Annotated in this window: 61 protein-coding genes, 1 tRNA gene and 1 pseudogene (1 of these 63 running past the window's edge); 27 read left to right on the top strand and 36 right to left on the bottom strand. The window is 63.8% G+C overall.

Annotation, left to right across the window (positions count from 1 at the left end; all coding sequences use genetic code 11):
• Positions 1-47 precede the first annotated feature (47 nt).
• Positions 48-377, top strand: a complete 330-nt coding sequence (locus tag LH400_RS26355; protein WP_370638386.1) for a LysR substrate-binding domain-containing protein — start codon at positions 48-50, stop codon at positions 375-377.
• Positions 378-653: 276 nt separating this feature from the next.
• Here LH400_RS26355 and LH400_RS11540 read toward each other — a convergent pair whose 3' ends face one another.
• From LH400_RS11540 to LH400_RS11605, 14 genes are all read right to left on the bottom strand, one after another.
• Positions 654-2132 carry an NAD-dependent succinate-semialdehyde dehydrogenase gene (locus LH400_RS11540; RefSeq protein WP_229152833.1) on the bottom strand — a complete coding sequence of 493 codons (1479 nt, stop codon included), beginning with the start codon at positions 2130-2132 and terminating at the stop codon, positions 654-656.
• An 85-nt stretch (positions 2133-2217) separates the two neighbouring features.
• Complete coding sequence (locus LH400_RS11545) at positions 2218-3405, bottom strand: CaiB/BaiF CoA transferase family protein (RefSeq protein WP_229152834.1); 1188 nt, start codon at positions 3403-3405, stop codon at positions 2218-2220.
• A 48-nt stretch (positions 3406-3453) separates the two neighbouring features.
• Entirely contained in the window at positions 3454-4764 is a 1311-nt protein-coding gene (locus LH400_RS11550) for a TRAP transporter large permease (protein ID WP_229152835.1), read from the bottom strand.
• Positions 4761-5249, bottom strand: a complete 489-nt coding sequence (locus LH400_RS11555; protein WP_229152836.1) for a TRAP transporter small permease — start codon at positions 5247-5249, stop codon at positions 4761-4763. Before LH400_RS11555 ends, LH400_RS11550 begins: the two co-directional genes overlap by 4 nt.
• Positions 5250-5343: 94 nt before the next feature.
• Positions 5344-6363, bottom strand: a complete 1020-nt coding sequence (locus LH400_RS11560) for a TRAP transporter substrate-binding protein (RefSeq protein ID WP_229152837.1) — start codon at positions 6361-6363, stop codon at positions 5344-5346.
• Positions 6364-6457: 94 nt separating this feature from the next.
• On the bottom strand, positions 6458-7471 hold the full coding sequence (locus LH400_RS11565; protein WP_229152838.1) for a MaoC family dehydratase: 1014 nt from the start codon (positions 7469-7471) through the stop codon (positions 6458-6460).
• Positions 7472-7495: 24 nt separating this feature from the next.
• Positions 7496-8098: a DAK2 domain-containing protein gene (locus LH400_RS11570; RefSeq protein WP_229153168.1), complete on the bottom strand. Its 603-nt coding sequence runs from the start codon at positions 8096-8098 to the stop codon at positions 7496-7498.
• A gap of 2 nt (positions 8099-8100) precedes the next feature.
• Positions 8101-9102 (bottom strand): dihydroxyacetone kinase subunit DhaK, encoded by a 1002-nt coding sequence (locus LH400_RS11575; protein WP_229152839.1) that lies wholly within the window; start codon positions 9100-9102, stop codon positions 8101-8103.
• A 21-nt stretch (positions 9103-9123) separates the two neighbouring features.
• Entirely contained in the window at positions 9124-10854 is a 1731-nt protein-coding gene (locus tag LH400_RS11580; RefSeq protein ID WP_229152840.1) for an acetolactate synthase catalytic subunit, read from the bottom strand.
• Positions 10851-11717: a hypothetical protein gene (locus LH400_RS11585; protein ID WP_229152841.1), complete on the bottom strand. Its 867-nt coding sequence runs from the start codon at positions 11715-11717 to the stop codon at positions 10851-10853. Before LH400_RS11585 ends, LH400_RS11580 begins: the two co-directional genes overlap by 4 nt.
• Positions 11714-12613 carry a CoA transferase subunit A gene (locus LH400_RS11590; RefSeq protein WP_229152842.1) on the bottom strand — a complete coding sequence of 300 codons (900 nt, stop codon included), beginning with the start codon at positions 12611-12613 and terminating at the stop codon, positions 11714-11716. Before LH400_RS11590 ends, LH400_RS11585 begins: the two co-directional genes overlap by 4 nt.
• The gene (locus tag LH400_RS11595; protein WP_229152843.1) at positions 12610-13599 is read right to left on the bottom strand and encodes an ABC transporter permease; all 990 of its coding nucleotides are present in this window, start codon (positions 13597-13599) and stop codon (positions 12610-12612) included. Before LH400_RS11595 ends, LH400_RS11590 begins: the two co-directional genes overlap by 4 nt.
• Positions 13600-13678: 79 nt before the next feature.
• The gene (locus LH400_RS11600; RefSeq protein ID WP_229152844.1) at positions 13679-14629 is read right to left on the bottom strand and encodes a sugar ABC transporter substrate-binding protein; all 951 of its coding nucleotides are present in this window, start codon (positions 14627-14629) and stop codon (positions 13679-13681) included.
• Between the two features lie 106 nt (positions 14630-14735).
• The gene (locus LH400_RS11605; RefSeq protein WP_229152845.1) at positions 14736-15758 is read right to left on the bottom strand and encodes a LacI family DNA-binding transcriptional regulator; all 1023 of its coding nucleotides are present in this window, start codon (positions 15756-15758) and stop codon (positions 14736-14738) included.
• A gap of 126 nt (positions 15759-15884) precedes the next feature.
• Between LH400_RS11605 and LH400_RS11610 the strand changes: the two genes are divergently transcribed.
• Genes LH400_RS11610 through LH400_RS11625 form a run of 4 tightly spaced genes read left to right on the top strand, consistent with a single transcriptional unit; the run spans position 15885 to position 19215 of the window.
• The gene (locus LH400_RS11610) at positions 15885-16670 is read left to right on the top strand and encodes an ATP-binding cassette domain-containing protein (RefSeq protein WP_229152846.1); all 786 of its coding nucleotides are present in this window, start codon (positions 15885-15887) and stop codon (positions 16668-16670) included.
• A gap of 1 nt (position 16671) precedes the next feature.
• Positions 16672-17595 carry a CoA transferase subunit A gene (locus tag LH400_RS11615; protein WP_229152847.1) on the top strand — a complete coding sequence of 308 codons (924 nt, stop codon included), beginning with the start codon at positions 16672-16674 and terminating at the stop codon, positions 17593-17595.
• Positions 17592-18353 carry a CoA-transferase subunit beta gene (locus LH400_RS11620; RefSeq protein ID WP_229152848.1) on the top strand — a complete coding sequence of 254 codons (762 nt, stop codon included), beginning with the start codon at positions 17592-17594 and terminating at the stop codon, positions 18351-18353. The genes LH400_RS11615 and LH400_RS11620 overlap by 4 nt, the downstream gene beginning before the upstream one ends.
• 1 nt (position 18354) lies before the next feature.
• Positions 18355-19215, top strand: coding sequence for a CoA transferase subunit A (locus LH400_RS11625; protein WP_229152849.1), 861 nt, complete (start codon positions 18355-18357; stop codon positions 19213-19215).
• A gap of 29 nt (positions 19216-19244) precedes the next feature.
• On the opposite strand, the gene LH400_RS11630 is transcribed toward LH400_RS11625, so the two are convergent.
• The 6 genes from LH400_RS11630 to LH400_RS11655 form a co-directional block, all read right to left on the bottom strand.
• Positions 19245-20438: a CaiB/BaiF CoA transferase family protein gene (locus LH400_RS11630; RefSeq protein ID WP_229152850.1), complete on the bottom strand. Its 1194-nt coding sequence runs from the start codon at positions 20436-20438 to the stop codon at positions 19245-19247.
• Positions 20435-21277 (bottom strand): hypothetical protein, encoded by an 843-nt coding sequence (locus tag LH400_RS11635; protein WP_229152851.1) that lies wholly within the window; start codon positions 21275-21277, stop codon positions 20435-20437. Before LH400_RS11635 ends, LH400_RS11630 begins: the two co-directional genes overlap by 4 nt.
• Positions 21277-22173 carry a CoA transferase subunit A gene (locus LH400_RS11640; RefSeq protein ID WP_229152852.1) on the bottom strand — a complete coding sequence of 299 codons (897 nt, stop codon included), beginning with the start codon at positions 22171-22173 and terminating at the stop codon, positions 21277-21279. The genes LH400_RS11635 and LH400_RS11640 overlap by 1 nt, the downstream gene beginning before the upstream one ends.
• Positions 22170-23012, bottom strand: coding sequence for an ATP-binding cassette domain-containing protein (locus tag LH400_RS11645; protein ID WP_229152853.1), 843 nt, complete (start codon positions 23010-23012; stop codon positions 22170-22172). The genes LH400_RS11640 and LH400_RS11645 overlap by 4 nt, the downstream gene beginning before the upstream one ends.
• Positions 23013-23091: 79 nt before the next feature.
• Positions 23092-24117: a substrate-binding domain-containing protein gene (locus tag LH400_RS11650; protein WP_229152854.1), complete on the bottom strand. Its 1026-nt coding sequence runs from the start codon at positions 24115-24117 to the stop codon at positions 23092-23094.
• 25 nt (positions 24118-24142) lie between these two features.
• Positions 24143-25135: an ABC transporter permease gene (locus LH400_RS11655; RefSeq protein WP_229152855.1), complete on the bottom strand. Its 993-nt coding sequence runs from the start codon at positions 25133-25135 to the stop codon at positions 24143-24145.
• A 245-nt stretch (positions 25136-25380) separates the two neighbouring features.
• On the opposite strand from LH400_RS11655, the gene LH400_RS11660 reads away from it, so the two are divergent.
• The 6 genes from LH400_RS11660 to LH400_RS11685 all read left to right on the top strand — a co-directional run bounded on the left by LH400_RS11660 (position 25381) and on the right by LH400_RS11685 (position 30644).
• Positions 25381-26538, top strand: a complete 1158-nt coding sequence (locus LH400_RS11660; protein WP_229152856.1) for a LacI family DNA-binding transcriptional regulator — start codon at positions 25381-25383, stop codon at positions 26536-26538.
• Positions 26539-26801: 263 nt separating this feature from the next.
• Positions 26802-27206, top strand: coding sequence for a plasmid mobilization relaxosome protein MobC (gene mobC, locus LH400_RS11665; RefSeq protein WP_229152857.1), 405 nt, complete (start codon positions 26802-26804; stop codon positions 27204-27206).
• Positions 27203-28504: a relaxase/mobilization nuclease domain-containing protein gene (locus tag LH400_RS11670; RefSeq protein ID WP_229152858.1), complete on the top strand. Its 1302-nt coding sequence runs from the start codon at positions 27203-27205 to the stop codon at positions 28502-28504. The genes mobC and LH400_RS11670 overlap by 4 nt, the downstream gene beginning before the upstream one ends.
• A 30-nt stretch (positions 28505-28534) precedes the next feature.
• Positions 28535-29044, top strand: a complete 510-nt coding sequence (locus LH400_RS11675) for a hypothetical protein (protein ID WP_229152859.1) — start codon at positions 28535-28537, stop codon at positions 29042-29044.
• Positions 29041-29274, top strand: coding sequence for a hypothetical protein (locus LH400_RS11680; RefSeq protein WP_229152861.1), 234 nt, complete (start codon positions 29041-29043; stop codon positions 29272-29274). Before LH400_RS11675 ends, LH400_RS11680 begins: the two co-directional genes overlap by 4 nt.
• Positions 29271-30644 carry a type IV secretory system conjugative DNA transfer family protein gene (locus LH400_RS11685; protein ID WP_229152863.1) on the top strand — a complete coding sequence of 458 codons (1374 nt, stop codon included), beginning with the start codon at positions 29271-29273 and terminating at the stop codon, positions 30642-30644. Before LH400_RS11680 ends, LH400_RS11685 begins: the two co-directional genes overlap by 4 nt.
• A 102-nt stretch (positions 30645-30746) precedes the next feature.
• On the opposite strand, the gene LH400_RS11690 is transcribed toward LH400_RS11685, so the two are convergent.
• The 4 genes from LH400_RS11690 to LH400_RS11705 form a co-directional block, all read right to left on the bottom strand.
• Positions 30747-32111, bottom strand: a complete 1365-nt coding sequence (locus LH400_RS11690) for a hypothetical protein (RefSeq protein ID WP_229152864.1) — start codon at positions 32109-32111, stop codon at positions 30747-30749.
• 40 nt (positions 32112-32151) lie between these two features.
• The gene (locus LH400_RS11695; protein WP_229152865.1) at positions 32152-35085 is read right to left on the bottom strand and encodes a cold shock domain-containing protein; all 2934 of its coding nucleotides are present in this window, start codon (positions 35083-35085) and stop codon (positions 32152-32154) included.
• 467 nt (positions 35086-35552) lie between these two features.
• On the bottom strand, positions 35553-35885 hold the full coding sequence (locus LH400_RS11700) for a DUF3768 domain-containing protein (protein ID WP_229152866.1): 333 nt from the start codon (positions 35883-35885) through the stop codon (positions 35553-35555).
• Positions 35882-36127: a hypothetical protein gene (locus tag LH400_RS11705; RefSeq protein WP_229152867.1), complete on the bottom strand. Its 246-nt coding sequence runs from the start codon at positions 36125-36127 to the stop codon at positions 35882-35884. The genes LH400_RS11700 and LH400_RS11705 overlap by 4 nt, the downstream gene beginning before the upstream one ends.
• 419 nt (positions 36128-36546) lie before the next feature.
• On the opposite strand from LH400_RS11705, the gene LH400_RS11710 reads away from it, so the two are divergent.
• Positions 36547-36906, top strand: coding sequence for a type II toxin-antitoxin system RelE/ParE family toxin (locus tag LH400_RS11710; protein WP_229152868.1), 360 nt, complete (start codon positions 36547-36549; stop codon positions 36904-36906).
• Positions 36903-37196 carry a helix-turn-helix domain-containing protein gene (locus tag LH400_RS11715; RefSeq protein WP_229152869.1) on the top strand — a complete coding sequence of 98 codons (294 nt, stop codon included), beginning with the start codon at positions 36903-36905 and terminating at the stop codon, positions 37194-37196. Before LH400_RS11710 ends, LH400_RS11715 begins: the two co-directional genes overlap by 4 nt.
• A gap of 51 nt (positions 37197-37247) precedes the next feature.
• Here the strand turns inward: LH400_RS11715 and LH400_RS11720 are convergent, their stop codons facing one another.
• Positions 37248-37946: a hypothetical protein gene (locus LH400_RS11720; RefSeq protein ID WP_229152870.1), complete on the bottom strand. Its 699-nt coding sequence runs from the start codon at positions 37944-37946 to the stop codon at positions 37248-37250.
• A gap of 200 nt (positions 37947-38146) precedes the next feature.
• On the opposite strand from LH400_RS11720, the gene LH400_RS11725 reads away from it, so the two are divergent.
• Entirely contained in the window at positions 38147-38449 is a 303-nt protein-coding gene (locus LH400_RS11725) for a hypothetical protein (RefSeq protein ID WP_229152871.1), read from the top strand.
• 30 nt (positions 38450-38479) lie between these two features.
• Positions 38480-39442: pseudogene (locus LH400_RS26360) on the top strand (recombinase family protein); the annotation flags it as partial.
• Here the strand turns inward: LH400_RS26360 and LH400_RS11735 are convergent.
• The 3 genes from LH400_RS11735 to LH400_RS11745 form a co-directional block, all read right to left on the bottom strand.
• A complete protein-coding gene (locus LH400_RS11735; RefSeq protein WP_229152873.1) occupies positions 39398-39781 on the bottom strand; it encodes a hypothetical protein in 384 nt (127 codons plus the stop codon). The pseudogene LH400_RS26360 and the gene LH400_RS11735 sit on opposite strands and share 45 nt — an antisense overlap.
• Before the next feature lie 202 nt (positions 39782-39983).
• Positions 39984-40060, bottom strand: a tRNA-Arg gene (locus LH400_RS11740).
• A gap of 191 nt (positions 40061-40251) precedes the next feature.
• Complete coding sequence (locus LH400_RS11745; RefSeq protein ID WP_229152874.1) at positions 40252-40887, bottom strand: restriction endonuclease; 636 nt, start codon at positions 40885-40887, stop codon at positions 40252-40254.
• A 221-nt stretch (positions 40888-41108) separates the two neighbouring features.
• Between LH400_RS11745 and LH400_RS11750 the strand changes: the two genes are divergently transcribed.
• On the top strand, positions 41109-41420 hold the full coding sequence (locus tag LH400_RS11750; RefSeq protein ID WP_370638387.1) for a type I restriction-modification enzyme R subunit C-terminal domain-containing protein: 312 nt from the start codon (positions 41109-41111) through the stop codon (positions 41418-41420).
• A 133-nt stretch (positions 41421-41553) separates the two neighbouring features.
• Positions 41554-42027 (top strand): GreA/GreB family elongation factor, encoded by a 474-nt coding sequence (locus tag LH400_RS11755; RefSeq protein WP_229152877.1) that lies wholly within the window; start codon positions 41554-41556, stop codon positions 42025-42027.
• Positions 42028-42185: 158 nt separating this feature from the next.
• Here the strand turns inward: LH400_RS11755 and LH400_RS11760 are convergent, their stop codons facing one another.
• Positions 42186-42530, bottom strand: coding sequence for a DUF6481 family protein (locus LH400_RS11760; RefSeq protein ID WP_370638377.1), 345 nt, complete (start codon positions 42528-42530; stop codon positions 42186-42188).
• A 511-nt stretch (positions 42531-43041) separates the two neighbouring features.
• The gene (locus LH400_RS11765; RefSeq protein WP_229152880.1) at positions 43042-44208 is read right to left on the bottom strand and encodes an Mrp/NBP35 family ATP-binding protein; all 1167 of its coding nucleotides are present in this window, start codon (positions 44206-44208) and stop codon (positions 43042-43044) included.
• 201 nt (positions 44209-44409) lie between these two features.
• On the opposite strand from LH400_RS11765, the gene LH400_RS11770 reads away from it, so the two are divergent.
• Positions 44410-45186: a HugZ family pyridoxamine 5'-phosphate oxidase gene (locus LH400_RS11770; protein ID WP_229152881.1), complete on the top strand. Its 777-nt coding sequence runs from the start codon at positions 44410-44412 to the stop codon at positions 45184-45186.
• A 60-nt stretch (positions 45187-45246) separates the two neighbouring features.
• Here LH400_RS11770 and LH400_RS11775 read toward each other — a convergent pair whose 3' ends face one another.
• The 5 genes from LH400_RS11775 to LH400_RS11795 form a co-directional block, all read right to left on the bottom strand.
• Complete coding sequence (locus LH400_RS11775; RefSeq protein ID WP_229152882.1) at positions 45247-45573, bottom strand: hypothetical protein; 327 nt, start codon at positions 45571-45573, stop codon at positions 45247-45249.
• A gap of 166 nt (positions 45574-45739) precedes the next feature.
• On the bottom strand, positions 45740-46027 hold the full coding sequence (locus LH400_RS11780; protein ID WP_229152883.1) for a YMGG-like glycine zipper-containing protein: 288 nt from the start codon (positions 46025-46027) through the stop codon (positions 45740-45742).
• 98 nt (positions 46028-46125) lie between these two features.
• Positions 46126-46419 (bottom strand): hypothetical protein, encoded by a 294-nt coding sequence (locus LH400_RS11785; RefSeq protein WP_229152884.1) that lies wholly within the window; start codon positions 46417-46419, stop codon positions 46126-46128.
• 321 nt (positions 46420-46740) lie between these two features.
• Positions 46741-47718, bottom strand: a complete 978-nt coding sequence (locus tag LH400_RS11790; protein WP_229152885.1) for a PAS domain-containing sensor histidine kinase — start codon at positions 47716-47718, stop codon at positions 46741-46743.
• Positions 47719-48019: 301 nt separating this feature from the next.
• Positions 48020-48814 (bottom strand): response regulator, encoded by a 795-nt coding sequence (locus tag LH400_RS11795; RefSeq protein WP_229152886.1) that lies wholly within the window; start codon positions 48812-48814, stop codon positions 48020-48022.
• Between the two features lie 298 nt (positions 48815-49112).
• On the opposite strand from LH400_RS11795, the gene LH400_RS11800 reads away from it, so the two are divergent.
• The 6 genes from LH400_RS11800 to LH400_RS11825 all read left to right on the top strand — a co-directional run bounded on the left by LH400_RS11800 (position 49113) and on the right by LH400_RS11825 (position 51878).
• Positions 49113-49331, top strand: a complete 219-nt coding sequence (locus LH400_RS11800; protein ID WP_229152887.1) for a NepR family anti-sigma factor — start codon at positions 49113-49115, stop codon at positions 49329-49331.
• Between the two features lie 7 nt (positions 49332-49338).
• Positions 49339-49890: a sigma-70 family RNA polymerase sigma factor gene (locus LH400_RS11805; protein ID WP_229152888.1), complete on the top strand. Its 552-nt coding sequence runs from the start codon at positions 49339-49341 to the stop codon at positions 49888-49890.
• Positions 49891-50037: 147 nt separating this feature from the next.
• Entirely contained in the window at positions 50038-50391 is a 354-nt protein-coding gene (locus LH400_RS11810; RefSeq protein WP_229152889.1) for an ElaB/YgaM/YqjD family protein, read from the top strand.
• 3 nt (positions 50392-50394) lie between these two features.
• Positions 50395-50847: a hypothetical protein gene (locus LH400_RS11815; RefSeq protein WP_229152890.1), complete on the top strand. Its 453-nt coding sequence runs from the start codon at positions 50395-50397 to the stop codon at positions 50845-50847.
• Between the two features lie 67 nt (positions 50848-50914).
• Positions 50915-51364: a host attachment family protein gene (locus tag LH400_RS11820; protein WP_229152891.1), complete on the top strand. Its 450-nt coding sequence runs from the start codon at positions 50915-50917 to the stop codon at positions 51362-51364.
• Between the two features lie 130 nt (positions 51365-51494).
• A complete protein-coding gene (locus tag LH400_RS11825; protein WP_229152892.1) occupies positions 51495-51878 on the top strand; it encodes a hypothetical protein in 384 nt (127 codons plus the stop codon).
• Positions 51879-52217: 339 nt separating this feature from the next.
• Here the strand turns inward: LH400_RS11825 and LH400_RS11830 are convergent, their stop codons facing one another.
• Entirely contained in the window at positions 52218-53189 is a 972-nt protein-coding gene (locus LH400_RS11830) for a diacylglycerol/lipid kinase family protein (protein WP_229152893.1), read from the bottom strand.
• Between the two features lie 226 nt (positions 53190-53415).
• Here LH400_RS11830 and LH400_RS11835 point away from each other — a divergent pair, with 226 nt between their 5' ends.
• The 3 genes from LH400_RS11835 to LH400_RS11845 form a co-directional block, all read left to right on the top strand.
• The gene (locus tag LH400_RS11835) at positions 53416-53586 is read left to right on the top strand and encodes a DUF1328 family protein (protein ID WP_229152894.1); all 171 of its coding nucleotides are present in this window, start codon (positions 53416-53418) and stop codon (positions 53584-53586) included.
• Positions 53587-53763: 177 nt separating this feature from the next.
• Positions 53764-55635: a PRC-barrel domain-containing protein gene (locus LH400_RS11840; protein WP_229152895.1), complete on the top strand. Its 1872-nt coding sequence runs from the start codon at positions 53764-53766 to the stop codon at positions 55633-55635.
• 217 nt (positions 55636-55852) lie between these two features.
• Positions 55853-55922, top strand: partial view of an efflux RND transporter periplasmic adaptor subunit gene (locus LH400_RS11845; RefSeq protein WP_229152896.1) — the beginning only. Its footprint extends 1337 nt past the window's final position; only the first 70 of its 1407 coding nucleotides appear in the window; its start codon is at positions 55853-55855; the stop codon falls past the right edge of the window.

Here is a 55922-nt window from a genome sequence, read left to right on the forward strand (position 1 = left end):
ATCGCTCTCCGTTTGCGATCTTGAATCAAATTCCAAGGTAAAGCGGAATCCCTGAATGCAGACGCAACCTAGAGCAAGCTGATCAGAATGTCGTCACGGTCGCCTGCACTGTCTGTACTGGGACGTACTGGCTAATGCCGCGTCTGGCTGAATTCTACGCTCAGCATCCCGACATTGTCGTGCGGGTTGTGCTGACATCCACAACCCCGCGGTTTACGGCCGAAGTCGACCTGCTGATCCGGTATGGCGCAGGCGATTGGCCGGACGGCAAGTCTGAACCGCTCTTTAGTGAGCGGATGATCCCCCTCTGTAGCCCAAAGACCATTGAACGTCTTGGCTCCGGAAATTTTCTCAGCAGCTACCCTCCTTCACGTTGAGACCGACGAGGGCTTTTCGCCTGGCTGGGGCGAATATTTCGACGCGACCGGACTGCCGCATGACCGGAAAGGGGATCTCTCTTTCGGCGATCAGGTACAAGCGACACAGGCAGCGTTGGCGGGAATGGGAGTGATGCTCGGATGGAGCGCGAACACCAGTGACCTCGTTCGGGAGGAGCGGCTGGGTGTCTTCCACAATCACCCGATCATGCCCGGTGGCGCCTATTATTTGGTGAGGCCGCTGCAGGGTTTGAGCAAGCCGGCATCTGTGTCCGTTCAGACGGACAGACAAAGGTATTTGATCTCGGTGAACTCATCCATGCCGTGCCGCGAGCCCTCGCGTCCCAAGCCGGATTGCTTGACGCCGCCGAAGGGCGCAACCTCGGTCGAAATCAGGCCGGTATTGATTCCGACCATGCCGTATTCCAGAGCTTCCGCGACCTTCCAAACCCGACTCATGTCCTTGGCGTAGAAATAAGACGCCAGCCCGAAAATCGTGTCGTTGGCTAGCTCTATCACCTCATCCACCGTCTCGAACTTGAACAGCGGCGCGAGCGGGCCGAAGGTCTCCTCCTGCGAGAACGCCATGTCCCGCGTCGCGCCGGTGACGATGGTCGGCTCGAAGAACGTGCCACCCCGCTCGTGCCGGTGGCCGCCCATGACCACCTTGCCGCCTCTGGCTTCGGCGTCCTTGAGGTGCTCCTCGACCTTCGCGACTGCCCCCGCATTGATCAGCGGGCCGAAGGAGACTTCCTCGCTCAGCCCGTCCCCGACCTTCATCCTCGCCAGTGCCACGCCCAACTTCTCGGCGAAGATGTCATAGACCCCGGCCTGGACATAGATCCGGTTGGCGCAGACGCAGGTCTGGCCATTGTTGCGGAACTTGCAGATGATCGCGCCCTCGACAGCGCTGTCGATGTCGGCGTCGTCGAAGACGATGAAGGGCGCGTTGCCCCCCAGTTCCATCGAGCATTTCATCACTTGGTCGGCGGCCTGGCGCAGCAGAATGCGGCCGACTTCGGTCGAGCCCGTGAATGTCAGCTTGCGGACCTTCGGGTTCTCGCAGAACTCCTTGCCGATCTCGGAGGAGCGCGACGAAGGGATTATGGACAGTACGCCCTTCGGAATGCCGGCGCGATCGGCCAGAACCCCCAGCGCCAATGCCGAGAGCGGCGTCTCGGCGGCGGGCCGTGCGACGAAGGCGCAGCCCGCGGCCAGCGCCGGGCCGGCCTTGCGGGTGATCATCGCGTTGGGAAAGTTCCAGGGCGTGATCGACGCCGCGACGCCGATCGGCTGGCGGATCACCACGATCCGCTTGTCGCGCTGGTGGCCGGGAACGGTCTCGCCGTACAGCCGCTTTGCCTCCTCGGCGAACCATTCGATGAAGGAGGCGCCGTAGAGGATCTCGCCCTTGGCTTCAGCGAGCGGCTTGCCCTGTTCAGCGGTCAGGATGGTCGCCAAATCGTCGGCATGCTCGACCATTAGGTCGAACCATTTGCGCAGCACGCCGGCCCGCTCCTTGCCGGTCCACTTCGCCCAATCCTTCTGCGCCGTATAGGCGGCGTCGATGGCCTGCTCGGCCTGCGCACGGGACAGGTCCGCGACGCTCGCGACGACGTCGCCGCGCGCCGGGTTCGTCACCTCGAACGTCGCCCCATCCTCGGCATCGGCCCATTCGCCGCCGACATATCCACGGATCGCCAGAAGGTCGGGATCTTTCAGAAGGCTGGATAACTCGGTCACGGTGTGTCTCATGGTATATTTCCTGTTCGTCCGCCGCTTTGCTGCACAAAGCGTCGACGGGTGGACGAGTGCGGCGCGGTCAAACGCCCGATCTGGTTCAGACAGCTTTGCTCTCACGAAGCGCCGCGACGCCGGCATTGTCGAGCTTCAGCCAGTCCTTCAGGACTTCATCTGTATGTTCGCCCACGACCGGCGGCGCGTGGCGCAGCTTCCCGGGCGTTTCGCTGAGCTGAATGGGGATGCCTGCCATGGTCAGCTTGCCGTAGGCCGCGCTTTCGACCTCCATGATCTGACCGCGTGACCGAAGCTGTTCGTTAGCAAATATCTCTCCGATCCGGTCGATGCGCGCGCAGGGAACGCCGGCCTCCGCCATGATCTCGATGACCTCCTCCGAGGCGCGGGTCGATGTCCAGCCGGACACGATCGCTTCCACCTCCGGCACTCGCTTCAGACGTTCTGCGTTCGAAGCGAAGCGGTCGTCCTCCAGAAGCGAGGCGTGGCCTGTCGCCTTGGCGAAGCGGGGAAAGAGGGCGTCGCTGCCGGCGTTGATATGCACCCACCGCCCGTCGCCGCATTCGAAATTGCTGGCCGGGGAGGAATAGCGGTCGCGGGCACCGCACCTCGTCAATTCCTTTCCGGTGAGAGCGTATTCCGGAATGGCGGTCATCAGGAGCGACGTGGTGCAGTCCAGCATGGCAAGGTCCACCAGCTGCCCCTCGCCGGTGCTGTGCCGCGCTTCGACGGCCGAGAGAACGCCGATCGAGGCGTAGAGGGAGGTGACGTAATCGACGATGAACGTCCCGGCGGGCAGCGGTTCGCCGCCCTCTTCTCCGGTCAGTTGCATGATACCGCCGCCGGCCTGGGCGATCGCGTCGAAACAGGGCTTCTTGGTCCATGGGCCGGTCTGCCCATAGCCCGAGATCCTGACCATGATCAGCCTCTCGTTCATGGCATGCAGGGTTTCCCAGTCGCATCCCATCTTTTCGAGGGTCCCCGGCCGAAAGTTCTCGATCAGGACATCGGCCTCGCGGATCAGCTTGCGCAACAACTCCTGGCCGGCCTGTGACCTGAAGTTCAGCGTCATGGCCCGCTTGTTGCGATTGAACACCAGCGTGTAGATGCCGTGCTCCCCGATCTTCGGGTCCAGGAGGCGCGTTTCCTCGCCGCGGCCGGGGGTTTCGACCTTGACGACGTCGGCGCCCATGTCGCCGAGGATCATCCCGCAATTCGGGCCGGCAATGTAGCGGGACAGGTCCAGGACCTTGAGGTTTTGCAATGCTTGCATGGTTCTCACGCTGGGAATCGAGGGTCGGAGAGTGCCGCCGTGGGCGGGCTATCTGCCGAAGACGAGGCTGGGCACGAAGGTGATGGCCTGAGGCACGAACATCAAAAGCAGGCACACGAGGAACTGGACGCCGACAAAGCAGGCGGTGACCCTGACCACGCTGGTCAGGGGTATTCCCGCGATGCTGCAGCCTATGAACAGGAGCGTTCCGACGGGCGGCGTACAGGCGCCGAGGAGCGAGACCATCACGATGATCACGCCGTAGTGGATCGGGTCGAACCCCAGAAGATGGCCAATCGCCGCCAGCGGCGCGGCGAACATGATGAGCATCGCCGTGACGTCGAGGACGAAGCCCATCACGAACAACATCGTCATGATGAGGGACAGGTGGACATAGCGGTTGTCGCTGGCCATCCCGATGGCGTGCAGGAGCCAGTCCTGGAAATTGTACCGGGTCAGGATGTCGGAAAACAGCGTCGAGAACGCGATGATCGCCATCACCACCGCGGTCAGGATCGCGCTGCGGAAGGCGGCGTCATAGATCTTCTTCGCCGTCAGCGTCCCGTAGAAGAACAGCCCGGCGATCATCGCGCAGGCAACGGCCAGAACGCCGGCCTCGGTCGGTGTCGCGAAGCCCCCGACGATTCCCCCGATGATGATCAGAGGGATGATCAGCGCGATCGAGGCATCGCGGAACGAGACCAGGAGCTCGAGCCAGTAGGGGGTGTTGCTGGTCATTGCCGCTTCGGCCCCGCGGAAATCATAGCCCCGCAGCCGCCCGACTATGGTGGCGACGACGATCAGGGACGCGCCGAACAGGAAGCCGGGAACGATGCCGCCCAGAAAGAGCTGCCCGACGGACAGGCTGGTCAGGGAGCCGTAGAGAACCATCAGGATGCTTGGCGGGATCAGGGCCCCGATCGTGCCCGAGGTCGCGGTCACGGCGACGGCGTAGTCGGCGTCGTATCCCGCCTTCTTCATCGACGGGATCAGGAGCGACCCCATTGCGGCACTGTCGGCGGTGATCGAACCGGAAACCCCGGCGAAGATCATGCTGGAGAGGATGTTCACATAGGCCAGCCCGACGCGGAAGAACCGCCCCACGAGCACATGGGAGAACCGGACGATCCGCGCCGTCAGGCCGCTGTCGGTGCAAAGCTCGCCGGCGAAGATGAAGAACGGGATTGCCAGGAGCGTGAAGGAATCGATGCCCGAGAAGAACTTGGATGTCACGATATAGGCAATCATACCGGGATCGATCGCAATGATGAACAGCGATGCCGCGCCGATGGCGAAGGCGATCGGCGTTCCGATCGCGATCAGCAGGAAGAAGCACACAAAGAGGATCGCGATCGTCATGGCGTGTCACCCGTGGCCGGCTGGCCGCTATCCCTGCCGGTGACGATGCGCAGAAGCGAATAGAGGGTCTGCAGGACGACAAGCACGCCGCAGATCGGGATCCCCATGTAGACATAGGCCATAGGCACCTCCATCGCCGCAGAGAACTGGTCGAAGTTCCAGGTGATCATCTGCACGCCGTAGTAGATCATCACCGCGAAGAGGATCGTGACGACCAGGTGGCTGATCACCGCGAGGATGCGCTGCGATCGCGTCGAGAGCCGTTCGGTCAGCATCGTGAGAGTGAAGTGGGATCCGGTCTGCAGGGCGACGCCGATGCCGAGGCAGGTGACCCAGAAATTGAGATAGCGGGTCGCTTCGCCCGCCCAGTAGAGGCTCGGCAGGGCCGGAAACATCCGTGCCAGCGTGGCGAGAAAGGTGATCAGCGTCATGGCCAGGAACAGGAAGACGATGACCGGCTTGAGCACTTTCGTCAGAATTGGCATTCGATCGCTCCCTTAGCGCGCTGCGCCAGGCCAGTTGCGGAAATGGTCGGAGCAGCTGGGGCGGCGCATCGCGCGCCGCCCTTCGCGGCCTGACTCAGTCCTTAGGCATGACCTCGTGAATGCGCTTCAGCAGCGCCTCCGCCTGGGGCCCCACCTTCTCGGCATATGCCGCGGAGAAGGGGGCCAGCCTGTCGCGGAATTTCTCGGCCTCGCCGGGCGCGAGTTCGACGATCTCGAGGCCCTCCTTCTTCATCTTCGCGATGACCTCGTCATTGGAGGCGAGGACGTCATCGAGCATGATGTCCGTGGCCTTCTTGCCGGCGGCCTTCATCACCGCCTGGTACTCCGGCGGCAGCGATTCGAAGAGCTCGAGGTTGATGGCGAGATAGCAGGGATTCACGATGTGCCGCGTCATGACGTAGTAGGGCGCGACCTCGTAGAACTTGTTGTTGTAGGTGGTCGACGGCCCGGACTCCATGCCGTCGGCAACGCCCGTCTGGAGCGAGGTGTAGGCCTCGGAAAAGGCCGTGGGCGTGGGGACAGCGCCCAGCGCCTTGGCCATTCCGACGTAGAGCGGGGCCTCGGGAATGCGGAGCTTGTAGTCCGTCATACCGGCCAGCGTGTCGAAGGATTTGACCGAGTTGACGCTGCGCGGGCCCTCGTAGCCGAAGCCGAGCATCTCGTAGCCCTTGGCGTTCGCCAGCGCGTTGATGTCGTCCAAAAGCGCCCAGGTCACGTCATTGATGTCGCGGGTCTGGGGATAGAGGAACGGCAGTTCCAGCATGTAGAGTTCGGGAATGAAGCGGCCGATGCCGCCGCCGCCGCTCATCACCATGTCGATCGAGCCGCGCCGAACCGCTTCCGAAGCCTCGCGTTCGTCGCCCAGCTGGTTGTTGCAGTAGACCTCGATCTTCACGTCGCCATTCGTGCCCTCGTCGACGAACTTGGCGAAGTTGTGCGTCTCGATGCACATCGGGTGGTTTTCGGGATAAAGATTCGACAGCTTCATCGTGTAGGTCTCGGCCGCGGCCGGACCCGAAAGCGGGGCGAGCATCGTCGCGGCCACGGCCACGATGGCGGACCTCTTGGTCCGGCTAAGCAGTTTCAGGTTCATTTCCGTATCCTCCTCTTCTGTTGGATCTTTCCTGCACGCTAGGGCGCGATGGCACGCATCGCGCGACGTCGGGGCCACCTCCCGGCCCCCGTGGTCACGCCGGGATCGGGCCGCGCGCCCAGCCGACCGTGGTCGGCTTCTGGTCCGAGGCGCGGCGGATCCAGACTTCCAGTTCCGCCTGCGGCCGGCCGTTCTTGTCGGTCTCGATGCCGACGACCTTTCCGTAGACACGGATCGGCTCGAAGACCTCGAGCGTGTTGATGAACTTCACCTGGAGCCAGCCGCTGGTGAACCATGCCGCGCCGAAGGCCCGGGTCAGGAACTCTCCCAACACCCCTACCTGCTGCTGGCCTTGCACGATCGGCATGCGCAGCTGGCCGGCTCTGGCCACGAGGAAATCGCTGTGCGTGTTGCGAACGTATTCTCCGATCCGGGAGAAGACCGCGGTCTGCTCGGCGGTGATGACCTTGGAGAGCGGCACCAGTTCGTCGCCGATTGCGGTATCGGGGCCGATGCTCTCGACCTGGCGGGCACCTTCGACCAGATCGCCGCTGACCCGGCGCTCGGGCGTGCCGCTGCCGCGACCGGCGATCGCGCCGGGCACGGTGCGCAGGATCTCCACGCCCCTGTGACGGATGATCGTGCGCCCGTCCTCACCGACGGCGCGCGCTTCCATCACGACATAGCCTTGGCCGCGACGCTCGAAAGCCTCCACATATTCTCCCGACAGCGTGACTTTCTCGCCGAGGAAGACGGGGTTCTCGAACCACATCTGCTCTTCCGTGTGAAAGCCGACCGTCTTCGAGCCGGCGTATTTCAACGTGAAGAGCTGGACGAGGTCGTTTCCGAGAAGGCAGGCTTGGCCGATCCGCTTCCCGCCGAAGGGGCTGCCCTCAAGCGACCACGGATTGTAATCATCCTGCGTGAATGCGAAGCGCTTGATCTTGTGATCGTCGACCGTGATGGTGATCGGTCCGAAGCTCTCGGGAATGTCGAGGTTCTCGAAGACCGGGTCCTTCAGCCCGGCTTCCAGATCGTCGAAGTCGCCCGCGCGGCGGGGGTCGGTAAGATCGCGCCAGGGCGTCTCGTTCCGGGTGTCGGTCGTCATGATTGTGTCCTCCCTCGTGACGGTTCAAGCTTCTGCCCGTGGGCCCTGCGCCAGCAGGAGGGCGATCGCGAGCATTCCCGGATCGTCGGCGCCGGTACTCTTTTCGGGAAACATGCGCGCCCGCCCCACCTTGCAGGGCAGGGCCCTGAACGCGTCGAGCGCGTCGCGCGCGGCCCTCTCTGCGCCGGCGAGCGTGGCTGGGCCCGCGCTCAACGCTCTCGCGATCGCGTCGAGGCTGTCGATGACGGTCTTGTCGCCGGTCGCAGCGCGCCCGCGCGATGCCACGGCGTCGCACATCGCCGAGACGACGCGCCCCATGTCGTCCGCCTCGATCCTGTTGCCTGCCGCCTTGGCTTCCTTCGCGAAGGTCATCGCGGCGGTGGCGACGAGCGTGCCGAGACTGGACCCGGTCTCCTTCATCGCCGCCTGTGCGAGCGCCATCGCCGCCTCGGACAGGCCGGCCGCGCCCGCGACGTCGACCTTCGCCATGGCCGCAAGCACGCGGCGCAGCATCGAGCCCGTATCGCCGTCGCCGAGCTTCGCGTCGGCGGCGTTCAGGCGCTGCTCTTCCTGCTGGACGGCTTCGTTCGCTTGCGCGACGAACCCCGCCAGGTCGTGCGTCGTCATAGTCACGCGGCGACCCTCCAGAACGGGCACGAGGCCGGCGCCTTGATAAGGGCCTCCAACTCGTCGTCGAGCACCATCAACGAGAGCGAGGCCCCGGCCATCTCCATCGAGGTGACGAAATTGCCCACGAGCGGCGAAACCGGTGTGATGCCGGCGTCCGCCAGACGCTCCGCGACCCGGCGGTAGAGGATGAAAAGCTCTTCGAGCGGCGTCGCGCCGAGCCCGTTGACGAGCGGAACGACACGACTTCCGCGACCCGGTGAAAGCTCTGCAAGAAGGCGGTCGAGCATCTCGTCAGCGACCGTGTCGGCTGCCGCGAGCGGCGCGCGCCAGATGCCCGGCTCGCCATGGATGCCCATGCCCATTTCCATTTCATCGGCGCCGATCTCGAAATTCGGCGCATCCGCCGTCGGCACCCGGCAGGGCGACAGCGCCACGCCGATGGAGCGCGTCGCGGCCCCCGCCTTGCGCGCGGCCTTCGCGACGCCGGCGAGGTCGCGGCCCTCCTCTGCGGCCGCGCCCGCCGCCTTGTAGAGAAGCACGATACCGGCGACACCACGTCGCTTTTCTGCCGATTCCGGTACCGCGCTCGCTACGTCGTCCGCGCCGAGGACGGTCTCGCAGGCAATGTCCTCCATCCCGGCCATCTCGCAGGCCATGTCGAAATTCATCCGGTCGCCGCCGTAATTGCCGTAGAGGCAGAGCACGCCGGCACCGCCGTTCGCTGCCCGGATCGCGTCGATGCAGGACTGCGCGCCCGGACCTTCGAAGACGTTTCCGATCGCGCAGGCATCGACCAGGCCCTGGCCGACATAGCCGGTGAACAGCGGCAGATGGCCCGAACCGCCCCCCGTCGCGATGCCCACCTTGCCGCTGCGGGCCGGTTCGGCGAGCGCGACGCAGCGCCCGCTTTCGCCGCCGAGGGTGAGTTCGGGATGGGCGGCCACCAGTCCCGCCAGCATCTCTTCGACATACGCCGAAGGATCATTCAGAAGCTTCTTCATTGGGCAGTCCTCCCCTATCCTTCAGTAGTTCAGCCGTTCGGCATTCTCGAAGATCGTTACCGGGGGGTAGGCCCGCTCGTCGGTCACGACGTCGATGACGGTCGAGGAACCGGAAGCGAGCGCGGTCTTCAGCGCCGGCAGGAACTGGTCTGACGTCTCGACGCGAACGCCCTCGACGCCGCAGGCGCGGGCAATCGCCGCATGATCGACCGAGGTGAAGTTGACGACATCCGAATGGTCGCCCCAGATGACCTTCTCGGCATGTTTCTGGTAGCCGAGGATCTGGTTGTTGAGGACGATGATCGTCACGGCGACGCCCATGCGCCGCGCCGTTTCGAGCTCGGACCAGACGTGAGCGAAGCCGCCGTCGCCGACCAGGCCCACGACGCGCGCCTCGGGCCGCGCCACCTTGGCACCGATCGCAAACGGCAGTCCCCAGCCGAGACCGGCGAGACCGCGCGGAGTGATGAATCGCTGGCCACCCCGCTGTGCGTCGAGGAAGTTCGCGACCCAGATCGACGAATAGCTGGCATCCGCGACGACGATGTCGTCGGGACGTAGAAGCCCGTTCAGATCGCGCATCAGCCGCTCCGGACGAACCGGCGCCTTGTCCATATCGACGACTCGAGCGACTTCTTCTCTATGCTGGCGCAGACCGTCGGCTATTCTCGCCTCGACCGTCTTGCGCTCCCGCTCGCGCTTGGAGAGATCGCTCTTTGCCATCCGCTCCGAGAGCGCTTCGAGCGCGAGCCGCGCATCCGCGACGATCCGAACGTCCACCTCGTAAGTCCGGCCGATCTCCTGGGGATCGATGTCGATCTGGATGTAGCGCGCGCCGCGCGGATAGAGCTGCCAGCTGTCGGTGCCGTTCTGGTTGGTGCGGTTGCCGACGAGCAGAACCACGTCGGCTTCCTCGACCATCGAGCGGAGGAACTTGCCACGCCCCCGCGTCCCCATGAAATAGCCGACAGGTCCGAGGGAAAGGGGATGGGCCTCGCCGACAGTGCCCTTGCCCATGGCCGTCGTCGCAACGGGCAGAGAGGCGCTCTCCTGGAGCTTGGCGAGGGCCTCGCAAGCGGCCGAGACATGGACGCCGCCGCCGGCGACGATCAGCGGTCTCTCGGCCGTGGCGAGAAGCTCCGCGGCCCGCTCGATCGCGTCAGGGTCCGGCCCGCTGCGGTCGAGGGGAAAATGACCGAGATTCGTCTGTCGCTCGTGTTCGCTGCGCCCGACGACCTCGTCGAAGAGGTCGATCGGCGCGATGAGCACCGCCGGACCCGGCCGCCCGGACGCGGCCGCGGTGAACGCCATGTCGACGTAGTCCTCGATCCGCTCGGCTTCGCTCACGCGGCGGATCCACTTGGCCACACCTTTGAAGAGGTCGAGATGGTCGAGTTCCTGGAAAGCGTTCCGGTCGGTCATCTTGCGATGCACGTCCTGGACCAGCGCCACGACCGGAATCGATGCCTTGTAGGCTTCCGCGAGGCCGGCGACGAGAAGCGTCGCTGCGGGTCCGTTCTGGCCGGTGACGACCGGCACCTTGTTGGAAACGCGCGCATAGGCATCCGCCATCGCAGCGCCGGCATTCTCGGTCCGGTAACCGATCTGCCGAATCCCGTAGTCGGGGGCGGCCAGGAAGAAGGCGGAAGGGATTGACTGTCCGAAGACGACCTCGACGCCGTGGCGCTTTAGGGCTCCGGCGAAGAGATGGGCACCGGTCGTATTGGCGCCTGCCGTGGTGGATGCGTTCATTGGGCAACTCCGGTAGTGGGGGCTCCCGCCGCCTTGCTGCCTCTGGGAAGCAATAGGCAGCGCGGATCGACGACCTCTCGAATGAGGCGCAAGCGTTCTGCATTGGGCAGGGGTGTTTCGGGGATGGTGTCGAGCGGGCCGAGATCGAAGCCCGTTTCGGCCTGTAGCTTCTCCCGATCGACGCCGGGGTGGATGCTGCGAACCTTCATCGCTCCCGCATCCTCGTCGAAATCGAAGATGCAAAGCGGAGTCATGACGAAGCGGGGACCACCCCAGTCAAGGCCGAGCGCTTCGCGGCCCTTGCGGCCGCCGGGAAAGCCGACGCCGGAGACGAAATCCACCCGTTCGACAAAGCAACGGCGCTCGTGGCGCGGCATCATTACGTACTCCCGACGAAAGCACGTCATGTGCTCGGGCTGCAGGATCGGCCCGACGAGGCGCACCTTCGGACGGCTGTGGTCGCCGATGCAGACGGAATTGATGTTGCCGACCCGGTCGACCTGTACCGCGGAGGAAAACCCGAAGGTCACGTCGCCGCGCTTGAGCGCCCACTGCCCCGGATAGTCGCGGGTTCGCGCTTCGGCCGGCAGGTCGCGCAATTGCGCGTCGTGCTCGCAGTCGGGCATGCGGTCGAGGACCGAAAGATCGGGATTGTGGTAGCAGCCGGCCAAGAGCATCGTCAGGTCGGGCGCATGCGTCAGGCGCGCGAGTTCCATCGCGACGACGGGAATGCCCGTGCCCCAGATCGCCGCCGCCTCCCCGGTGAGAAGGCCGGTGAAGCCGACCTCGCGATCGCGCATGTCGTCGGCGAGCACGCAGGCGAGCGCCTCGTACAGCGAGGCGGGTGCCAATCGATCGCTCATGTCAGGTCTCCGAGGTCGATCAATCGGGCAAGGCGGGCCCCGCCGACAGCGTCGAGATAGTCGTCGTTGCCAGCGACGCGCACGTGGCGGTCGAGCCATAATTGAAGGGCTGCCTCGTCGGCGGCCGTCGCCACCCATGCGGCGTAGGCGTCCCTGTCGGCGTGGTAGGCGCCAAGCGCCGGCGTCGGGTGCGCGCCCCAGGGCATCTCCACCACCGCCTCGACGCGATAGGACGGGATCTGCACCTGGTCCGCGTGCCGCCGGATGAAGGCGTTGTCGACGATCTTCTCCGCGGTGACGATCACCCGGTCGCAGGAGCGCGCGAGCAACACGTCGTTCGCCTGCGGCAGCAGGTGCTTGGCAGGCGTCACCACGTTGCCGCGCTCGTCGCAGGCGAGCGCATGGATCACCACGACGTCCGGATTGGCCGCAGGCACCGCATACATGATGCGCCCCGTCAGCGGGCAGTCGAACTTCTTGATGGCGCTGTTGGTGGTGAGAATGTCGAGCCCCCCGAGAAAGGGCACCGGCCAGAACGGCAGGGCCTCCTGATTGGCCCGGAAGCGATCCCAGCTCACCATCTCCGGATAGTCGACGACCTTCAGCCGACCGGCCTCGACGGCACGGCGGAAATGACGCGCCATGCCGAACGCCTCGAGCCCGACATAGGAGGTCTCGACGGCGTCGACGGCGCCGACGGCGGCGAGCAGGTCGACTTCGTAGGACTGGGCGGAACCTATGACGGTCAGCCCCTTCTTCTTCTGGCGAACGAGCTCGCGCACGAAGCCCATCGGCTTCTGGTAGACCGCGAAGCCGCCGAAGCCGATCCGCGCCCCGTCCGGTACGCTTGCAGCGGCCTGCGCGGCGCTGACGAGTTTGGAGCGGGATTTGCTCATGGTTCCGACCTTCCGCGCAGCATCGACCACCAGACGGCGAGGATGATCACGGTGCCCTGCGCGATCAGGAAGATCACCGGCTGGATGCCGTTCAGCACCATGCCGTTGCGCAGCACCGCCACGAAGAGCACGCCGAGGACGGTGCCGATGATCCGGCCCTTGCCGCCCGAGAGGAGCGTGCCGCCGACGATCACCGCGGCGATCACGTCGAGTTCCATCAGTTCGCCGACCGTGGGGCTTGCCGCGTTCAGCCGGCCGACGAGCATCATGCCGCCCAGCGCGGCGAGCAGTTGAACGACGACCATCACGGCGATGCGCAGGCGCCAGACCTTGACGCCGTAGCGGCGCGCTGTCTCCGCATCCCCGCCGATGGCGTAGAGATGCCGGCCGAACGGCATGGTCGACAGAACGAGCCAGCCGAGGGCGACGACGAGGATCATCACCCATATCGGCACGGGAAGGGCGAGAAATTCGCCGTACCAGACATTGCCGATGACCTCGGGCATGGGACCGACGGTGATGCCGTCGGAAATGAAGAAGGCGACGCCGCGCAGCGCGGAAAGCAGGCCGAGCGTGGTAATGAAAGTCGGGATGCCCCAGACGACCCGCAGCGCACCGATGAAGATGCCGACGACCGCGGCCTCGGCGAAGACGATGAGCGCCGAAAGAACCATCGGAACGCCGAGCTTCACCGTGAGGATCGCGAAGACCGTCCCCGCCAGGCCGACCTGGGAACCGACCGACAGGTCGATCTCGCCCGTGATGATCACCATCGTCATCCCGACGGCGATGATCGCAACCACGGAAGTCTGTTGCAGGAGGGTGACGAAATTCCCGGTCGACAGGAAGTTCGGAACGGTGACGGCGAACAGCACGCACATCGCCGCGAGCGCGACGGCGACGCCGAGTTCCGCCCGGTAGTCGGAAAGGTCCATGCGCGAACCGGCCGGCGCGGCCTGACGCGGCATGGTCGAGATCTTCGCCATGGCGGAACTCTTCGTGGATTTGGGGAAGACGATCGGGCGCGGAGGGCGGGAACGGCCGCCGCGCCCGGCAGGACGGCGGTTACTTGCCGAGCGATTCGACGAAGTCGATATAGGACTGCACGTCCTTCGGATCGTCGCGGCTGTAGACCTTCACCGGCACGAGAACCTTGCGCGGCGGGTTCTTGCCGGTCAGGCTCTGCACCGCCGTCTCGACGGCCGAATAGCCGACCTTGTAGGGCTGCTGGTCGGACACGGCATAGACCTTGCCGTTCGGGTCGAGCATCGCCTTGGCAAGCTCCACGCTCATGTCGACGCCGTATAGCTTGACGTCGCTCTTGATGCGCTTTGCGGCAGCCGCCGAGCCGGACAGCGATCCCGAATTGGAGGCCCACACGGCGGAAATGTCCGGCGTGCGCTGCAGGATGGTCTCGAGCGCGGAGGCGCCCGCGTCCGGCGTCGCCGCGGCGACCTCGCTGACGACCTCGATATCGTCGCCCTTCAGGTTCGACATCGCGCCGTCGCGACGAACCTTCATGTTAGGGTTCGTCGGCGGCAGCGTGATCAGCGCGACCTTGCCGCCGCCCTTCTCGTCCAGAGACTCGCGCATCTTGGCGGTGACCTCGGCGGCGAGCTCGAAGCTGTCGACGCCGATCGTGTGCTTGGCGATGCCCGGGTCATTGAAGGGCGCATCGTAGTCGATGACGGTGACGCCCTGCTTGGCCGCGCGCCGCGCCGCCGCCATCGAAGCCTGGGCGTCGAGCGGCGGCATGATGATCGCATCGACCTGCCGCGTCATGAAGTTCTCCACGACCTGCGCTTCCGTCGACAGCTGGCGCTGGTTGAGGCTGACGGCGAGATCGACGTCGTACTTCTTGGCGGCGTCTTGCATGCCCTTCTCGACTTGCTGCCAGAACTGCGAATCCCGTGCGTAGATGATGGATCCGATCGAAATCTGCCGCGCCTGAACCGCGCCGGCGGAAAGCGATGCGGCCACCGCAATTGCTGCGGCCGCGAACCTGAACTTGCCCATGGTCTCCTCCCGACTGGCAATGGTCTCTGCGAAACGTGCTAAAAAAATAAAAACGTTTCGATGCTCTGCTACAGCCATGGACGCGCCGGGTCAAGAGGCAAGCGCGTCAGTCGGCGCGAGGCTGGGCCGTGGTCCCTCGCACGATGAGCCGGGTCGGCAGGATGACGCAGGCTGTCGGCCGCTGCGGGGCCGCGACGCGGCGCAGAACGAGCCGCGCCGCCTCCTCGCCCATCGCGCGTTTCTCCAGGCGGATCGTGGTCAGGTCGAGCGCCTTGATGCGCGCGAGCGCGATGTCGTCGAGCCCGACGACGGAAATGTCCTTCGGGACCGAGAGGCCCCTCTCCGAAAGCCCCTGGATCAGTCCGATCGCATTCATGTCGTTGCTGGCGAAGATGCAGGTGGGCGGCTCTCGAAGCCCGGCGAAGAAATTGGCCGCTTCAAGCCCCACGTCGAAGCTGTAGCGCCCGTGGTAGATCAGCTCCTCGGTCTCGCGGAAGCCCAGCTCTTCGGCCGTCTCCCGATAGGTCTGGAGCCGCTCGCGCGCCGAGCTGGAGCCCAGCGGCCCGGTGACGAAGCCGACGCGCGAATGACCGAGGCGGCCCACGAAATGCATCGCCTCCTTGACGCCGCCGACATTGTCCGAGCCGACATAGTCCAGATCCAGGACCGGATCGCGGCGCTGGAGGAGCACCACCGGCGGGCCGCCGCGCAGCATCTCCCGGACGCGCTCGTCCTCGAGATGCTGGGAAATCAGGACGAGCCCGTCCACCCGGCGATCGATGAGCGCCCGCATCGCGTCGACCTGGCGCTCCAGGCTACCGTCGGTATCGGCGAGCAGAATGGTGCATCCCGCTGCGTTGGCGACATCCTCGACCCCGCGCACGAATGCCGAGGAAGAGGGGTTGGCGACGTCCTCGATCAGGACGCCGAGGGCGAAGCTGCGCTGCGCCCGAAGCGAGCGCGCGACGATCGAAGCCCGATAGCCGAGGCGGTCGGCGGCTTCCATGACGATGGCGCGGGTTTCCGGCCTGACCATCGACTTGCCCGCGAGGGCGTTCGACACCGTCGACAGCGCCAGTCCCGTTTCCCGCGCGACATCCTTGATCGTCACCTTCTTCTGATCCGGCATCCGGTCCCCGCTGTATTGACAGACCATGAGAATCTTGCGTAGTCCGTAGAAACGTTTTTATCAACGTCCGCGACGATCGATGACCGCCGCCCATCCACTGTCGCCGCAACTCGGGAGGACGACGGAGTGAGCGAAACCATGCCACAGTCGACATCGGAGCCGCTGCTGCGGATCCGCGGCCTCAGCAAGCATTACGGCGCGGTGCAAGCCTTGCGCGGCGTCGACCTGGATATCATGCCCGGCGAGACCGTGGCGCTGGTGGGCGACAACGGCGCCGGCAAGTCGACCCTGGTGAAGCTGATCTCCGGGGCGATCCAGCCGAGCGGCGGCGAGATGGCGTTCGCCGGCCGGCCGGTCCGCTTTGCCTCGACGGACGCGGCCCGGGCCCTCGGCATCGAAACCGTCTACCAGGACCTCGGCCTCTGCAACAATCTGTCGGTCGCGGAGAACATCTTCCTCGGCCGGGAACAGACGGTGGGTGGCGGCCCCTTCCGCTTCCTCGCAAAGCGCCGGATGCACCGCCGGGCCAAGGAAGCCCTGCACGGCCTGACCATCAATGTCCCCTCGACGAAGGCCAAGGTCCTCGGTCTGTCGGGCGGCCAGCGCCAGGCGGTTTCGCTGGCGCGCACCAAACTGTGGTCGAGTTCGCTGGTCTTGCTGGACGAGCCGACGGCGGCCCTCGGCGTGCAGGAGACCGAGCGCGCGATGGAAGCCGTGCGTTCGCTGCAGGCGGCCGGGGTCGCCATCGTTTTGATCACCCATCAGATGCCCATGGCGCTGGCGATGTCGGACCGCGCGATCGTGCTGCGCCGCGGCGAGAAGGTGGGCGATCTGTCGACCAGGACGGCGACCGGGGACGATCTCGTCTCGCTGATCACCGGCGCCCGCGAGCGTCATATCGAGGCCGCCTGAGGTGAAGGACAAGCGGGTCTCCCTGGAGGAAGCCGTCCGCCTCGTGCCGGACGGCTGTTCCATCACCGCCGGCGGCTTCGCCCATTCGCACCAGCCGCTCGGCTTCCTGCGCGCCCTGATCGCAGAGGGCCGGCGCGATCTCGCCATCATGGGCGTGGCGGAGTGCTGGGTCGCCGAATGGCTGGCTGCAGCCGGCATGCTCGACAAGGCGTGGTTCTCGAACTTCATGTTCGAAGGATTCGGCCGCTGCCGCCGCTTTTCCGAGGGCATCGAGGCCGGCGAGATCGCAACCGAGGATCACAGCCATTTCGGCATGGTCATGCGCTTCGTCGCGGCCGCCGAGCGGCTGCCTTTCATACCGATGCTCTCCCAGGGCGGGACCGACATCGCCACGACAGGTGGCATCGAGCGGCCCGAAGAGAAGATCCAGATCATCAAATCTCCCTTCGGGGGCGAGCCGGTTGCGGTGACCTCGCCGCTCAGGCCCGACGTCGCGATCATTCACGCTGCGCGCGCCGACGCCTGCGGCAACACGCAACTCGACGGCGCCACCGCCGTGCTGGCGGAACAGGCTGCCGCCGCGAAAACCGTTATCGTGACGGTCGAGGAGATTGTCGAGCCCGGCGAGATCGCCGCCAACCCTGCGGCCACCTTGATCTCGGGCTTCTACGTCGATGCGCTCGTCCACCTGCCCTACGGCGCCTGGCCGACCGGCATGTATGGCTATCACGATCCGGACATGGGCTTCCTCGACGACTACTACCAGGCGTCGCGCGACCCGGCTTCGTGCGCGAGATGGATCGAGGAGCATCTGCGGGGTCCGGCCGACCATTGGGACTGGCTGGGTCGCGCGGGTGTCGCCCGGCTCCTCGCCCTGCGATCGGATCCCGCGCTCGGCTATCGTCCGGCGAAGGACGCAGCATGAGCCGCGATGCCTTGATGGCGATCGCCGCCGCGCGCGAGATCAATGACGGCGAGGTCGCCTTCATCGGCACCGGGCTGCCGATGGTCGCGGCCTATCTCGCCAAGGCGACGCATGCCCCGAGCGTCACGCTGGTCTTCGAGTCCGGCATCATCGATCCCGCGCCGCTGGAACTGGCCACCGGCGTCGGCGAGTACCGGCTGGCCTACGGCGCGTCCGCCATCCGCGGAACGCGCGCCGCCCTCACCCTTCTTCAGCAGGGCAGGGTTGATCTCGGCTTCCTCGGGACCGCCGAAATCGACGCCTACGGCAATCTCAACTCCACCGCGATCGGCGACTATCGCCGGCCGAAGGTGCGGCTGCCCGGCTCGGGCGGCGCCAACGACATCGCCTCCATGGCCGCCCGCACTGTCGTCATCGCAAGGGCCGGTCGCCGGCGGTTCGTCGAAAGTCTGAACTATCTGACGACGCCCGGCCACCTCACCGGCCCCGGCGCGCGCCGGCAAGCCGGACTGCCCGGCGACGGGCCGGTCCGCGTCATCACCGATATGGGCGTTCTCGGCTTTCACCCGGCGACCCTGCGCATGCGCGTCGAGCGCCTGTTTCCCGGCTTCACGCCCGACCAGATCCAGGCCGAGATCGGCTTCCGGCTGGAGGATCCCGGCGAGATCGTGACGGACGCGGCTCCCGACGCCGAGACGCTCGCCCTTCTGCGGCGCATCGATCCGGCCGGAACCTATGTGAAACTGCAGGACGAGTGACGTGAGCGCGCAAGACAAGGTCGCAACTCTCGCCGACGCCGCGGGCCTGATCGAGAACGGGACGCTTCTGGCCCTCGGCGGCGACGACCGAGGCCAGCCGGCGGCGCTCTGCGCGGAACTGATCCGCCATGGCCGCCGCGATCTCCGGCTGGCCGGTCATTATCGCGGCTTTGCCGCCGAGCTTCTGATCCGCTCCGGTTGCGGCCGGGCCGAATGCCTTCCGGTCGGCGCGGTCCGCGGCCAGGACCTTTTTCCGAGCGACCGGAACGGCATCGGCGCCTCGCAGCAAGCCGTGTTCGCACGATTGCACGCGGCCGCGATGGGCCTGCCATTTCTGCCGCTCGCCGATGGGAGCGGGGACGAGTTGGCAAGTCCCGTCGCCGATCCCCTCACGGGGAAAGCCGTGCGAACCGTCCCGGCGCTCCACCCCGATATCTCCGTGATCCATGCCGATGCGGCGGACGAACACGGAAACGTCCTCATCGTCGAGGGCAGGCGGGACGCGATTCCGGCAGACATCGTTCTGGCTCGGGCGGCGCGAAAGGTGATCGTCACCGTCGAGCAGATCGTCAGTCGCCGCACCATCGCGGCCCGCCCGCAGGATCTGGCCCTGCGAGCCGAGGAGGTGGCGATGGTGGTGGAAGCGCCTTACGGCGCGCACCCGACCGGCTTTTCCAACCGGTATCGCCCGGACGAGGAGGCGCTCGCCGCGTTTTGCGCCGCCGGTGCGGCCGAGGCCTCCCTTGCCGACTGGCTCGGCCGCTGGGTCGAGGCGCCCGGCGACCATATGGCCTATCTTGAAAGGCTCGGGGCTCGCCGGCTGATGGACATCGCGCTGAGCCGCCGCGCGGGCCTTGGTTGACCGAACCGCGCGGAGAGCTCCCGAGAAAATCAGACGACGCCGTCGCCGCGCAGACGGGCGATCCGGTCGGCATCATAGCCGAACCATTCGGCGAGAACCTCGTCGGTGTGCTCGCCGAGGCTCGGCGGGTGGCGGCGCACCGAGGGTGGGGTCTGCGACAGGTGCATCGTCAGGCCCGGCGTGGTGAAGCGCCCGGCCTTCGGATGTTCGATCTCCAGGATCTGGTTGCGATGCCTGAGCTGCGGATTGTCGATCACGTCCGCGGGCGTGGCGACCTTGGCATGCGGCAGGCCGGCCTCCTCGAGCCTCGCCAACACCGTCTCGGTGTCGCGCGCGCCGAACCAGGCGGCCACCTCGGCCTCGATCGCCTCGACATTTTCCATGCGCTGGTGAACGCTCGAAAAGCGCTCGTCTTCCAGGAGGTCCGGGCGCTCCATCATCCCGCAAAGCCGCTTGAACAGGCCGTTGGTCCCCGACAGCATCAGCACGTGATCGTCCGAGGCCGTGCGGAACACGTTGGCCGGCGCGGAATACCGGTCGCGGTTGCCCATGCGGTGCAGCGTCTCGTTGCGATGCGTCTGGCTGCCGAGCGCCGTCGTCAGCAGCGCCGTCGCGCTTTCGAGCAGGGAGACGTCGACCATCTGCCCCTCGCCGGAGTCCCTGCGTGAGAGCAGCGCGCCCAGCGTCGCGGTCGCGGCGTACATCGCCGTCATGTAGTCGATGTAGAAGGTGCCGGCGAGCATTGGCGGCCCCTCCGGGTCGCCGGTCAGCGACATCAGGCCACTCATCGCCTGCGCGATGCCGTCGAAACCCGGCCGCATCGCGCCAGGGCCATCCTGCCCGAAGCCGGACAAGCGCGTCATGACGAGGCGCGGATTGATCTCGTGCAGGACCTCCCAGCCGCAGCCCATCGCCTCCATCGTACCGGGGCGGAAGTTCTCGATCACGACGTCCGCCTTGGCCGCCATCTCCCGCAGCATCTCCTGCGCCTCGGGCGAGCGGAAGTTCATGGTGATCGAGCGCTTGTTCCGGTTCAGCGCCAGCATGTAGAAGCTTTCGCCGCCCTGGAACGGCGGCAGATGGCGGCTGTCGTCGCCGACACCGGCCTTCTCGATCTTGATGACGTCGGCGCCCATGTCGCCCAGAATCATCGCGCAGTGCGGCCCGGCGATGAAACGTGAGAGATCAAGAACCTTGATCCCCGCGAGGATTGATTTGCTCATCGATTGCTGTCTTCCGACCGTCCTGCGGTCAATATTCCGTGCGGATCGATTTCCCCGCGGATCAGCGCCACCACCACGCGCGAAGGTGCAGGCGTCGTGGGAACCTCACCGTCGATCGCCGGCTCGAACGACATCAGATCGAGAACCTCCTCGACGCTCGTGCCCGGATGGAGGGAGCGCAATCGCATCGAGCCGTCGGAAGTTCGAAAGTCGAAGATCGCCTTGTCGGTCACGCAGAGCTCGGGTCCCGGCCCGGGCAGCCCGACGTCCGCACGGCTCTCGCCGTCGCGGGCATGGCCGAACGAGGTGACGAAGTCGACGCGTTCCACGAAGGAGCGCCGGCCGAGATCCGTCACGATGATCGGCCGGCGAATGAACGCGAGATGCTCGGTCTGCGCCAGACAGCCCACGAGGCGAACCTTCGGCGGCTCGCCCGTATTCCCGATCTCGGTGATGTTGAGATTGCCGTAGCGGTCGACCTGCGGGGCGCTTTCGAAGCTGACGTCGAACCGGCCCGCCGTCACCATGTCGATCTTGTAGCCGACGTCCACCGGGGAGGCCGCGGCCGGCCAGCGCGTGTAGACGTCCTGGAGGACGGCTTCGGGGATCCCTTCGAGCGACGGCGTGAGCAGGTTCCCCCAGTAGATGGAGAAGCCCGGCGCATGCGTCATCTGCGCGAGCCTGGCGGCGGCGATCGGAATCCCGACGGCGAGCGTATAGGCGCGCGCGGCCGTACCCAGTCCGACGAAGCCGAGTTCGCTCTCGCGCAGTTCGGCCGCGATCGCCGCGATCATCAGTTCTTCCGTGGAATAGTCCGTGGATGCGAGGCGTTCGTCCATCAGGCATACTCCCTTTCACGCACATCCAAACGGGAAAGCGCCGCCTCTCCTCCCTGGCTGGCGAGATACGCGTCATGATCGGCCAGAGGGCGAATGTTCTCGTCGAGCCAGGCGCGCGAACGGCCCTCGCGCGCCACGTCGAGCCAGTCGCGAAGGGCCTTCTCGTCCTCGTCGTAGAAGCCGTCGGTGGCCGTCGGATAGGCACCGCGCGGCGCATGAACGATGCCTTCGACGAGGGTGTGCGGGATGTAGGTCAGCGCCGGTCGCCTCACGATCTCGGCATGCGGCACGATGCGCTCGACGGAGACGAAGAGCCGGCGCGAGGCCGATGCCATCATCTGGTCGATGTCGTCGCTGTCGCGCACGATCGGCCATTGCACGTTCCCGAACTCGTCCGCGACATAGCCGTGCAGAACGGTGAAATCGGCGTCCGCGGCCCTCAGCGCCAGAACCGGCTTGCCGGTGAACGGGCATGTCATGCGCTTGATCTCGCCCGGGCTCTTGTCCGCCATGCCGGTGCCGAGCAAAGCCTTGTTCGGCAGGAAATCGAGCCCCATGGCCTTCGCCCTGAAGCGCGCGACCATGGCGCTCTCGGAATAATCGTGCGTCTCGATCTCCCCGGCCTCGACGGCGCGGCGGAAATTCGGCGCGAGGCCGAGCCGGAAGAAGCCGGCATAGATTCCGTCCCAGCGCCGGACCGCGCCGGCGGCGGCCAGCATGTCGGTGGCAAGGGTCGTCGCCCATGTCAGAAGCGCAAGATCGCGCTTGTCCTGCCGAACCATCTCGTGGACGAAGGCCATCGGCTGGCGCCTGAACAGCGAACCGCCCAGTGCGAGGGAAGCGCCGTTCGGAATGCGACCGACGGCCTCGGCCGCCGTCATCAGCTTCGTCTTCATGCAAGATGCTCCGCGTTTCTGTGCGAGAGGTGCTCGGGCAGGCGTCCGCCCACGATCGTGTGCACGAGCACGTCGTGCTCCACCTCGTCGCGCTCGACGGCTCCGACCATGCGTCCCGTCTTCAGGATCGCGATCCGGTCGGCGATCTGGAAGACGTGGTCGAGATTGTGCGAGATGATCAGCACGGCGAAGCCGCGCGCCTTGAGCCGTTCGATCAGGTCGAGCACCAGCCGGCTCTCCTCGACCCCCAGCGCCGCCATCGGCTCGTCCATGATGAGAAGGCGAACGTCGGAATCGAGAAGCAGCCGGGCGATGCCGACGGCCTGCCTCTGGCCGCCGGACAGGGCGCGCACGGGACGCGTCAGGTCCGGCTTGGGAAGGCCGAGTTCCTCGAAGAGCGCCTCGGTCCGCCGGCGCATCTCCGCATGATCCAGCGCGGGAACCACGCCGGCGATGCGGCGCTGCAGTTCGCGCCCCATGAAGATGTTTTCCTGCACGGTGAAGACGTCGACCAGCGCGAGATTCTGGTGCAGCGTCTCGATACCGGCATTGCGCGCTTCCTGTGGGCTGTGGAGGTCCCTGTCGCGCCCGTCGATGCGGATCGAGCCGGATGTCGGCCTGTGCACGCCCGAGATCATCTTGATGAAGGTCGACTTGCCCGCGCCATTGTCGCCGACGAGCGCGAGAACCTCGTTCGGATAGATGTCGAGATTGATGGAGTCGTTGGCGAAATGGCCGCCGTACTTCTTGGTCAGGCCGCGAATCCTGACGAAGGGGTCGGCGGAACGCTCGGTCGCAGCGCCGCCCTGCCCGGGATTCGCGTTCGCGGAAACGGTCATGGACACCTCTTGTAGGAAAACGTCGCGTCGCGGACCCGCGACCTGTCGCACGGGCCCGCCACTTTGGAGATGCCCGGGATCAGAGACCCAGCGCCTCGAGGTCGACCTTGGGGACGAGGCGTTTCTCGTTCTCCGCGTCGTAGAACTCGTCGATGTTCTGCCGGTTGATCATCGGCGACGGAAACACGATCTCTTCGGGAACCTCCTGCCCCTGCAGGATGCGGGCGGTGACCTCGACGGCCTCGCCGCCGAAGGTCGGGTAGACGAAGGTTCCTGCGAGGCGGCCCTCCTTGATCATCTTGAACGTCTCGATGGCGATGCCGTCAAAGCCGGTGACGAACATCTCCTTCTCGCGCCCGGCCTCCTCGATGGCCTGCAGCGCGCCCTTCGCCATGTTGTCGTTGTGGCAGTAGACCGCGTCGATGCTGCGGTTGGCGCGCAGGAAGTCTTCCATCAGCTTGAGCGCTTCCGAGCGCGAATAATTGCCGATGCCCTCGGCGGCGATCTTCATGCCGGGCTGCTTCTTCAGAGCCTCGACCCATCCATTGCCGCGCGCCTGGCTGACCACCGATCCGGGCTTGCCCTTGATGTGGACGCAATTGCCTTTGGCGCCGAGCCGGTCGATGTAGTAGGCGCCGGCCTTCTGTGCCGTACCGTAGGTGTCGGCGGCCAGATGGCAGGCGAATTTCTGCCCCTTGTTCAACGACGACGACATCACGATGATCGGGATGTTGGCGTCGTTGAGCGCCTGGATGCCCGGGCCGATGGCGTCGGGGTAATAGGTGATCATGATCACTGCGGCGACGCCGCGCGTCGCGAGATCCTCGAGATTGCGGATCTCCTGCGAGGGCTTGTCCCGCGCGTCCATGTCGAGGACGTCGAGACCCTTCTGCTTGGCGCTGGCCAAGACGTCGCTGCGCTGGACCTGCAGCCATTCGTCGGTGCCGTAGGACTGCGAAAAGCCGATGGTCTTGCCTGCGAGGCCGTCCGCAGCGAAAGCCGAGCGCAGGATGAACGGCGTTGCCAGGCCCGCCAGGCCGAGGCCGGCACCCGCCTTCAACACCCCGCGGCGGTTGGGGTGAACATTCTTCTTGGAATCGGTCATCACAGCTCCTCCTTCTTGACGACGTTCAAGCCTTGCGGTTGCGCAGGTCGCTGACCACCACGGCGACCACGATGATCACGCCCATCGCCAGCATCTGGACGAAGGACGACACGCCCAACAGGTTCAAAAGATTGGTGATCATGGCGAGTACCAAGACGCCGAGGATGGTCCCGGCCACGCCGCCGACGCCGCCGTCGAACGCGGTTCCGCCGATCAGCACGGCCGCGATGGCATCGAGCTCGAAGAGATTGCCCGCATTGGCCTCGGCGACCGAGACGCGGCTGACCAGAAGCAGGCCGCCGACACCGGCGAGGAAGCCCGAAAGGGCGTAGACCTGCATCTTGATGCGGTCGACGGGGATCCCGTAGACGCGCGCCGCCTCCTCGTTCGCGCCGACGGCGTAGACGTGGCGGCCCCAGCGCGTGTTGTGCATCACGTAGACGAACAGCAACCAGATGCCGACGAACAGCAAGACGGGCACCGGCACGCCGAGGACGTATCCCGATCCGAGCCACCGGAACACGGCGTCGGCGCCGCTCGCATAGACGTCGCCGCCATCGGAATAAAGATACACGCAACCGCGCGCGAAGATCATCATCGCCAGCGTGGCGATGAAGGGCTGCATCTTCAGCTTCGTGATGATGAAACCGTTGACGAGACCGAGGATGGTGCAGAACAGCAGCGCCATCGCCCAGGCGATCGGCGATCCGTACTGCGCGGCGGCGGCGGCCGTGACGGCCGACACGCCGACCAGCGAGCCGGCCGAGAGATCGATGCCGCGGCACAGGATGACGACGGTCATGCCGATCGCCACGACACCGCTCATCGAGGCGCCGCGCACCACGTTGAAGAGGTTGGTGAGGTCGAGGAAATAGGGCGAGATCAGGCTCGCGATGACGAACAGCGCGACGAAGCTGATGACGTGGCTGTATCGCAGAAGGAGCATGCCGGATTCCAGCGAGCGCCCGCCCGCCTGCTTCTTCCCGGCCAGTTCCTGGCGAACCTGCGTGGAGCTCATACCTGCTGCATCCTGTTCTTCCTGATCTTCCGGAACCGAAGAGCGGCCGACCGGGCAGGCGTCCCCCGTCCGGTGTCGGTCTCGTGCATGGAAAGCGCGCGGTCGACGCGTGAGTGACGGCGCGACCGGCTCGGTCGCGGCGCTAAGCGCGTCTGACTCTTGGGAAAATCATCATAGCCTCCTCCGCGGGATCCAGCGCCTCCACGCTGTGACATCGATCCCATGTGGTATCCTTCTCTCATTCCATGGCGTCGGTCAAGTGGCTTGTCTTGCCCCCACCCGAGGGCGGCGGTAAGCAACGAGAGAGGGAATTTGGAGGGGCCATGGCCAAACAACCGACCTTGACCGACGTCGCCCGGGCGGCGGGCGTTTCCCGTTCCACTGCGGCCCGCGCCCTTTCCGGTTCGGGCTATGTCGCCAAGGCAAAGCGCGAGCTCATCGAAGCGCAGGCGAACGGGCTCGGCTATCGGGCATCGGCAATTGCCCGCACCTTGCGCACGCGGCGCTCGCATACGGTGGGCATTCTCATCGCCGACATCACCAACCCGATCTTCCCCCGCATCGTGCGCGGCGCCGACGAGGTGCTGACGGGCGAAGGGATGACGCTGCTTCTGTGCAATACCGACCAGGAGCCGGAACGCCAGGCATCCTTCACCCAGGTGATGATCGAGCGGATGGCGGACGGCCTCATCCTGGTTTCCCAGTCGATCCGGCCGGAGCTCGTCGATCTGCTGCGGCGCGGGCCGCCCATCGTCTTGGTGAACCGGACACCCGAACCCGGCGCGTTCGATTATGTCGGGCCGGACAACGCCCAGGGCATCGACGCCCTGATCGAGCACCTGACGAACCACGGCCATCGCCGGCTCGGCTTCATCCGCGGCCCGCGCAATTCCTCGACCGCGTGCGAACGCTACGACCGGTTCGTCCGACGGATGGGCGAGCTTGCCCTTCCCCTGCCGCGTTCGGCGATCTTCGACGGCGACTACAGTCCCGAATCCGGCCGCGCCGCGGCCGACGCCATGTTGAACCTTCCGGCGACGGAGAGGCCGACGGCCATTCTCGCGGCCAACGACTTCGTGGCGCTCGGTCTGATCGACCGGGCGCGGGAACTCGGATTTGCCATTCCGCAGGACCTCTCGGTCACCGGCTTCGACGATGCGTTCGGAGAGGCCGCCTGGCATCGTGTCTTCCCGGATGCCCCCCGCATGACGACGGTCGGACAACCACGTCGGGAAATCGGCCGCCAGGCCGCGAACCTTCTGCTCGACAGATTGGCCGACACGAGCCGCGCCCCGACAAAGATCATCGTGCCCGTCTCGTTTATCCAGGGTACGACAACTGCTGCGCTGGCTCCCCAACCGTCACTGCCGTCGCCTCGCCGCCGGCGCGGTAGGACGATGTAATGGTTCAGAGTGACCCTGCGCCGATCGGCGCCGCGACCCCATGCCGGTTCAAAGTGAGGTTCTCACTTTTGTTCTGGAGTGGTGGCGATTTTGGTGCACAACGGCGGAAGGCTGGCGAACGAGTTGTTCGACACCCTGGCGGAGTGGAATGCCTACCTTGAGCACCGGAAATCCACGGATTTCCTGGTGCCGCCATGCTCTCCCTAGGCGATATCTTCACCACCACCGTTACGAGGTCGGACCGGCCGGCGGCGCTGCCGCCTATGGCCGGGACCGTCGAGGCGGAGAAGGCGCCGAAGCGTAAGCGCGGCGCGCCCTTCTCCATCCGTCTGACGGAGGAGGAGCGGGCGCGGCTGGCTGAAGAGGCCGCCGGCGAACCGCTCGGCACCTATATCAAGGTCAAAGTGCTGGGCTCTGGTCCGGCCCCGCGCAAGCGCCGGACGGGCCAATCCATTGAGGACCGGAAGGCGCTTGCACAGGCGCTCGGCCTACTCGGCCAAAGCCGCCTCGCCGCCAACATCAATCAATTGGCGCGGGCGGCGAATACCGGCTCCCTCCCTGTCACCCCCGAGACCGAATCCGAGCTAACCCGCGCGCTCTCGGACGTCCGCAATCTGCGCCTGCTGCTGCTCGCCGCCCTCGGCCTCAAGGCGGAGGAGCCGGCATGATCCTGAAAGCATCGCAGCGCGGCGGCGGACAGGATCTGGCGCGCCACCTGATGCGGGTGGACGATAACGAGCATGTGCGCGTCCACGAGCTGCGCGGCTTTGCCTCCGACGACCTCAAGGGCGCCTTCAAGGAGGCGGAAGCCATCGCCCGGGGCACGCGCTGCCGGCAGTATCTCTTCTCCTTGAGCCTGAGTCCGCCGGAAGGGGCGGTCGTGACTGAAGCGCAGTTCGAGGCCGCGATCAGTCAGGTCGAGGACAAGCTCGGCCTGCAAGGCCAGCCGCGCGCCGTCGTCTTCCATGAGAAGGAGGGCCGCCGGCATGCGCATTGCGTGTGGAGCCGGATCGACGCCGGCACCATGACGGCGCGGCAAATGTCCTTCTTCAAGACCAAGCTGCAGGCCGTCTCGCGCGGGCTTTACCTCGACCACGGTTGGGAGGTCCCGCGCGGCCTGCTGGACCGGGCGGCGCGGGACCCGGCCGGCTTCACCCTCGCCGAATGGCAGCAGGCGAAGCGGCTCGGCGTCGATCCGCGCTGGCAGAAGCTGATCGTCCAGGAATGCTGGAAAGACTCGGCCAGCCTCAAGGACTTCGAAACGGCGCTGGAGGCCAAAGGCTTCTTCCTCGCCAGAGGCGACCGGCGCGGCCATGTCGTCGTCGACCATGACGGCACCGTCCATGCCCTGGCCCGCATGCTGGACCTGAAAGCCAAGGACATCCGCGCCCGTCTCGGCGACGAGGCCGATCTGCGCTCGGTTGATCAGACGAAGGCCCGGATTGGCGAGCGGATGACCCCGGCCATTCGCCGCCATGTCGCCGAAGGCAAGGCGCGCTTCGCGCAAAGCGCCCGAATGCTGGATGAGGAGAAGGCCGCCATGACGCTGCGCCACCGCGCGGCGCGCGGCCGGCTGGACCTAGCGCACCGGGCCGAATGGGAGAGCGCGGTTCGGGACTGCGCGGATCGCATGCCGCGCGGGATCAGCGCAATCTGGCAGCGGCTGAGCGGCCAGTATGCCGAGACGCGCCGTCGCAACGAAACGGCAATGGCATCCCTGTGGCAGCATCAGACGAATGCGCGGCAGGACCTCATCGAGAAGCAGCTGGCGCAGCGTGCCGCCCTGCAGGAGCGAATCAGGGACCTCCGCCGCGATCAGGCCAGCCAGCTTCGCACCTTGCGCGAGGAAATCGGGCGCTTCCTCGCCTTCACACGCGGGCAGCACGGCCCGTCGCGTGACCAGACCCGCGCCCCGGATCGTGCCGCCGCTCGGCAGCGCAGCCTCGGGCTGCGGCTAGAGCGGTAGCCCTGTGCGCATCAAGGAGGCGTGCAAACCATGGCATCGCATAACAGCAATGAAAGCGGGATCGGACCGGCGGCGGCGTTCGCCATCGCAGGCGTTGCCCTCGCGGCCGTGATCCTTTTCGCGGCCCTCACCTTCCTGTCCCTCATCATGACCGTCCTGGCACTCATCGCCTGGACCAGGCCGCTCAAGCTCGGCAGCATTACCATCGCGCCGGAAGATGCCCGGAGCTTTGTCTATAACGGGCTGGCCGGCCTCATCCTGCTGCCGGTCTTCGCTCTCTTCTGCTCTCTTTTCCTCGGCTTCCCCATCGCGCCGCGCGAATGGTTCTATATCGTCATCGGCGGCTATGTGGCGGGCTCCGCCGGCCTCGCTATTCTGAAGGCCAGCGTCGACGCGGCGACCGACACGACAACAGACGAACCGCCCGCGCGGGTCCGCTTCCAGGGCAGCGAGCCGGTCCGGATGAAGGGGCCGGTGCGCTCCACCCAGCCGGAACCCTTCCGCTTTGCCGAATGGGACGATGAGGAGGAGCTGTCGTGAGCTTCCGGTCACTCTTTGAACTCTACGAAATCGCCTGGATGTTCGAATCCCACGCCCAACAGCGGCTCGCCTGGCGGGATGCGGCCGAAGCGCGCCGCGCCCGCATCCGCGCGGAGCGACTGGCCGCGGCGCAGCTGCAGGCCATGCTGGACGCCAATCCCAGCGGATCGCTCGGCCATGCGCAGCTGGACGACGAAGAGGTCTTGCGCCGGGCGGGGCTGCTGCGATGAAGGAGCTGACGGCCCATTTGCAGGAGCTGGCCGAGGCGCCGCGCCGGAACATCCGGCGCGGCATCGAGCTGGGTTTCTTCCAAGGCCGGCCGGTGATCTATGACGGCACCGAGCCGGTCGCCATCGACGCACAGGCCGGCAAGGGCAAGCTGGCCCGCTTTCTCGGCGTCAATCTGGTTTCGCCGCGCACCGCGCATCTGACCAAGCTGATTACCGACCCCAAGGACGGCGAACTGGCCTGGGTCTGCTGGAAGACGCTGCAAAGGCAGGGCTACCGGGTGCGGTTCATCAACCCCCGCCGGGTGCACAACTACCCAAGCGAATCCTACAACATCAACACGCGCCTGATCGAGGTGGCTGCCGATCCGGGCTTGCGCGGCGTCGTCAATGACGTGGCTTATGACGCGGCGAGCTACCTCGTCCCGGTTGATGCCGATATCAAGAACCGCTGGATCGGCCAGGGCGTGCGCACCGCCTTTGCCCTCTACAACAAGATCAGCGCCCTCTATCCCTCTCCGCACTGGCCCTGCTCGCCCGGGGGCTTGTGGGACTTCTTCGGTCGCGGCCGCGCGGAGATCTCCGATGACCTCCTCGTCTGGGCGGCGGATAGCCGGATGCAGGACGACGCCGGCATGTGCCGGTTGGTTGCCTCCCTCACCGACAGCCAGGACCAATGGAATGCCTATTCCTCGATGATGGTGGAGCGGCTGCAGGGCTTCCAGCCCGGCACGGCGGGCCGAGAGGTGACCACGTCAAACTCCTTCGACCCGGCAGAGATGAAGCGCGAGCGCACGGCGCTCTTCATCATGGGCGCCGCCACGTCCGAGACCAGCCGGACCTTCGTCGGCGCAATGACCGCTGCCGTGGTCGAGCGCTTCGTGGCGGCACAGGGACCGCTACGCTGCCTCCTGATCGGTGAGGAATGGGGGCAGCTCTACGTCTCGAACTTCTACGAAATCCTCACCCTCTACCGCCAGGGTGGCATCAATTTCCTCGGCGTGTTCCAGAATGCCTCGGCGCAGATCGAGGCGAAATACGGCAAAGAAGTCGCTCGCATCTGGAAGAAGGCCGTAGCCCACACCCTCTATCGCGGCCTTCCTGATAACGACACGCTGAAAGAGATCGAGCACCGGTCCGGCAAAACCTCCGTCATGATCCGAGGCTTCAACGTGAACCAGAATCAGGTGAGCGGATCGGGCGACAATCTGGTGGAGCAGGCCCGGCCACTCTTGCAGGTGGAGGACATACGGGAGGCTACCGGGGGAGAGACCGCCTTGCTTGAGTCAAGGGACCATGGTTATTTTAAAGTCGAATTGCCGGAGTTTTGGAAAAGATCTGAATTAGAGAGTGCTCTTAGATCTATCTCGTAATCCGCTCTCACGATAGCATTAATTAGTCCACGCCAGACAAGGCTGCGCCTTCTCCACTTTGGATTAGCTCCATTTCTCAACCTACAAAATGATTAAACCGGGTCAGATATCTGGGAATTGGACGATACCGCCAACGGTAACTTCCAATGCGTTCCGGCAAGCGCTTCTGAAGGATTCATCGTCAGGATGATCAAGCAAATAATGTGCCACGTAGTATAAATCGGAAGTCCGAACTAGTGCCGAACCCAAGCGGGCGGCGTTTATCAGACATTTCTGCGTGAATTGTTCCGCTCGATCGTGGGGAGGCGACAAGCGGTAGCCGTTGCCAAATAGAATGCCCTTAGCTGGCTTCTCGACGTCATCACGCTCGAAGTCCTCCCCAATGTTCGACTCCAATTGCCGGAACTTTGAAATATCAATGGCACTGTTATCCTTGCCTTCAGACTCACCTATCATCCGAATCCCACTCGGCCCTACGATCACATGATCAATTTCCAGATCACCCGAGCGCAGTGTCTCAACGGTGTACCCCAACAACCTTAGCACCTTCTCTATTGCGCTCTCTAAAGAGTGCCCGTTTTCATACAGTAACCGAGAATATTCCTTCAAATCATCGAGTTGACGACTTTTCTTATCACGCTGGTGTCGAAGTTCGTTGATCCGCGCGTCGATCGTACCGATGGTGTTTTCTACTACGTCGATGACCATCGGCTTCGGAAGGCCACCTAGCCAAGCTGGTGGTGGAGTATGATCAGCCGAGCTCCTCAGTGTTCGATCGAGAGACACGAGTTGACCTGCGAGCGCTTGAAAAATGTCCAAAGCCTTCTTCGTCCAAGCTCCATCGCCTTGGCTATCTAGCTCAATAAATTCGTCGGCAGTAAACCCGAAGTATGGCAAGAGCACCAAAGATCCTGCCCATCTGTCGGACTTTACAACACCCCCTAAGGCTGCTCCGTCTTTAGCCGCGAATGCCGTGCGGATAGACAACGGCGGCTCGAATACGACGCGGTACTCCGTAATTTCCTTGATAGTGCCGTAAAGACTTTTGAACGCCGCGTCCTTGGTCACGATGCGCCGCCCCCTCGCATTTCTGACTTGGAACTTTTCCGGGACGGCTGCATAGTTGTTAATCGTCTTTGTTTGATAGTTTCTAGCGCCTTTCGGTCCGGGCGTATAATTAGTGGCTGCTTGATCTTCCTCGTATGCACTAAGCACTACGAAGACGGACTTCCCTACCGCCAACGCATCAGTAATCTCGCGAAACCAATGTGACGAAGCTTTCTCAATGGCTTCACTCCCTTCGATGGATATACACGAGCCTCCACCGCCGAATTCGATCCGCGAATAATATGGTATCTCTGGGTCGAAAACGACGATGTCATAGTCCCGCAAGGAGTCACCAGATCCATATTCTACATAACCTTCATCGGCTGGAACTTCGACGTTCACCCACGCGATCGACTTCATGTTATTCGTAAGCTCTCCCAATTAAATGCTGAAACACGGATCACCCAAGAATTTTTCTAACATTATGGTGGCCCGGCCTGGTGGGATTAGGATAATACTCGAACTTTTTTCTCGCGCCCTCGATGACGCCCGATACTTCCGATGGCGTCATGCCCGAAAGAGACATATAAACATCATTAACGATTCCCTCCATCCGGATGAACGCGAATCCGCGTTCTCCGTTTACCTTTACAATTGTTCCTTCGCCGATGTGCGTTTCCCCAGGATCTACAGACAGAACCTTGTCGACCGCATAACCTCTGTCTTCCTCGATAACATTGCAGACTACGATATCGCCTTCAAATATTTCTCCATACCCAGCCTCTTTCAAACGATCACGATGGATGAACACCTTCCAGTCGTGATCCAGAGCCTTCAGGAAGCCGTACGTGGAGTTCCCATCGAAGCGCTCCACTACGCATCGAGCTGATTGCGCTCCAGATCCGAAGATTCTACGGCGAAGGCCGGGAGTGTTTTTGGAGACAAGATCGAGAGCTTCTAGCAGCGAGTTCTGACCTCCTCGATCATCATCTACGGTCAAAGCCAAAAGTGACGCATCTCGTTCGATCAGGCGCGAGATAAATCGATAAACGATCTTGTTTCGCTTTGCCAAGGCAGAGTCGCTTCCGCGATAAATTCGACCAATCTCGTCAGCATCCGCCTTATCGTGCATCGCTGTTGTTAAAGCGAGCTGCTCGACAAAAATAGGAAAACGCGTAGCAAGGTTTAGGTGCGCGATACCTCGTTGAGTAATTGCGAATGACTGAGCGCCTATCAATTCACCCGTAGAGGTGTCGAACTTTTCAATGAGGCCGAACTCAGAAAGCCTTTTGATCGCGCTTGATGTACTAGCCTCAGAGGACCCTAGCGAATCAAAAAAGTCCACCATAGACTGAACGGTAAGGTGTCTATCTTCAATCTTTCGGCCTGTTAACATCTGCGTCTCTAATAGACGCAGGATCCGGAGTTTTAGTAACGGGCTTTGGATCAAACCTGCGTCGGTCTCAAACAGATTGTATAGTTGAGGACAGTCTCCACTTTTAAAGCTTGAGTATTCTCCTTTAAGCAACGCCTCCAAGAACTGATTAAACGGAACCACGTCCGCCTGCCCAATTACGTAAGCCGAAACTAAACGCTCTAAGTCGAGCGCTGGCGACGTAATTACCCGTCTCGCAAGTTTAAGGGTGATACGGATGTTGTAATTGCTTAGCTCGCCGAGTGTCTGAGCGGTATACTCCTGATTCACGAATACATCATTTATTACCGCGGCGAACTTGTTAATATCATGTATCTGCAAGCGAATGCCGCGACTTAGATAAAATTCGCTTGTTCGCTTCTTGCCCTTTGATTTGTCCTCGCCAACAAGATACTCGATTCGCTTCCTAAATACCTCTCTTGGTGAGGGGGTGGGAAGGAAAAATGACCGACTACCATAAACGTTTACTATATCATGCGAAGCGAGGCGCCATGCGGTCTTGTCGGTAATTGGAAACAATAGAAGTGCGTGCCGAATCGATCGCTTAAGCGACTGAACCAACTGGAACAGCAGTATCTTCACCGCATCGTCATGATCATCAATGTTGTCCATCACGATAACGGGGAGCATTTTACGGTTCTTTACCAGGTCAAATAACAGACGTCTCAGATAATCGTCTCTATTCTTCTCCACGTGCTCTTCTACAAACGCTTCAAACTCGATATCAAACTTGGTACGATTCGTCTTATACATCGTTCGCTTTGTGATGCGTTTGCGACGATCATACTCGCGGTAGAATAGTCCTTTCATTTTGGCGTAGTCTGGACCGTTTTCTTCGCCTTCTGGATTCAGATAGAAGTTGTCGTGTATGGAGGAAATAAGAAGCTCGATCGCTTCCTTGGTGCAGGTCTGTTGAGCTCCGGTGATATCGAGAAGATTCACGTTGAGGTGGGCACACCGAAGCCTGAGATCGTGCGGTAGGATCATCTTGAAAAAGCGATCTATGAACGTACTTTTCCCAGATCCATTCGGGCCGACAATAAAAACGGTTTCCCCATAATTGGCTTCAGCAGCGGCGCTTTTGACGACGGCGGTCAAATTATCTTCGATGTCACTTGATTTTATGTTGCCGAGTATTCGGTCGGTTAGTTTTTCAAGAGAAAACTCCGCGTATCGGCTTTCCCGGCTCTCCACGAAGCAATGTAGGATTAGATCAGGATCGTCATCTCCTCTGATCTTATCGAAGAAGTGGTCGAGTATGCGTTCAATTTCGAAAGCGAAATCCGCCTTACCTGTTAGCTTGATCTCAACATCTGAGAGCGCAGTGTATTTAGCGCCGTCGATATGCGCGGCTTTGTTATGAATCTGATCGAAGCGAATTGCGTATGTACGTTCAATAACCTCGCGAGACGAAAGCAATTCGTAGAAAACATGAAAATCGTTCCGCACCGACTCTAGTGACGGAAAGACAAATGTAGCGACCTTGCGATAAGATTGATTTGGAATGAAGGGCTTGAATATAATCCACACATTTCCGTCTGTGAGGACGGCAAAAGGGTAACCCTCGTCGAGGGCATATGATCGAACTTGCGAAATGCCCTCGTTGCATGCTTTGAGAGCGGGGTTGGACAATGCAACGTGCTTGAGCTTGTCCTTGTGCGCTGTATCGATGTTAAGAAGACCGAGATTTTTGGCCTCTAATACAAACGCGGCGTCGGATTTTTGCCCGATAACGTAATCGGAGTATCCGGAATCATGTTTACGCTCACAGTTGATATCGTTTTCGTCCCAGCCTAAGACCTGCGTAAGGATTTTTGTGATTAGGCGAATCTTTGTATCTTCCTCCGAACTAAGACCAGTTATGAGATCATCGTAAGAGTAGATAATACTGGTTAGTCTTGCTAGAGCGCTATCGGATGGAGAAATATTCGTGTTAGAGGATTGGGAATCTATCGTCATATCAGCTCAGCTTTGAGTTTCGGTCGATATTGGGGCTTGATTGGCAATCTGTCATTGTGGCCATTATGCCGGCTAACTGGGCTCAGCACAATTTTTTCGTCGTCCTAGGGGTATTGGCGAAACTGTCTAGGCGGGGCTCGGGGGATGCAACGGGGGGCCTGCCCCCCTTGCCAAGATGCGGGGTATTACCCCGCACATCTTGCGAATAGCGGTATTGGCCGCCTGACACCAATCTCTCCATCCCGCTCCGCCATCTGCCGCCGCCTTCCGACCACTCCGCCGGGACGGGCTCTTTTTGTCTGGTCTCCCGACGTTTCGGCTGACGCCCACCCTACCCAAAGGCACCATTCCACCCGACAGGCCCGGACGGCGAAGCAGCCACTCTCTCAACCGCCGCTCGTCTTCTCCAGACTGAGCACAAGAATCCGGCAGCCCATCTTTAGGCTGCCGGACACACGGGCGTCGGATCAATATTCGGACGCCAGCATGATTGTCAGCACCCGGTTGGTGACGGCGGGATCAGCCACGTCCGGGCTGTGGCCTTCGAAGGCGGCGTCGTAATAGTCGATCTTCCAGAACACCTTGCCGGCGCCTTTCACGTCGAACGATCCGAAATCGTGCTCGCCGTGCGGGTCATTCGCGGCCGAGAAGGTCGAGAAGCCCCGCACCCGGGCGAGGACGTCTCGCTGGACATCCGCAGAGAGTGCAGAGATGCCCGGTGTGACCAAGATCCGCCCGCCGATGAAGGCGGTGCGGAGCAGGTCGTTCAACGCCGCGATGCGGGTGGTACGGGGGCTCACCGCCGGCCCCCGTTGTCGCGGTCGTCCACCGGGACGAGGAAGATCACGCCCTTGCGCTGTGGCAGCTCGACTGGGATCAGGTCGAGGGTGAGGATCGCGCCGGCCTTGCCGTTCTTGCGGGGCCAGACGGCGCCGATCTCTTTGGGCCGGGTGAGGATGTCCTTTCCCTGCCGGTCCTGTCCAGTGATGCGGGCGAAGGTGACCCGGTAGAGGGGGCGTTCGGTTTGCTGTTGCGTGCTCATGATGTGTCTCCTTTTCGTTGCACGGGCTGGACCATCCAGCCGATGCGCGGGAGACACCGGACCGCGCGGCGCGGGTCATGGCCAACACGGGAGCCGGAGCGTCAGCGGAGGCGAATGGAGCGGGCCGGCCATTGACCCGCCAGCCGCCGCGAGGACGGTACAACGCGCATCATCCCGGCTGGTGGACTGCCCGGGCAAAGGAGACGGGACGAAAGACCTGCAAGAGCTGCGAGCGCCCCTCGCCGCCGGCACCTCCGTCGCCGATAGTCCGCGACGGCAGCGGTGCTGGTGGCGCCCGCGCCCCCAATTGCGCCGTAGGGCGTCAGCAGCAGCGCGGTGGCCAGCTGCCGATCCGTAGCGTGGCCTGAAGAGGCGAATTGCCTTGCAAGGAGTGTATCATTTCTGGTACAATTGACGGTGTGACAGACGCGCGCACCAAGAGACTGCCGGTTCGGTTCTTCGAGAATGAGCGGGGCGGCGCGCCGGTGCGGGACTGGCTCTTAAGCCTGTCGTCGGAAGATCGGCGCATTGTCGGGGCCGATATCCTGACCGCCGAAATGGGCTGGCCAATCGGCATGCCGCTCTGCCGGCCGATTTCAGGGCGCAAGGGCTTGTGGGAGATTCGGAGCAGCCTGCCGGGCGGCCGGATCGCGCGCGTGCTCTTCTGCGTGCATGACGGGCACATGGCGCTGTTGCACGGCTTTGAGAAGAAGTCACAGAAGACGCCGGAGCGCGAATTGGAGCTGGCGGTCAAACGGATGAAAGGATTGATGCGATGAGCGACGACATGGAAAGAGGCCGGCTTGGCCAGAGCTTCGACAGCTTCCTGAAGGAGCAGGGCTTGCGCGAGGAGGTGACGGCGATTGCCTCGAAACGGGTGATCGCCTGGCAGCTCCGCCAGATCATGGACGAGCAGAACATCACCAAGGTGGAGATGGCGCGGCGTCTTGAGACGAGCCGTGCCCAGCTCGACCGCCTGCTCGATCCCGACAACGACTCTGTCACGCTCGGCACACTCACTCGCGCGGCGCAGGCGGTCGGCCGAACCCTCCGCATGGAGTTGGTGTAACGCGCCCTGTCATCCGCTGGAGCGGCAGTTGAAGATTTAAGGACCCCGGCGCTACGAAACGCGCCCGAGAAGGATGGCGACCAGTTTGCTGATGATGGCTTGCCGGGTCTTGTAGTAGGGCCATGACTCGCCCGGTGTCCCGCCACTCTTCAGCGTTCGCGCCCAGATCGCGGCCTCGAAGGTGGCCCGCAAGAACGTGGCCTGTAAATTTGCGACACTTGCCTGCCGTGTCTCACGAAGCACCCGCTGTGCGACGTTGAAGGCTGTCGAATCGAGCAGGCTGCGTGCGACTTCAATCGGGCAGGCATAGCATTTCATGCGCATAATAATGGGAAAGTCACCCATCTCGCCCTTGTCGCCCCATTTGAGCACATGCGCTTCAACGACCCGGTACAGCTCATGCGACCGGTTCAGCGCGTATTCCGCCGGGCAGTGAAGCAGGCAGAAATGCAGACGCGGCCAGAAGCCGGAGCCGGCAGACAAATCCTCGACCTCGAACAGGCGAACGAAGTCGCGGAGCTCCGGCGCCAGCTCGGAAGCGAGAGCCTGCCGCAAGAGCGGCTCTTCCCGAAGACGCCGGTTGATCACCGCGAACTGGCTGCGGATGGTCCGGCGCGAGACACTGAGCCGCCGCGTGAGTTTGACGGTGTCATACGGGCGGAAATACGCCGTATAAATCGCGGTCGTCTGCTCTGGTGTGAGCTTCGACCATTTCCGCTGCGGGTTTCGGAGCTTGTAGCGTCGCGCCATGGGTCAGATCCTCCCACGCGAAGGCACATATGGCTGGGGCAATCTTCTTCCGGCCAAGTAAATGAGCGGTGACGGCCGAAACTGGCCGACCTAGCGTGTGTTATTCCTACGTAGGATTAGGAACAAATTCCTTGATTGTTCACTAAATGTTCTCTATACTTGCCCGTCTGGCACGGCGCGAGCAGAAGGGAGGCAGGCCGATGAGCGATAAGGATATCACGACGCGGCCGGACACCCCGCCCGGCCCGCCGGCCAGCTCCGCCGTGCCGGCGGCGCTGCCGCTGGAGGCCGGCGATTATCTGGCCGAGCTGGACGCGCTCGAAATAAGCGATGCGCAAAAGCGCGAGCTTTTGGAAATCCTCTGGTCGATCATGAGCGAGTTTGTGCGGATCGGCTTCGAGATGGATGTCTGCACGGCCGTGTTCGGCGATGATTTTTCGCTTTTCGCCGCCGATAGCGCGGGCGTAGACTCGCCTTCCACCCCCAACACGGAGACGCAATAGACGCCTACCCAAACAGATAAGGAGATTCCCATGTCGTCACGCGAATTACCCCCCGCCGTCATTTATTGCCGGGTTTCCAGCATCAAGCAGACCCGCGTCGGCGACGGGCTCAAGAGCCAGGAGACGCGCTGCCGCGAGTTTGCGTTGCATCGCGGCTACGACGTGCTGGCGGTCTTCAGCGACGACGTCTCCGGCTCGCTCGGCGTCCGGCGCGGGATGGATGCCATGCTCTCCTTCATCACCCCCGGCACCTATGTGATCGTCGATGACGCCTCGCGGTTTGCGCGCGATGTCGTCGTGCATTGGGGCCTGCGCGGCATGGTCGCGGAAGCGGGGGGCATTCTCGTCTCCCCCTCGATGGAGTTCGGCGACGATCCGGATTCCCGGCTGCGGGAAAACATTGTGGTCAGCGTCTCCCAGCACTGGCGGGAAAAGAACGCCGAGCAGACCATCAACCGGATGAAATCCCGTATTCAGAACGGTTATGCGGTGTTCTTTCCGCCGAAGGGCTATCGCTACGAAGCCGTGCGCGGCCGGGGCAAAATGCTGAAGCGCCATGAACCCGCCGCATCGGTCGTGGCGGAAGCCCTCGAAGCCTATGCGTCGGGGCGCCTGGAGAGCCAGGCCGATGTGCAGCGCTTCCTACAGGCGAGCCCGCTCTTTCCCAAGCCGAAAAGCAGCGGCCGCGTCACCGGGCAGGATGTGGCAAGCCTTTTGCGTCAGCCCCTCTATGCCGGCTGTGTCGAGGCGCCGCAATGGGGCGTTTCCATGCGCAAGGGGCATCATGAGCCCCTGATCTCCTTCGCCACCTACCAGACCATCCAGGACCGCCTGAATGGCGTGAACCGGCTGCCCAAGCGCAAGAACCTCAACCAGGACTTCCCGCTGCGGGGCTTCGTGGTCTGCGATGAGTGCGACACCATCCTGACCGCCTGCTGGTCGGCCGGCTCACATGCCCGCTACCCTTATTACCACTGCCGCAACCGGGACTGTTCGCACTACGGCAAGTCGATCCGGCGGGACGTGATCGAGGGCGAGTTCGAAGCGCTCCTGAAATCCGCTCAGCCGACCGAGGGGCTGTTCCAGGTGGCGACCGCCATGCTGCGCCGCCTCTGGGACCACCGGCTGGAATTTGCCGAAGCGCAGGTCAAAGCTTTGAAAGCCGAGCTGGGGCGTGTGGACCGGCAGGTCAGCCAGTTCCTGGAACGGATCGTTGAGTCGGACATGCCGAGCGTCGTCCGCGCCTATGAGGCGAAGATTCAAAAACTCGAAGAGGAGAAGATTCTGATCCGGGAGCGGATCGCTGAAGGGGCGAAACCGCGCAGTACACACGAACAGACTCTTAGAACGGCCCTCGACTTCCTGGCAAACCCTTGGAACCTATGGGAAAATGGCCGTTTGGAAGACCGCCGAACGGTGCTCAAACTGGCCTTCGCGGAGCGATTACGATACGCGCGCGGCAGCGGATTTCGAACGGCAAATATGACCTTACCATTCAAGATGTTAGCGGATATTTCCGGTGTGGAAAAAAAAATGGCGCACCCGACAGGATTCGAACCTGTGACCTCTGCCTTCGGAGGGCAGCGCTCTATCCAGCTGAGCTACGGGTGCATCGGGCGCCGATGGCGGCGCCGTGACCATTGCCGCTCTCCCTAACCGATCGCGCGCCGATCGGCAAGGAGGTCGCGCAGGTCTCATGCGGCAGAGGTCACGGGTTCGAATCCTGTCGGGTGCGCGAATGTGGCTCGCGCGTGCCGGCGCGGTAGCTCGAGGGTTATCGCAGGCAGGGCCGAAGCGGTTCGTCATGCCGGCCAGTAGACGCGCTTCATCGGCAGAAGTTGCTTGGTCGCCATGTCGAGCTTGTCGTAGTTCTCGATCACCGACTCCACCAGTTCGTCGATCGTCATCAGGGCCAGCGGAATGTTGGCGCGTTCGGCCTCGTAATAGGCGTCCTTGGTGAAGCCGCCGGTCGAGACGTAGAGCCCCTTGTCCTGCGGATGCCGGCCGCCGAGGAAACTGCGGATCTCCTGCGATCCCATCGCCTCCTTGCGGTGCTTGACCTCGACCACGATGCGCGGGGCCTCGAAGCCGAAGCCATCCGGAGAGGCGACGATGTCCTTGCCGCGATCGGGCCCGGCCGCCGAGACGCGCGTCTTGTAGCCGAGCGCCCGCAAGAGCCCGGCGACGAGTTCCTGCATCTCGTCCCATCCGAGCGCGGAGACGCGATCCTTGGCAAACTCGGTCGCCTTCGACTGGATGTCTGCGAAGACGTCCGCCGCGCTTTCACCGACCTCCCCTGTCCCGGCGGAGGATTCCTCGGCCGGCTGCTGCGAGGCGAGCGCCCGCTCGACGTCCTCGGCAACCTCAGGCGGAAGCAGAAACAGGGTCGAGATGGCGCCGAGGCTGTTTCTGCTGGCAAGCGAGAGCAGATCGCGCAAGACCTCGCCGCGCCAGTTCACCGGGCGAATATTCGGATCGTCCGGGTCGACACGGTCGTCTCGCCGGTAAGGGCCGGCTATGCGCGGGGCAGCCGGCCGGCGGACGGGCTCGCCTTCGACGCCTCGCAGCTTTCGCGCCGCGACGAGGCGATGCGCAAGGCCTTCGCCCATATCCAGGCGCAGCAGAAGGCCTTGGAGGAGAAGGACGGGGAGCTGAGACGATCGCGCGGGCGCGCGAGTCGAGCGAGGGCTTCGGCCGCTTCGTGCGCTCGCTCGTCGGCCTCGACCGGCAGGCGGTGAACGAGGCGTTCGGCGAGTTTCTCGCCGGTGGTGCTGCGAGCGCCGACCAGATCGAATTCGTCGGCCTCATCGTCGAGCATCTGACGGCACAGGGCGTGATGGATCCGGGCCTGCTCTACGAGAGCCCCTTCACCGACATCGCGCCGCAGGGGCCGGAGAACGTCTTCGACATGAAGCGGACCGACCGGCTGTTCGAGGTGATCGATGCGTTCAACGCCAGCGCGGTGGCCTAAGTCGGGCGCGTGCGGGAATGTACCGCACCGGATTTCCCGGAGATCTCATTTCCTGAGAGAATGGGGTCGCCTCGCCTTGTCACGACGCGCTGATCTGCTGATATATTCGGAGATTGAGCAGGATTGGAAATCGATGAGCGTCGCCTTCGTCAAGGAACCGAACGAGGATCAGGTCGAGGTGCTGCCCGACCGCGATCTCGGGACCGATCCGAACATCGTGACGCCGCGCGGGCTTCGCATGATCCGCGCCGAGATCGAGGCGTTGGAGGCGCGGCGCGAGGCGGCGCAGCGGGACAATGACAAGGTCTCGCTGGCGTCGATCAATCGCGACCTGCGCTACTGGCAGGCTCGCCAGAAGACGGCCGAGGTCGTGGACACGGGCCGCGAGACGCCGGACACGGTCCAGTTCGGCACGCGCGTCCTGATCGAGCGCGACGACGGCCGCACGCAGACCTTCACGATCGTCGGGATCGACGAGGCCGATCCTGCGACCGGCTCTCTCTCCTATTTGTCCCCCCTCGCCCGAAGCCTGATCGGCAAGGAAGTGGGGGACGTCGTGCGGGCTGGCTCCAGCGACGCGGAAATCGTCTCGATCGAATGCCGCTGAGGAAGTGGACGGGCTCCAACGGGACGGCGGTCGCGTTCGCATGACGAGAACCCGGCTGTCGCATCCACGGTGCGGGGCATTCCACCGCGGAAGACGAGCGACCAGATCGGGGGATCGCCTAAACTGGCGGGCCTACCCTCGCGCTCCCGTGCCGCGAGTTATCCCTGTCCCTTCCGCGCCTTGCGAGCCGCATAGCGCTCGTCGCGAGCGGCCTTGCGAGCCGCCTCGTCTTCGACCATCTGGTTGATCAGCCTGTTTTCCTCGGCGCTCTTGGCGGCCTTTTCGGCTTCCTGACGCTCGGCTTCTTCGCGCGCGAGCTTCTCGGCCTCTTCCCGCTTGGCGGCTTCGCGTTCCTTACGAGCGGCTACGACGGCGGCGCGCTCGGCACGACGGGCTTCGACGGCGGGATCGTCCTTCCTCGCCTTCATCTTTTCCAGAAGCGCCGCCTTGGCATCCTTCGCCGCTGCGCGCCGTTCTACGAAATCCGCATTCTTGGTCTTCAAGCTGATTGAACCATTCATTGTCTGGAGGGGGAGCCGGCCCACGCCGGCAGGTCGTGTCCGACCTACGCCTTCACGGCCGCGACATCAACTGCAGAGTCCCCTCAGATCAAGCAAAGTTGCTCCAACCACGTCAAAGGATGCTGGAAGGAACGATCCGCGTCGTCTCCAGCCGGGAAAGCCGCGCAAGAACCCTCAGCGGCGAGCCGGCGCGAGCGTCGATTGAGTCCGCAGAATTTTTCTTGTCTGTTTTGACCTCCCGGTCTTTCCAGCGCCGCCTTGCCGCGCGTGCGACGGCGGCCCCCTGCCCAACGGCCTCACCATGCGACCGCGACATGATCCGCCAACAGGTGCTCGAAAGGCGCAACGAGGCACTACATCCCCTGCGCTTCCTCTCCCGCGGAGAAACCCGGTCCGGACACGCCGACGGATGGTCCCGCCGCTGGCGCCGCAGAGACCTGCGAACATCAGCGGCTGCCGGCGCGGGAGTCAACCACCTGCGCCGGCCGGGATCTCACTCGAAGACGATCTTCGGCGCCTGCGGTGCGCCGGCGCCGCTAGACAACTGCGCCAGGACGCGGGCGGCCATGTCCTTGTAGACGCGCGCATGCGGCCCGTCGGGATCGCCCACGACGACCGGACGCCCGCTGTCGGAGGTCTCGCGGATCGCCATTTCCAGCGGCACCTCGCCGAGGAACGGCACGCCAAGCCGCTCGGCCTCCGCCTTCGCTCCGCCATGGCCGAAGATGTCGTAGCGCTTGCCCGTGTCGGGGGCGACGAAATAGCTCATGTTCTCGACGATGCCGAGGACGGGCACGTCGACCTTGCGGAACATGGCGAGCCCCTTGCGCGCGTCGATCAGCGCCAGATCCTGCGGGGTCGAGACGATCACCGCGCCGGCGAGAGGCACCTGCTGGGCCATGGTCAGCTGCGCGTCGCCGGTGCCTGGCGGCATGTCGACGACGAGAAGGTCGAGCTCGCCCCATTCGACCTCGCGCAGCATCTGGGTCAGCGCCGACATGACCATCGGCCCGCGCCAGATCATCGGCGTCTCCTCGTCGACCAGGAGCCCCATCGACATCGCCTTCATTCCATAGGCGTCGAGCGGGACGATCGTGCGGCCTCCGGCCGAGCGCGGCTTGTCCCTCAGCGCCAGAAGCCGCGGGATCGAGGGACCGTAGATGTCGGCGTCGAGGATGCCGATTTTCATGCCCAGCGACTGGAGCGCCAAGGCGAGATTGACCGCCGTGGTCGACTTGCCGACGCCGCCCTTGCCCGACGCAACGGCTATGATCTTGTCGATGCCCGGAACGCCAGGCTTCTGGGCCGCCGGTCGCTGCGGCTGCGGCTGCGGCCCGCCGGATCTTGCGGCGGGTGGCGCGGGCTGCCGGGGAGCCGCCGCCGGGCGTGCCCCTGACGAGGGGCCCGCCGCCTTCTCCGCCGTCAGCGCCACCATGGCGCTCGTGATCCCCTCGACCGTCTTCACCCGCTGTTCGATCTCGCGGCAGAAGGACTCGAAGCGCTCGGCCTCGGAGGCGGGAACACTCAGTGAGAAGAAGGCCTTGCCGTCGGCGATGAAGATCTCCGAGACGAGCCGCCGCCCGACCACGTCGCCCTTGCCGTCCGGCGCGTCCATCTCGCGCAATATCATGAGGATCGCGTTCTTCTGTGTCTCGCTCAAATCGGAACTCCCTTGTCGCTCCCGCTGATATCGTGTGCGAACGCGAAGTTCCAACCGTCAAGCAATCCAGCGGGCGGCGTGTGTGGACCCACCGGGCTATGGCGGGGCGTGCCGATCGACAGACGCTGCGCTATCTTTCGCCGCATGAGCGATCCCATCGACCCTTCTCCCGATCTCGACATCCCCGCAGGAGGGAAAGACGTGGAGGCCCCCGCCGGAGGACCTCCTCCCCTTCTGCAGCCGGTGGACGACGCGGCGCGGCAGCTTGCGAGGCGCCTGATCAGGGGCGCACGTCATGGCGCTCTCGCCGTCCTGCGTCCCGCCGACGGCTTTCCCGCGGCAAGCCGCGTCCTCCTCGCCAGCGACTTCACCGGGCGGCCGATCCTTCTCGTCTCAGGGCTTTCGCTTCATGCCAAGGCGCTGGCGAACGACACGCGATGCTCGCTGCTGGTCGGCGAGACCGGCAAGGGCGACCCGCTTGCCCACCCGCGGCTGACGGTCTTTGCAGAGGCGCGTTTCATTCCGCCCGAGGACCACAGCCGAGAGGGCCTCAGAGAGCGATTTCTGGCCCGTCACCAGAAGTCCGCGCTCTATGCCGACTTTCCCGATTTCCGTTTCGGCGTGCTGGAACCGCTGGGCGCGGCTTTGAACGGCGGCTTTGCCCGCGCTTTCGAACTGACTGCGGACGATCTCCTCGACGAGACGCTCGAGGGACTCGAAGCTGCGGCACTGCGCGCCCGCGATCACATGAACGCCGATCATGGCGACGCCGTCGACATGATCGCGTCGCGGCACGTAGGGGAAACGAAGACCGGCTGGCGGATTGCCACCCTCGACCGGACCGGGTTCGAGATCGTGCGCGGCGACACCCTGCACCGGATCGAGTTTCCCGGGGGGCCCGTTGCCGCGGGCGGTTATCGCGACGTCTTCGTCGAACTGGTCAGGCAGGAAGATCCGAGCAAGAACGCGACGGATTGATTTCGGAGGGAGCGCAGCCGTTTGCAAGCCTCAGAACCGCCTTCTCCACAAACCGGTTCCTCAGCCGGAATAGCCCTCCGGGCAGGCAGCGAAAAATCGCCGGTTGTCGCGTCGGCGGTAGACGCATTCTCCGGGCGAGTTGGCGGCAAGGCCTATGACCTCGTCTCCCGGTCCGACCTCAGGCTTTGGGATCGTCCCCACGCGGAACGGTGCGGTCTCGGCGCCTTCCAGTCCGAAGACGGCACCGAAGACCGGCGGGAGGCGTGCCGTACCGTCGGTGCAGCCGGTTACGACGAGACCAGCCGCCAGCACACCGGCGAGTATCAGCCATCGCCTTGGGGCCGCCTTGCCGTCCTCGTTCGACCAACCCGTCCGCCCGTTCGTCATGCCATTTCTCCGCCCGGCCCTTGCCGTCCCGTCACCGGCACGGGCTTCGCCCGAGCCTTGCAGGATGGACTACAGCGCCATCTCTGCACGGCTCGGCGACCGTCCATGAAAATGCCGCCAGGACTGAGCCCTGGCGGCACATTATGCATCAATTTCGATCGAGGGATCAGTACCCTTCCGGGCACCGATAGATGTTGCCGTCCGAATAGCGGCAGTAGCCCGGGCGCTGCTGCGAACGTCCGACGACGTTACCGGCAATGGCGCCAGCCCCTGCGCCAAGCGCGCCGCCGATCAGCGCTCCGCGAGCATTGCCCGTGACGCCCGCGCCAATGGCCGCGCCGCCCAGGCCGCCGAGCGCCGCACCGCCGGCGGTGTACCGGTCCTCGGTCGTGCAACCGGAGATGAAAGCCATCGTCATGAGGCCGGCGACGGCGAATGTCAGTTTCTTGATCATGAACTACCTCTCACAGGAAAACGCGTCCCCTAGATGCGGAAGGATAGAGCGAAATGGCGGTTCGTCACCTGATTCATTCGCGCCAAGGTAAATTCCGGTCAGCGCGAGGCGACCAGATTTGGTTCTTCCCCTTCGAACCTGATCGCCAGCTGCCCATCCTTGCTCACCGACCAGTCGAGCGAGGCCGAGCGCTCGAACACATCCTCGGTGACCGCCTTGCAGGCGCCGAATACCTTGCGGTCGGCTGCGCCGCTCAGGCGAATCTGCAGAGACAGATTCTGCTGGCACTCCTGCACAGACTCATAGGCAGGAACCGGGACCGGAATTTCCTTGCAGACGGAAACATCGCCGGTGCAACCAACAAGCAACATGAATGCAGCTATATGTTCCATTGAGACCTCTCCTTTGGGAAGAGAACGGCCTCGCCTACCGTTCGTTCCCGAGCGGGAGCGTCAGGCATTCACAAGTTCGTGATTTTTCGGGGCGGAACGATTGACTGCCCTATGCGTGACGCAATCGGCCGATGTTGCCGCCATTTCATTGCGATCGCCTGCCACGACAATCGCCCGCCAGCGAGTTCATCTGCTCTGGACGATGTCCGTCGCGCGTTCTGATAAGAACGGCGACTGTCCCGCGATGGTTGCAGAACCCCGCGACACAGGTCGGCAGCTTGGCGGTATTGGGTGCCGATCGCCGCAGCGAGCGCGTCCTGTCTAGTCGACGATGACGGGCCCGGTGATCTCGAACTGGGCCTCCGGGATCAGCAGCGTGTAGCGGATGCCGGCCGGAAGGTACTCCAACTCCGCCGTGCCGCCGACGGCATTTGGCACGATGCGCTCCAGCGTAGAGGTTCCGAAGCGCGCATCGCGCTCGGCCCGGACCCGAGGGCCGTTATGTTCCTGCCAGACCAGGACGAGCATGGTCTCGCCCTCGATCTCCTCGAATTCGGCTTTGATCGAGACACTGCCGCCGGGAACCGACAGCGATCCGTAGGACGCGGCGTTCACCGCGAGTTCGTGAAGGGCGAGCCCGACATGCAGCGAGGCCGTGGGCGAGAGGTAGATGTCGACCGCCTCGAAAGCGATCTGGTCCATGCCATCGGGAGCATAGCGCTCGACCTGCGTCGTCACGAGACTGCGAAGATCGGCGCCCCGCCAGTCGGCGTCCGTCACGATATCCTGCGAGTAGGACAGCGACTGGATCCGGCCGCGGAACCTGACCAGGAATTCCGGAACCGTGAGGGAGTGGCGGGCGGTCTGGCTCGCAAGGCTCTGAATGATCGCCAGAAGATTCTTCGAGCGGTGCGACAACTCCCGCAACAGCGTCTTGAGCGTCTCTTCGCGGCGCTTCTGCTCGGTAATGTCGAACGACGTGCCGATGATGCCGCAGACTTCGCCCTCTTTGTCGCGGTCGACATCCAGCCGGATGTCGTACCACCGCAACGACCCGCCGCGCGCGATCGCAAGCTCGAAGCGGGCCGGGCGATGAGTGCGCAGCACCTCGCGCTTCACCGCCATCGATCGGTCGGCTGCCGCGACCGACAACAGCTCGGCGTCGGTCATGCCTTCACGAGCATCCTGCAGCCAGGATTCGCCCCCATTACAAACCCAGGAATATCGCAGCTCGCAGTCTTGCGTGAACACGGACATCTCCGTGTTGCCGATCGCTCGCAAGACTTTCTCTGCCAACATCAATTAACGCTCGAACAAAGGTCGGTCGCAGCGGAGTCCGATCCACACGGCCGACGATACCTACAGGGCCAGAAGGAGCACCGGACGCTTGCCGTTACGCCCTGGGCTGCACCAAGACGCGTCACCCCCGCTGCCTGAAGATTCAACACCGCCGGCCTGTTGAAGTTCCGGCCGGATCGGCGCGAATGGCGCGATCCGGCCAGTTCCGAAGAAGCGCGTGAACCGCAGCGACATGGGTCTCCTCCGACGGCGAAATCCCTGGCGAATGACCCGTCCACGACCGCTTCTTGCCTGAACGGCCTCAGGCTGCGGCTCGCTTGTCGCCCTCGAAGAACAGCGCCTGGCTGATCAGCGCCTTCACCATGTCCGGATTGAATGGCTTGGTAACGAGGAAGGTCGGCTCCGGCCGCTCACCGGTGAGGAGACGCTCCGGGAAGGCGGTGATGAAGATCACCGGCACCGACACCTGCGCCAGGATGTCGTTGACCGCGTCGATGCCCGAGCTGCCGTCGGCAAGCTGGATGTCGGCGAGGACCATTCCCGGGTTCTGCTTCTCGAACAGCGCAATCGCTTCCTTGTGGGTGCGGGCGATACCGGTGACGCTGTGCCCGAGGCTCTCGACCATCTGCTCGATGTCCATCGCGATCAGCGGCTCGTCCTCGATGATCATGATGTTTGTCGAGACTTGGCGCCCGATATCGGAACTCGCCTGGTCGATCATGCGCGAGAACTCGGCCTCGTCGGTGCCGAGGATCAGCGCCGCCTCGTCAGTGGTGAAGCCTTCCACCGCCACGAGCAGGAAGGCCTGCCGGGGCAGCGGCGCAATGGCCCGCAGATTGCGCGAGGTGCGCTCTTCCCAGGCCGAGGACGGCGCATCCTCGCGGATGTTCACGTCCAGCGACTGCCAAAGCGAGGAGAACAGCTTGTAGAGGGAGATCCGCGGGGAGCGGTCGTCGGGAAAAAGGCTCGGATCGGCGATCAACGCTTCCAAAACGGCCGCGACATAGGCGTCGCCGCTGGCTTGAGACCCTGTAAGAGCCCGGGAATAGCGCCTCAGATACGGAATGTGCGGCGCTATGCGGGATGACATCGACATGAATACTCCCCTCGTGTCGACCAGAATGACGGCAATCGGTTCAGAATGTCGCCGGGATCAAAAAGTTCCGCTCGATGGAACTTGGCCCTGGCTCGAGAGTTGAGATGGTGCCGGACCCTGGAACGAAAAGAGCAGTAACGAAATTTGCGATCGATCGGCATGAGACGCCTTGAGGCGGGCGCCAGGGATTTTATTTAGGCTCGGACGAAGGCGCAGTCGGATCCGACCGGCGCACTTTTCTGTCCAACTGGCCGGCATGCATTCGCTGCCGCCTTGAGGGGATGCTTCGAGACCTAACATGGATGATCGCGAGACCAAGGACGACATGTTGCAGACGACCCACGCTCAGCGATCTCAGGCGGGATCTCCAGATCTCGGGGCCAATGCAGCCATCGGGCGGCGCTTGAAGGCCTATTATGACGACGTGGCCAGTGAACCGGTCCCGGACCGTTTCCTGGCTCTCCTGGATGCGCTCGACAAGGCGGAATCCGACTCGGAAAACTCGGGCCGCAAATAGGGTATTGATGAGCGAACAGACCGACTTCAGGCGGGAATTGATTGCGATCATTCCCAACCTCAGGGCCTTTGCGGCCTCGCTCTCCGGGTCGTTCGACCGCGCGGACGATCTGGTGCAGGAGACCCTCGTCAAGGCCTGGGACAAGCAGCACACCTTCCAGCCCGGCACCAATATGAAGGCTTGGCTGTTCACCATCCTGCGCAATGAGTTCTACACCCAGATGCGCAAGAAGGGCCGCGAAGTTCAGGATGTCGACGGCATCCACGCGATGCAGCTGGCCGGCCATCCCGAGCAGCAGGGTCATCTGGACCTTCAGGACTTCCGCAAGGCGCTCGACATGCTTCCCGACGACCAGCGCGAGGCGCTGATCCTGATCGGTGCCTCCGGCTTTTCCTACGAGGAAGCGGCCGAGATCTGCAAATGCGCCGTCGGAACGATCAAGAGCCGGGTCTCGCGCGCCCGAACCCGGATCGGCGAGATCCTCAAGATCGAAGGGGATGGCGATTACGGTCCGGATTCGATTTCATCCCAGATCATCGGCGTCGCGCCGGCCGCGTAGCCGTCGGCTGCCGCACCAATCCTTTCGCCCCGCGATGGAACCTCACGAAGGCGAGATGGTTTCGAACACGACCACCTTTCCGGTGCCGTCCAGGCGCCGGGACGAAGTCCAAAGCGATTAAACCGAACCGACGAGGCAGTCTGCATCATGGCGTCCGATACCCCTTCCAACGATTTCACGCCCGGCAGCGCGACGGGGTCGACCGGCCCCGAGGTGCATAAGTCGGACCTCGAGACCCAGATCAACCGCCTGCGCGAGGACGTATCCGGCCTCAGCGACGCATTGAAATCGATGGCTCAGCAGCAGGCCGACGACGCCCGCAAGCAGGCCTATGCCCTGCGTGACGACGTGCGCGACCGCGGCGAGCGCTATTGGCGCCAGGCGCAGGACACCGCTTCCGAGCTGGAAGAAGAGATGAGCGAGCGCATCCGCACCGAGCCGATCAAGAGCGTGCTGATCGCCGCCGGCATCGGGTACCTCTACGCGCGCCTGTTCCGCTAAGCGATGATTGGGCAACTCGTCGCCAAGCTGCTCACGGGAGAAGCCGGCGTCTACATCGCGCGGATGCAGCGGCTGGCGGTGCTTTATGCCGCCCTCACCGTCTTCCTCCTGATGATGCTCGGCTTTCTCCTCGGGGCGCTCTTCATCTTCGTCGCCGGCTATATCGGCAATCTCTACACGGCGCTTGCCTTCGCCGCGGGTTTCTTCGTTCTGATCCTGATCGCCTGGATCCTCACGATCATTGCCCGGCGTCCGCCTCGCAAGCGGGCGGATGACCGCCTGCAGCGCGACATCGCCTCAATTGCCAGCGTAGCCGCCCTGTCCAACATTCCGCTCATCTTTCAGACGGTGAAGAAGCGGAAGGGACTGCTGCTCGTCCCGGTCGCGGCCGCCACCGGCTGGGGCGTCTGGCGCGCGATTTCCTCCTATCGCGAACGGAGCCGTTGGGAGGATTGAGCGTTACCTTTAGGCGAGCGGTCTCTGGACGGCTCGCCAAGTCACGCAATCAGCAGGAGGCCCTCCCATGACCGGCCTTACCATCGATCATCAGACCTGGATTCTCGTCGCAGATGGCGAGAAGGCGTTGTTTCTCGAGAATACCGGGGACGCCACGTTGCCGAACTTCGCCGTTCGCCGCGTCGAGGAGCACGAGAACCCGCCGGACCGTGAACAGGGCACCGATAAGCCCGGGCGCATGGCCGATGATGCGCCAGGCAGCCATCGCTCCTCGGTGGCGGAAACCGATTGGCACGAGATCGAAAAAGACCGCTTCGCCCGCGAAGTGGCCGACATTCTCTACAAGATGGCGCATCGCAACCGCTTCAAGAAGATGGTCATCGTGGCACCGCCCCACATTCTGGGCGACCTTCGCCAGGAGATGCACAAGGAGGTGGCCGACCGGGTGGTTGGCGAGCTACCGAAGACGCTGACGAACCACCCGATCGACAAGATCGAGAACTTGCTGGCTGCCTGAACGGCGCTCTCAAAAAGTGCGGGAGGGTTGCCGCCGACCCGCACTCGAGACGAGACAGGCTCGGGAACCCCACACCCGCCGGCCGAGCGATATCCGCCGATCCCATCGGCGCTTCCGACAGGAGGAAGACATGTCCAATACGAATGATCCCAGCAAGGCCGGTGTGCTGCCTCTCGACACGGCGGTCGGCGGCGACGCCGACCAACCGGGCATCTCCCAGCCGGTGACCCAGGCCGAGGTCGACGACATCCTCAACGACCCGGACCTTCTGATGGAAGAGCGCCAGGCGCGCCTGCAGGAGTTGGCGGACCGGGTCGGCTACCGCGAAAACGTCGACCGCGGCGAGGAATTCGATCCGCTGGAAATGCAGATCAGCGAGGCGCTGAACATGCTGGCCCAGGGCGGGCATACCTATGGCACGCTGTCCGGCGCGGGGCTCGATCCCGAAAATCGCGCCGATGCGCGGGCGGCAGACGAACAGCCGGTCGAGGACGAGGACGGTCCGCGCCGTTGACCTCTTGTGCGCCGGCGCAGGATCCGGCGTTGGCGCATGGTCAGTTTTCGCCGCGTCATCGACAGATGAACAGCAAAACGAAGCCCGGTCGGCCCAAAATGGTTCGCCGGGCTTCTAGCATGATGGGGATCGGTACGGGTCGGCGGCCGCTGGTAATGTCCCGAGAGCGGTTAGGCTTGCGGGGACGGTGCTTTGCCGGCGATGGGCTGAGCCAAGGTCGGAGTTGTATCGGGCAACGCAGATCGCCCCTGTCTCGACGCCTCGGTGGGGGGAACCGCCCCGCCTGACGTCACACGATGATTCAGGCATCGGAATTGCGGACGAGCGAGCGTCCTTCACTCAGCTCCTGGCGGTGACGGCTTCCTTGTCCGCCGCCGTGTCCACGCTGCCGCCGCGTTGCGGAAGATAGGTTGCGTCCGAGGGAACGAGCACCTTCAGCGCCAGCGGCCGGATCTCCACCAGCGTGAGATCCTGAAGGCGAACGAGTTCGCCGTCCTGAACGGCCCGGTTGGAGTGGTTGTGGCCGGAATAGGCGATCTCGACCCGCTTCGCCGGCCTGACTGCGAGATCCCCATTGTCGCGCCAGCGTCCGGTCAGGATGTCGAGCGTCAATCGCATCACGCGGCGTACATTGCGCTGCGTGCAGATATAGACGCCGAGCTGCCCGCCGCGCGGATCGTCGGCGAAGGGAAGATGGCCGGCCCCATAGAGATTGTTGGAGATCGCGACGGCCGGCGATTTGAGGCGCTCCACCTTGCCGTCGACGTCCATCGTCAGTTCCACGAGCGGCAGCCGGCGCAGGGCCATCCAGATTGCGCGCGTCGTCGCCAGCATCTTGCCGACCTTCGAGCCGTAGTGGATGTGCTCTCGGAACCGCACCATCCTGGCGTGAAGCCCGACGGCGTACTGGTGGATGAAGGGCTCGCCGTTGACGGTCGCGATATCGACATCGGTCACCGTCCCCGAAGCCAGCGCCGCCACGGCTTCCTGAAGTTCCAACGGGATCTGCAGCGTCCGCGCGAAGAGGTTCATCGTTCCCGCGGGCAGGATGCCCAGCGCCACCTTCCGGCCCATAAGAGCCGCAGCGGCTGCGGAGACGGTGCCGTCGCCGCCGCCGACCAGGAGGACGTCGATATCCTCGCGCGCGGCGTGGCGCCGGATCGATTCCACGATCTCCTTTCCCGGGCCGCGCTCCACGGTGATCTGGTGGCCGTGGACCTGGAACTCGTCGCGAAGCAGGTCTGCCAGCCAATCAAGATCCGTCGTCTTCAGCGTGCCGCCATCGCGATTGAGGAGAACGAGAATATTCATGAAAGTCCCACCGGAGATGTGGACGCGAGCCGCCCGTGGCCCTCACTTAGGCAAGAAAGCCGCCGAGTCTAAGCCGCCGCTTCTGCAAAGGTGGTGAGAGTGCCTGCGCGGCGCGCGAAATGTCTGCGGACGAGAGAAAAGCCGTTGCCATTGGAACCGTCGCTGCAGGGAACCGTTCTGCAGGCGCTGCCGGGCAAAGATTTCGGCGCTCGCAAAGGAGCATTTCATGATCGAGTGGATCATCATCTTGCTGATCGTCGCGGCGATCGCCAGCCTTCTTGGGTTCCGCGGTGTCGCCGGCGTATCGGCGGGCATCGCGAAAATCTTGATATTCATAGTCCTGATCGGCCTTCTCTTGCTCATTCTCTTCGGCGTTCTCGCGATCAATCTCGCCTGACCCGCCTGCGCAAGTCTTCGCTGCTGCACAGGGCCGGCGAATTTTCAGGAAAACATGAAACGGCGGGGAACCGATCGCCGGCCAATTGATTTTCCGAGGTACAAAACCGCCCGGCATTCCGAACACGACTTCCGCCGCACGGTTCGTCTATCAACGTCATAGACAAAGGTGACCCAAATGATCCGCAAGCTATTCGCCACCACCGCACTCGCCGGCGTCCTCGCCGCCTCGAGCGCCTTCGCCCAGGACGCCCAGTCCTCCGATCAGAAGATGCAGCAGACGCCGGCAGCAACGCAGTCGTCAGGCGACGCGATGCAGCAGACGGGCGACGCGGCCGGCCAGACCGCTGCGGCCAACACGAACTTCCTCCAGAAGCTGTCGAACGACCAGTATTTGGCGTCCAACCTGACCGGTAAGTCGGTCTATCAGAGCGATGCGCAGGATGCCGAAAGCCTCGGCGACATCCAGAACTTCCTGGTCGGCAAGGACGGCAAGGTCGTCGCCGCGATCGTCGCCGCCGATATCAACGACCAGTCGAAGACCATCGCGATCCCGTTCGAGCAGATCGGCTGGACGATGGACCAGAGCAACGAGCCGCGCGCCGTCTTCAAGGGCGACGTGAGCGCGCTGGGTAGCGCCCCGACCTTCCAGACGCCGGAGGAGCAGGCTCAGGCCCAGCAGAACGCCGCCGCCACCACCGGCGCCGGTGCGACCAGTTCCACGGGCATGGCCCCGGCTGCCGGGACGAATGGCATGGCTGCGAGCGGGACCGCCACCACCGGTGACATGGCCGCCAGCAATGACGCCGGCGCGACTGCTACTACCGGCGACCAGCAGGCGATGTCCTCGGGCGCGCAGACCGACGGCGCGAATTCGCAGATGGACAATGCGAACGGCACCCAGACCGCTTCCGCCTCGAACGGCGACTATCCGGCTACCGTCGGTTCGGACCAGTTCCTGTCCGAGAACCTCATCGGAACGAGCGTCTATGGCGGCCCTGGTGAAGATGCCGATAATGTCGGTGACATCAACGATCTTGTCCTCGCCTCTTCCGGCCAGGTGGATGCGGCCGTCGTCGGCGTCGGCGGTTTCCTGGGCATCGGTGAGAAGGACGTGGCGCTTCCGCTCGACCAGCTGAGCGTGACCCGCGACCAGAACAATGATCTGAAGATTGCGGCTTCGCTGACCAAGGATCAGCTCGATCAGGCGCCGGAATTCGACAACAGCCGTGACGCCAACATGGCCTCCAACGGCGGCGCCACCGGCAATGCGATGGACGATGCCGGGAACAACGCCCAGCAGGCCGCCAACAACACTGGTCAGGCCCTCGATAACGCGGCCGACAACACCGAGCAGGCGGCCAGCAACGCGGCGAACGCGACCGGCAACGCCATGGACAATGCCGTCGACCAGACGCAGCAGGCCGCCAATGATGCCGGCAATGCGCTGAGCAATGCCGGTGCGGCGGCCACGGGCGCCGCGGCTGGTGCCGGTGCGGCGGCCACCAACGACATGGCGCAGGCCACCGCCACCGACGACAACACCACGACGGCTTCCACTGGCGGCGACAACAGGATGTCGCAGATGACGCCGGTTCAGGACAGCGAGCAGCTGACGGCCGACGACCTCATGGGCACGACCGTCTATGGTCCGAACGACGAGACCGTCGGTGACATTGGCGACATCGCGTTGAACGCGAGCGGCAAGGTCGACGCGGTGATCGTCGATGTCGGCGGCTTCCTCGGGATCGGCGAGAAGCCGGTAGCGGTCGGCCTCGACAATCTGAACTTCATGCGCGACGCGAACGGTTCGCTGTATCTGTACACGCAGTTTACCGAGGACCAGCTGAAGAACGCGCCGGAATACAACAAGGACACCTATGCCGAGAACCGCAACACGATGCGGCTCCAGGAAGGCGCTCCGCAGGCCGGCGCCTCGCAGTCGGGCAACACGATGGACCCGGCCGGCACCGCCGAGCCCCAGGCAGGTGCGGCCCCGGCTCCGGCTGGCGGCATGAACGACAACAGCGCCGGTACGTCGACGCAGTAATTCCCGTCAAATTCGACGGTTTAGGAGGGCTCGCCGGTTCGGCGGGCCCTTTTCGCGTCCGCTGACGCGCTACGGCGGTGCCGCATTTGTGAAGCCCTTGAACCGTAAGGATTACACTTCGTAACGCTGCGGCCGGGAAAGCTGCAACATTCTCCGGTAATGTCGAAAAGTGTATGGAGCCCTTCTCCGCGACAGCCACCCGAACATCCGAGCGCCCATGGCATTCCTGAAGCAGATCCTCGTGACCATTCTGGTGCTTCTCCTGGCCGGCGCGATCTATCTGAAGT

This window comes from Jiella soli, from assembly GCF_020615385.1.
Taxonomy (GTDB): domain Bacteria; phylum Pseudomonadota; class Alphaproteobacteria; order Rhizobiales; family Rhizobiaceae; genus VKMB-3413.

Coding starts and splice junctions, on each gene's coding strand:
- LH400_RS11540 (WP_229152833.1), bottom strand. CDS start 2,132: ATGAGACACACCGTGACCGAGTTATCCAGCCTTCTGAAAGATCCCGAC.
- LH400_RS11545 (WP_229152834.1), bottom strand. CDS start 3,405: ATGCAAGCATTGCAAAACCTCAAGGTCCTGGACCTGTCCCGCTACATT.
- LH400_RS11550 (WP_229152835.1), bottom strand. CDS start 4,764: ATGACGATCGCGATCCTCTTTGTGTGCTTCTTCCTGCTGATCGCGATC.
- LH400_RS11555 (WP_229152836.1), bottom strand. CDS start 5,249: ATGCCAATTCTGACGAAAGTGCTCAAGCCGGTCATCGTCTTCCTGTTC.
- LH400_RS11560 (WP_229152837.1), bottom strand. CDS start 6,363: ATGAACCTGAAACTGCTTAGCCGGACCAAGAGGTCCGCCATCGTGGCC.
- LH400_RS11565 (WP_229152838.1), bottom strand. CDS start 7,471: ATGACGACCGACACCCGGAACGAGACGCCCTGGCGCGATCTTACCGAC.
- LH400_RS11570 (WP_229153168.1), bottom strand. CDS start 8,098: ATGACGACGCACGACCTGGCGGGGTTCGTCGCGCAAGCGAACGAAGCC.
- LH400_RS11575 (WP_229152839.1), bottom strand. CDS start 9,102: ATGAAGAAGCTTCTGAATGATCCTTCGGCGTATGTCGAAGAGATGCTG.
- LH400_RS11580 (WP_229152840.1), bottom strand. CDS start 10,854: ATGAACGCATCCACCACGGCAGGCGCCAATACGACCGGTGCCCATCTC.
- LH400_RS11585 (WP_229152841.1), bottom strand. CDS start 11,717: ATGAGCGATCGATTGGCACCCGCCTCGCTGTACGAGGCGCTCGCCTGC.
- LH400_RS11590 (WP_229152842.1), bottom strand. CDS start 12,613: ATGAGCAAATCCCGCTCCAAACTCGTCAGCGCCGCGCAGGCCGCTGCA.
- LH400_RS11595 (WP_229152843.1), bottom strand. CDS start 13,599: ATGGCGAAGATCTCGACCATGCCGCGTCAGGCCGCGCCGGCCGGTTCG.
- LH400_RS11600 (WP_229152844.1), bottom strand. CDS start 14,629: ATGGGCAAGTTCAGGTTCGCGGCCGCAGCAATTGCGGTGGCCGCATCG.
- LH400_RS11605 (WP_229152845.1), bottom strand. CDS start 15,758: ATGCCGGATCAGAAGAAGGTGACGATCAAGGATGTCGCGCGGGAAACG.
- LH400_RS11620 (WP_229152848.1), top strand. CDS start 17,592: ATGAGCCGCGATGCCTTGATGGCGATCGCCGCCGCGCGCGAGATCAAT.
- LH400_RS11630 (WP_229152850.1), bottom strand. CDS start 20,438: ATGAGCAAATCAATCCTCGCGGGGATCAAGGTTCTTGATCTCTCACGT.
- LH400_RS11635 (WP_229152851.1), bottom strand. CDS start 21,277: ATGGACGAACGCCTCGCATCCACGGACTATTCCACGGAAGAACTGATG.
- LH400_RS11640 (WP_229152852.1), bottom strand. CDS start 22,173: ATGAAGACGAAGCTGATGACGGCGGCCGAGGCCGTCGGTCGCATTCCG.
- LH400_RS11645 (WP_229152853.1), bottom strand. CDS start 23,012: ATGACCGTTTCCGCGAACGCGAATCCCGGGCAGGGCGGCGCTGCGACC.
- LH400_RS11650 (WP_229152854.1), bottom strand. CDS start 24,117: ATGACCGATTCCAAGAAGAATGTTCACCCCAACCGCCGCGGGGTGTTG.
- LH400_RS11655 (WP_229152855.1), bottom strand. CDS start 25,135: ATGAGCTCCACGCAGGTTCGCCAGGAACTGGCCGGGAAGAAGCAGGCG.
- LH400_RS11660 (WP_229152856.1), top strand. CDS start 25,381: ATGGCGTCGGTCAAGTGGCTTGTCTTGCCCCCACCCGAGGGCGGCGGT.
- mobC (WP_229152857.1), top strand. CDS start 26,802: ATGGCCGGGACCGTCGAGGCGGAGAAGGCGCCGAAGCGTAAGCGCGGC.
- LH400_RS11670 (WP_229152858.1), top strand. CDS start 27,203: ATGATCCTGAAAGCATCGCAGCGCGGCGGCGGACAGGATCTGGCGCGC.
- LH400_RS11675 (WP_229152859.1), top strand. CDS start 28,535: ATGGCATCGCATAACAGCAATGAAAGCGGGATCGGACCGGCGGCGGCG.
- LH400_RS11685 (WP_229152863.1), top strand. CDS start 29,271: ATGAAGGAGCTGACGGCCCATTTGCAGGAGCTGGCCGAGGCGCCGCGC.
- LH400_RS11690 (WP_229152864.1), bottom strand. CDS start 32,111: ATGAAGTCGATCGCGTGGGTGAACGTCGAAGTTCCAGCCGATGAAGGT.
- LH400_RS11695 (WP_229152865.1), bottom strand. CDS start 35,085: ATGACGATAGATTCCCAATCCTCTAACACGAATATTTCTCCATCCGAT.
- LH400_RS11705 (WP_229152867.1), bottom strand. CDS start 36,127: ATGAGCACGCAACAGCAAACCGAACGCCCCCTCTACCGGGTCACCTTC.
- LH400_RS11715 (WP_229152869.1), top strand. CDS start 36,903: ATGAGCGACGACATGGAAAGAGGCCGGCTTGGCCAGAGCTTCGACAGC.
- LH400_RS11720 (WP_229152870.1), bottom strand. CDS start 37,946: ATGGCGCGACGCTACAAGCTCCGAAACCCGCAGCGGAAATGGTCGAAG.
- LH400_RS11725 (WP_229152871.1), top strand. CDS start 38,147: ATGAGCGATAAGGATATCACGACGCGGCCGGACACCCCGCCCGGCCCG.
- LH400_RS11755 (WP_229152877.1), top strand. CDS start 41,554: ATGAGCGTCGCCTTCGTCAAGGAACCGAACGAGGATCAGGTCGAGGTG.
- LH400_RS11775 (WP_229152882.1), bottom strand. CDS start 45,573: ATGACGAACGGGCGGACGGGTTGGTCGAACGAGGACGGCAAGGCGGCC.
- LH400_RS11780 (WP_229152883.1), bottom strand. CDS start 46,027: ATGATCAAGAAACTGACATTCGCCGTCGCCGGCCTCATGACGATGGCT.
- LH400_RS11785 (WP_229152884.1), bottom strand. CDS start 46,419: ATGGAACATATAGCTGCATTCATGTTGCTTGTTGGTTGCACCGGCGAT.
- LH400_RS11790 (WP_229152885.1), bottom strand. CDS start 47,718: ATGTTGGCAGAGAAAGTCTTGCGAGCGATCGGCAACACGGAGATGTCC.
- LH400_RS11795 (WP_229152886.1), bottom strand. CDS start 48,814: ATGTCGATGTCATCCCGCATAGCGCCGCACATTCCGTATCTGAGGCGC.
- LH400_RS11800 (WP_229152887.1), top strand. CDS start 49,113: ATGGATGATCGCGAGACCAAGGACGACATGTTGCAGACGACCCACGCT.
- LH400_RS11805 (WP_229152888.1), top strand. CDS start 49,339: ATGAGCGAACAGACCGACTTCAGGCGGGAATTGATTGCGATCATTCCC.
- LH400_RS11810 (WP_229152889.1), top strand. CDS start 50,038: ATGGCGTCCGATACCCCTTCCAACGATTTCACGCCCGGCAGCGCGACG.
- LH400_RS11815 (WP_229152890.1), top strand. CDS start 50,395: ATGATTGGGCAACTCGTCGCCAAGCTGCTCACGGGAGAAGCCGGCGTC.
- LH400_RS11820 (WP_229152891.1), top strand. CDS start 50,915: ATGACCGGCCTTACCATCGATCATCAGACCTGGATTCTCGTCGCAGAT.
- LH400_RS11825 (WP_229152892.1), top strand. CDS start 51,495: ATGTCCAATACGAATGATCCCAGCAAGGCCGGTGTGCTGCCTCTCGAC.
- LH400_RS11830 (WP_229152893.1), bottom strand. CDS start 53,189: ATGAATATTCTCGTTCTCCTCAATCGCGATGGCGGCACGCTGAAGACG.
- LH400_RS11835 (WP_229152894.1), top strand. CDS start 53,416: ATGATCGAGTGGATCATCATCTTGCTGATCGTCGCGGCGATCGCCAGC.
- LH400_RS11840 (WP_229152895.1), top strand. CDS start 53,764: ATGATCCGCAAGCTATTCGCCACCACCGCACTCGCCGGCGTCCTCGCC.